Here is a 57,671-nt window from a genome sequence, read left to right on the forward strand (position 1 = left end):
TGTCGCGTGATCTTTTCCATCGCGTCTTGCAGCAGCTTCACCACAATCGTGCTGGGGACCAGATTCCCCGCTGTGATGATCTCTTCGATGGTCGCCGCATGCGGTCCATTGGCTTCGCGTTCAGCTCGCAACAAGTCGCCTGTCGACAGGTGAGTCCACCCCAGTTGCGACTCGGCCAATTCACACATCGTTCCCTTCCCGGCACCAGGGCCGCCGAGCACAAACACCACATTGGGTTTTGGGCAGGGTTGACGTGGATCGTGGTGATGGATCACAACCTTGGGTGCGGGTGCCACGCCTTTCTTGTAGACATGCCAAGGCCTGTCCGTCGGCGGCAACTCATCTTCGCAAGTGATGTCATAGGCAAGATGCCCATCCAGCCGACAAATCCTCCACGACCGATACGTGTTGGAATAAGACAACGCAGGGCTTCGGGCGGATTTTCCATCGGCACGATCCCACGCCAGCTTGCCGTTCCAATATCCCAAGCTGGAGACCGTGCCTGATTCCGACTCGGCTGGCGGCGCCGTGGAGGGCACAAAGAGCCCGTCCACTTCGGGAAGTCCCGCACCGGTCACCTCGATATAGAACGTATTGGGAGTCAACTCGTTTGATTCATTCATGAGGAGCAAAGCATCCCGTCTTTGGTGGCCGTGGCAGGAAATGAAAGGCAAGCAAGAGCGAGCTCTCAAGCAGGTAGGCAGGAATGATCGGGCAGAATCATGTGAGCCGTTTGGGCGTTGGCCCCGGTTGTACGTGGGAACCGTTGCGTTTGCCATGACAGCTCCAATGCCGAAAGAATCCTGCCGACCTGCTTAGCCCAGTTTCTCAGTCATCGTTTCGCGAGCTTGCTGAAGCGCTTCGGGCAACTTGCTGGCGTCTTTGCCACCGGCCTGGGCCATATCAGGCCGTCCACCGCCGCTGCCGCCAACCACCTTCGCCGCCGCACCAACCCAGTCCCCCGCTTTCAATCCGCGATCGACCAAATCTCGGCTCAACCCGCCAACCAACATGACTTTGTCGTTCATCGCCGAAGCCAACAGCACCGCAGTCGGCGTGTCGCTCTTCTTGCGAATTTGGTCGATCCAACCACGCATGATGTTTGGATTGGCACCGGGTGTTTCGGCAACGATCAACAACGTGTCGCCAACTTGGGTTCCATCCGCGATCAGGTCATCGGCCGAGATCTTCCCGCCGGCGGTGACTTGTTTGAGTTGTTCGACCAACTTCGATCGATCCGCCAACAACGACTCCAATCGACTGAGCACATCGGTGATCGCGACGTTCAAACGACGGGTCAAACCACGAACCGCCGCACGCACCGCGTTGTAGTCGCTGATGTCTGTCGTTTCCTCTTTGGCCGCTTTGCCGTCAAAGACAAACTCAGCGGGGTAGTCGGCCGCTTTGCCAGACGACAGTTCCTTCTTCAATCGACGAACCTCTTCGATCAAGGCCACCGTGGCCGCGGCAGCCACCGAGGCATCGCAATTCAATTGATCGGCCACCTCGTTCAGCAACGCTTGAGTTTGCTCGCGGTGTTCCTTGGCCCGATCACCTGTCAAAGCTTCGATGCGGCGTGTCCCCGTGGAAACGCTTTCCTCGACCACGACCTCAAACGAGCCCACTTGCTTGGTGTTGGTCAGGTGAGTCCCACCGCACAATTCACGGCTGAACGTTCCCATCGAAACCATGCGACATGGATCGGGATACTTTTCACCGAACAGCATCATCGCGCCAGCTTCACGAGCATCGGCGAGTGACACGGTGTCCCAGCGAATTTCGTCGCCTTCGCCAACCATGCTGAGCACATCCTGTTCGATTTTGACCAACGTCTCGTCGTCGATGGCCTTGGGGTTGGTGAAGTCAAATCGCAAGCGATCTGGTTCGACCTTGCTGCCCTGCTGCTCAGCGTGCCGGCCAACGTGTGTGTGCAATGCGTGGTGCAAAATGTGAGTCGCGCTGTGGGCTCGTGCGAGCGCCGTGCGATTCTCAACATCGACCTTCGCAGTGCACGTTTCTCCTTCGCAGATTTTGCCTCGCACCAATCGACCGTGATGAACGATCAACGATGCGTGTCGCTGAGTGTCAATGACTTCAAACTCGAAGTTGTCGTTGAAGATCACGCCGATGTCGCCGACTTGGCCACCGGATTCACCATAAAACGGCGAGTGATCGAGCACCAATCGCAGAACCGCGTCTTCAGGACGATCAAGATGACTGAGCAGTTGCCCGTCGTCTCCTTTGCCTTTGCCATCGCCAGTGATAATGCCTTTGACGATCGCCGTTGCTTCTGTCTGTTCGTAACCCACAAACGGGGTTTCCCGCAGAGCCTCTTTCAGAGTTTCCAGGGGGCCGGTTTGGAACAACACACGTTGTCCGCCGTCGCTCTCGTCGGCGTGTTTGTCCATCGCTTCGCGAAAGCCCGACCAATCGAACGTGAAATTCTGTTCGGCGGCCAGCGTTTGAACCAACTCCGGCGGCACGCCATAGGTGGTCAACAAATCCGCGGCATCGGCACCAGGCACCATCACGGATGCTTCGTCGTTCATCTCTTCGAACAAACGATGGATGCGTTTCATCCCGCCATCGATTGTCGAGAAAAACGCCTTTTCTTCCGACTCGATCGCTTCGCTGACACGCTGAGTCGTCTGCCCCAGTTCTGGATATGCGGCTTTGGACGCATCCGCAACGGCTTCGACCAACTTGTACAGGAATGGCTCGCGCAGATTCATCTGATAACCGTCCAGCACCGCACGGCGGATCAGACGGCGGATGACCGAGCGAGCGTCCTTGGGGCCGGGATACACGTTTTCGTGGACCGCGAACACACTGGCTCGTGCGTGGTCGGTGATCCGACGCAGTCGCCGCCCGTTGTCGCTCTCGTATTCGTACTTCACACCACAGACTTCCGATGCCGCTTCGACGATCGGGAACAGGCTGTCGATGTGGAAGTTGGTTGGCACGCCCTGCAGGACGCTGGCGGTTCGTTCCAGCCCCATGCCGGTGTCAATGTTCTTGCTGGGCAACGGGTGCAAGTTGTCTGGAGGCGTTCCCACGCGATTGAACTGGGTGAACACCAAGTTCCAGATTTCGACGTCGCTGCCGTCTTCCAACTGGTAATAGATTTCGCTGCAGGGACCACAAACTCCGTCCGGGCCTTCGCTGGGCGCCGACGCAGGCCAGAAGTTTTCATCCTCGTCCATGCGTGTGATGCGTTGGTTTGGCAACCCGATCTTATCGTGCCAAATGCCGAACGCTTCGTCGTCGTCTTTGTAAACGGTGACCGTCAGTCGCTCGCCGGGAATGCCGAGCCACTTTTTGTCTGTCAAAAATTCCCATGCCCAGTGGATGGCTTCTTCTTTGAAATAATCGCCAAACGAAAAGTTACCCAGCATTTCAAAGAACGTGTGGTGGAATGCGGTCCGGCCGACATTCTCGATGTCACCCGTCCGCAAGCACTTTTGACACGTGGTCGCGCGAGTGAAATCCAGTTTGACCTTGCCTAGAAAGTGGTCTTTGAACTGGTTCATCCCCGCGGGGGTGAACAAAACCGATGGATCCCAAGCCGGAACGAGCACGTCACTGGGTTGGCGGACGCAACCTTTGGTCTCAAAGAACGCCAGGTATTTTTCGCGGAGTTCGTCAGTTTTCATCGGGATGTGCGGGTGGCTTGAACAAGGGAAAGGATCGGGGAGGAAGCCATGGGGCTCGCGTTCCATCGCCGGCATGATATCAGTCGATCCCCAACGGGTGACAGGTGCCGATTCTCAGCCCACAATACCTGCCACCGAACGAGAGCGTTGCCTGCCGTTCGGCCGCGCGGAGAACGCCCCCACCGCTGACCGCCGTTTCAATCCTTTTGCCGCCTCGACCACACCCACGGATTTTGACTTCATGACTCAGCGTATTGAACGACTTGTGCAATCCCTCGCCAATTCGGACCAGCCGATGGACGCGATTTTGATCTGCAACGAAGTCAACGTGCGGTATCTCAGCGGTTTCACCGGCGACAGCACCTGGTTGCTGGTCCGTCCCGATGGCAAAGCCACGTTGCTGTCCGACCGTCGCTACGAAACGCAAATCGCCGACGAATGCCCGAATTTAGAAAACGCCATTCGACCGCCCAGCCAGACATTGGTGGCTTTGCTGGCGGAATATTTGGGCGATTTGTCGCTCCAAACGATCGGGTTCGAAGCCGATCACGTGCAAGTTTCCACGCTGCGTCAGTGGCAGGAACAGATCGAATCAGTCCAGTGGACCGAAACCAGCGGACTGGTCGAAACGCTGCGTTCGATCAAAGACGCCGACGAACTGGCCACGATCCGGCGAGCCATCGCGATCGCCGAGCGAAGTTTTCTCAGCGTCACGAACAAGCTGACCCCGCAGATGACCGAGCTGCAAATCGCTCACGAATTGGAAGCGACCATGCGAAGTCTGGGTGCCTCCGGCGTCAGCTTCGATGTGATCGCGGGCGCCGAACCCAACGGTGCCCTGCCCCATTATCACCCCCGCAACATTGCCTTGGCGGACTGCCGTACCCTGCTCATCGACTGGGGGGCAAGTGTCGATGGTTACTGCAGCGATCTCACGCGAACCCTGCACAAAGCCGAGGTTCGGTCCGCGACCGCCGCTCGATTTGAAGCCGCTTACCAGGCCGTTTTGGAATCGCAAGAAGCCGCCATTTCAGCGATTCGGGATGGGGTGGAAGCCATCGAAGTCGACCGAGCCGCTCGCCAGGTCCTGCAAAAAGCAGGTTTGGGCGACGCCTTCAAACACGGACTCGGACACGGTTTTGGCTTGGAAATTCACGAGGATCCACGCATGGGACCGATGTCCACCGAGGTGCTTCGCGAAGGGATGGTGATTACCGTGGAACCAGGCGTGTACTTCGAAGGCGAATTTGGAATTCGGATCGAGGACGACATCCTCGTCACCGCCGATGGGTTTGAACGTCTGAGTACCCTTCCGAAGGGTCTCGATGATTGTCGACTTGTTGTGTAAAACGTTGCGATCTTATTCTTCACTCTGAAAACGAGTGGATCGGATCCCTTCTGGATTCGAAAAACATTGGACTTTGCAGGTATCGGACTTCGTATGAAATCGGAAACACCCGACGGCGGGGATGTGTTTGACATCGATCGGATTCGCCAGATCGTCGAGTTGATGGAACAACACGAACTGAACGAAGTGGACCTGCAACAAGGCGATGATCGCATCAAACTGACGCGGGGTGGAACGGCTCCAGCCATGATTCCCGCCCCCGTTGCGGCAGCTCCCGTCGCAGCCGCTCCTGCGGCTGCAGCGGCGCCCGCTGCCTCCGGTGACGATGCCTCGGCTGACACGGCCGGCACCATCACGATCAATTCGCCGATGGTGGGCACCTTTTATTCCAAGGCCAACCCGGAATCCCCCGCGTTTGTCAAAGTGGGCGATGTCGTCAACGAAGACACCGTGATTTGCATCGTCGAAGCGATGAAGGTCTTCAACGAAATCCCCGCGGAGTGCCGCGGAAAAATCGTCGAAGTGCTCGTCAGCGACCAACAAGCCGTTGATTTCGGCAAACCTTTGTTCCGCGTCCAGGTGGACGGCTGATCCATGTTCGAACGAATTCTGATCGCCAATCGAGGCGAGATTGCGCTGCGTGTGATTCGCGCTTGTCGTGAAATGGGCATTGAGTCGGTCGCCGTCTACAGCGAAGCCGACAAAGATTCCATGCACGTCAAATTGGCGGACCATGCGTACTGTGTTGGCACCAACCGCAGCGCAGACAGCTACCTGAAAATCGATCGCATCATCGCCACGGCAGAAGTCGCCGGCGTCGATGCCATCCATCCCGGCTACGGCTTCTTGGCGGAAAACGCTCAATTCAATGAGCAATGCCGAAGCAGCGGGTTCGAATTCATTGGCCCCTCGCCAACGGCGATGGACAAACTGGGCGACAAAAACACCGCTCGCTCGATGGCCATTGCCCAGAACGTCCCGGTCGTCCCCGGCAGCGATGGATTGATCGCGGACTTTGACCGCGCCATCGACACCGCCAAAGAGATCGGCTTTCCCGTGCTGATCAAAGCCACCGCAGGTGGTGGCGGCAAAGGCATGCGGGTCGCAGAAACCGAAGATGTCCTCAAAAGCCAACTCGAAGCGGCTCGCAACGAAGCCATCGCGGCATTCGGCAATGGCGGTGTTTACCTGGAAAAATTCATCCAGCAACCACGTCACATCGAAGTCCAAGTGATCGCGGACACACACGGCAACGTGTGCCACCTGTTCGAACGTGACTGCAGCGTCCAACGACGACACCAAAAACTGGTCGAAGAAGCCCCCAGCCCGGACCTGCCCGCTGATCGCCGCGAAGCGATCTGCGATGCTGCCGTGCGAATGATCGCTGGCGCCGACTACGCCGGTGCGGGAACCGTCGAGTTCATCGTCGACAAGGAATACAACTTCTACTTCATCGAAGTCAACGCTCGGATCCAAGTCGAACACCCGGTCTCCGAAATGATCACCGGCGTGGACCTGATCCAAGAACAAATCCGAGTCGCTTCGGGACTGCCTCTGTCGTTCCGCCAAGAAGAACTGACGTGCACCGGTCACGCGATCGAATGCCGACTCAACGCGGAAGACCCAACCAAGAACTTCCAACCTTGCCCCGGCAAAATTGAATCGATGTTCGTGCCCGGCGGCATGGGAGTTCGATTCGATTCGCACGTGAAGTCGGGCTACGTGGTCCCGCCTTACTACGATTCGATGATCGGCAAACTGATCGTCCATCGCCCCACGCGAGAACAAGCGATCGCGACGATGCTGCGTGCGTTGCAGGAATTGCAAATCGAAGGCATCACGACAACGGCTGGATTCCACAACTGGATCCTACAAAACGAAGCCTTTGTGAATGGCACCGTGGACACCAAGTTCGTCGACCGGAACTACAAAGGCCAAACGTCTTAAGAATTTTAGCGGCAGGGCGCGAGCCCTCCGGTTCCACGGCACCGGACGGCTTGCGCCGTTCCGCTAAAACTCTGCCACGTTGTATTCCCTCGGTCCCTTGAGGAATCACCATGCGAGTCTTTGTGACTGGCGGCACTGGCTTGCTAGGCAACACGATCCTTCGCCAACTGTCGGGCGCCGGTCATGACTTGATCGCCTTGGTGCGAGGCGAACCTGACTCGCAAGTCTTCGATGGCATCCACACTCAATTCGCTCACGGCGATTTGCTCGATCAAACAGCGATCCAAGATGCCGTGTCCCAGTGTGACGCGGTCATCCATTCCGCTGGCCTGATTCACCTGGGCTGGCACCGCCTCGAGGACTCCCTGGCTGTCAATCGCGATGGCACCCAAACCATCGTCGACGCCTGCCTGCATCACGACTGCAAGCTCGTTCACGTCGGCACCGTCAACACGCTCGGTATCGCGGACCGTGATGGGGTGGCGAACGAAGACACCCCGCTGGATCACGCCGGCGGTCAAATCCCGTGCAGCTACGTCCTCAGCAAACGAGCTGGCAACGAAGTCATTTTGAAAGGTGTTCAAGATGGTCTGAAAGCGGTCTTGGTTCACCCCGGATTCATGCTCGGACCGTGGGATTGGAAACCGAGCAGCGGCCGAATGCTGCTGGAAGTCAGCAAAGCCTGGCGTCCGCTTTCGCCTTCAGGCGGCAACAGCACCTGCGATTCCCGAGACGTGGCTGCCGCCACCATCCGCGCCGCTGAAAAGTTGCTGGCCAATGAAATCCCCGCGGGCCGGCAATACATCCTCGCTGGCCACAACATGCGATACCTCGAGCTTTGGAAAGCCATGACCAAGGCGATGGACGCCCGCCAGCCCATCATGCGAGCCGGACCAGCCCAACGCTGGATCGCAGGAGTCGCCGGAGACATTGTCGGCAAACTGCTGCCCCACGAAGTCGACTTCAACAGTGCCGCCATGGGCATGTCGAGCCAATACCACTACTACGATAGTTCGCGAGCCCAAAGCGAACTCGACTACAAAATCCGCCCCTTCGAAGAAAGCCTCTCCGACGCCGCCGACTGGATCCGCCAGCACCACCGATGAGGCTCGGCACAGAATCTCTCTCAATCGCACTCACCAGGCTTTTTGCCTTTTTCAAAAGTTAGGCGCAATATTTGGCTCGGACATCCGTGAGACTCTTTGAACAGTCGGTCCACCTACCTGGAACTGCGTTTTGGATTTTGATTCCACCGCCGCCGAACCAACCACTCGCGAAAGCCTGCTTTTGCGACTGCATGATCCCAAGGATGAATTTGCCTGGGCCGAGTTCTCCGCAATCTACGAGCCAGTCATCTACCGCTTGGTCAAGCGGCGTGGCGTGCAGGACGCGGACGCTCGTGAGATTGTGCAAGAGATTCTGATGTCGGTCGCCGGTGCGATCGAGCGGTTTGACGTGACCGCCCAAGGCTCCTTTCGCGGTTGGCTCAGCCGGATCACGCGGAACGCCACCATCGACCGACTGAGATCCGTTCAATCTCGCCGCGAACTGACCGGAGGCAGCAGCATCGTTCGAATCATCGACGCCGTTGCCTCCAACGACCGAAGCATCGACGGCACTCAACAGGACGCGGAACTTTCCCACGAGTTCGATCGCGATCATCGACAACAACTGTTTCGCTGGGCCGCCAGCAAGGTGCGATCGCGAACGGGCGAAAAGAACTGGATCGCGTTCTGGCGAACCGCCGTGGAGGACCAATCCGTCGCGGCCGTCGCCTCCGACCTCGGCATCTCCGAAGGATCCGTCTACGTCGCCAGATGTCGAATCCTCAAACGGATTCGCGAACTTGTCCACCAACGTTTGAGTGATTGATCGCATCATGATTGCCAAGCAAGACCCACACTTTGAAATGGACAAGTTGCGTGAATTGCTCGATGAGCGATTACCGGCTCCCGAAGCGGATCGCATCGAGTATCACCTCAGCAATTGCGAACACTGCCGATCGCAACTGCGAGAAATTGCCGGCGAGCCCATGTGGTGGGACGAAACCGTCGAAGTCCTCAGCAAGAGCACATTCATCGACCAAAGCAGTTGGCCTGCACGCCCAACCCCAAGCGATCCAGCCGAACCCCAGCGATCCTTCGACGCGTCCTTGGACTGGATCCGTCCCCTGCTGCAACCACCGCAGGATCAACGCTCAGGCGCCGCCGATGACACGCCTGCAATTGGCACCTTGGATCAATACTCGATTCACAGCGTGATCGGACAAGGAGGCATGGGCGTCGTGCTACGAGGCATGGATCCGGAACTGAATCGACCGGTTGCAATCAAAGTCCTCTCGCCTCACCTCGCTGGCGTTGGTGCGGCGCGGACACGCTTCATGCGGGAGGCTCAAGCTGCCGCGGCGATCGTGCACCCTGCGATTGTGCCGATTTACAGCGTCGTCCCCAACGCTCGATTGCCTTACCTGGTGATGCCCTGCATCGACGGCGGAAACCTGCAACAGCATCTTGATCGCGAAGGCCCGCTGGAGCTGACCGAAGTCGTCAGGATCGGTTTGCAAATCGCCGAAGGATTGTCAGCCGCTCACAAGAACAGCGTGCTTCACCGAGACATCAAACCCGCAAATATTTTGATCGAAGAAGGCAACGGCCGCGTCCTGATCAGTGACTTCGGACTCGCCCGAGCACTCGATGACGCCACGCTGACCAACAGCGGCATGATCGCTGGCACACCCCAGTACATGAGCCCGGAGCAAGCTCGCGGCGAAACTTTGGACGCCCGCAGCGATCTGTTCAGCTTGGGAAGCCTGCTCTACGCGCTGGCAACGGGACGACCGCCCTTCCGCGCCGAGTCCCCTCTCGGAGTCCTGCGAAAGATCACCGAGACACGTGCCAAACCCATCCAAGAGATCAATGAACGAATGCCTGGTTGGTTCGACAACTTGGTCGCTCGCCTCATGGAACCTGATCTCACGCTTCGGATCGGATCCGCAGACGAGGCGGTCACGCTCCTGCGCGAGGTCAACGCCCATGTGCGAAACCCAACGGTCAATCGACTGCCTGACTCGCTCAATGAACGTCGTCCGCAACGTTCCCTTCGATGGACGCTTGCAACGGCAGGCCTGCTAGCAGTGGTGGTCGCCATCGCAACCTGGAATCATCGCCCACCAGAAAACACTCACACGGAACAATCGCCACCAACCGTCATCGAACCACCACGACAGATCGCCAAGATACCACCCAGTATTCCCGCGCCCCCCTCTCCGACCACCGACGACTGGGACGCAGTTCACTTCAACGCAGAACTGCGTTCGATTCAGTTCACGCTGGAGCGACTGGCAATCCAACTCGAAGGAACCAACTCAACAATCAATCGCGACCTCACTCTTGGAGATCAAAAATGAAGGATGAAGCTCAAATGAAATCGGTTCCGACTCCGGCATTGCGCAAGCGACGAAGCCGCGCTTGGAAGTCAGCATTCATCGCAACATTGACGGTCCCCACGGCTGCCATTTTGGTTTGGTCTTGGACTCCCCCGCCCTCAACCTGGGCACAGAACCGGGATTCACGACCGATTGACCAACAGCGTGACCGCCTCCCTTACTCCCAAACCACCAATCAACCGTACCAGGAGTCGCGTTCGCAAATGACAAGTGACCCCAACTCACGGAATGGCTTTTCACCTCCGCCATACCCCACCTACGTTCAGCAATCGCAAGCAAGATTCAATCGCCAAACCAATACGGCGTTGCCGGTCAACCAAGGGAATTCACTGGTCCAAAACGATGGATTTCAAGAAGCCGAGGCCCCCGTCACGGCTCATTCCACAGACCAACGCGGAAGAATCTCCATCGGAACCGACATGAGAACCACGAGAGTTCCTATTGGAACCACACACCTTTCGATGACCAACGGACCCCCTGATCATAACGAACGAATCAGACAACTGCTCACTCAACTGCGTCAAACACCAACCAACGACGCACATCACAAAGAGATGAACGCCATCCGCAACGAACTCGAATCGGAGTTCAAGCGGATGCACGAACAGCAAGGCTCGGAGATCGCTGCGATTGAAAAGCGCCTCCAATCGCTCAAGAATATCCATCAGCAACGCGCTGAAAACCAAGACAAAATCATTCAGCGACGAATCGATCAACTGCTCGGCCGCAGCGATCCACTGGATTGGAACTACACACCACCAACCACTCCATCCTATGCCCTCGTGTCTCCATCCTTTTCGAATCATTATGGCTACTATCCTGACGGCTCGTACTCACTTCCTGGTCGCAAACCAATCGCCGATTCCAGATTCCCGCCATCCGACAACCGTGACTCTATAAATGACGCGTGGCGTCGACGGAGAAACCAACCGACCACCCGCTCGCCGCAAGGACCAGCGACCGACACTACATCCAATTCCTATCCGCGCAAACTCATGGATGCATTCGCGGTCATTGGCAAAACGAGCGATGCGGCGATTGCCGAGCAGGCGACCAAAGTTCGGCTTAGGGAGATCACCGAACTGCATCAGAAAGGAGCAGTTCCTCAGACAGAGCTCAGCAAAGTGACACTTGAGCACGCTTCGGTCAAGAAGCAATTCGCCATCCTCAAACTGCAACTTCAATCAATCCAGCGTGACTTGACTCGCTATTTAAATGCAGCCGAACTGGAGCTAGCTGCCCTGAACGAGCAGCAGAAATCAAATCCTTCTGCCAACTCCAAGTCCAGCCAACTCGAGCGTCAAAAAGCCGAGTCTGCGATCACTGAAGCGAAGGACGCAATCGCACAATTCGAGGCTGCGATGAAACTGATTCCCGCCAGTGCGGACTCGGTGGATCCATCCGATGCCCCCCAGAACCCAAACGAACGTGCGGAACAGCCAACACCCGAACTGGATGCGCCAACTGACGAACCCCAAGCAAGCGAAGAACCAACTCTAAATCTCGAAACAGAGGACTCAGAAACGACACCCTAAACAGGTACGCAGGAGTCATCGGGTATGTGAGCCGTTGGCGTTAGCCACGGTTCCCGCACTTAACCGAGGCTAACGCTGGGCTGTCAAAAGGTTGGTATTGACACGGAAAATGCGGCGTTGATTTTTATTCTGTCCTACGCCCCAACGGGGCAGCTCTAAGATAGCCCCAGGCATCGCCTGGGGTTTCGTTACAGAGATTCCGACACCAGCCCCAACGGGGCGGCCCTAAGAAAGACTCCCCAAAACCCGCTAGGACCGCCCCCGTTGGGGCTTTGTAATCTTGGTCCCGCCACAACCCAGGGCGTTGCCCTGGGCTGGCATAGGGCTGCCCCTTTGGGGCGAAGTCGAGGAACAAAACCTGCGCAGTCCAAAGCGGTGTCAATACCAACCTTTTGACAGCCCAGGCTAACGCCCAAACGGCTCACACGGTTGTGCCCGATCATTCCTGCCGACCTGCTTAGCAGCCCATCTCGAGCTTCTGATTGTCGTTTGATTCAGCGTGAAAGGCTAACTACTCCAGGGTGATCACATCCCTGGTCACTTTCATGATCATCACTGCTCGCTTGCCATCATCCGCGTGAGTGGGCAATCCCGTTCGTGAGTCAGCAGCCCCGACCAGGAACCACTTTCCCACTGGGGCTCTGACGGTGGTCGCGATGGTCATTCCCGATTGTGGCTGCGTCCGGAACTCAACCTGAGCCTGAACTTCACCCGACTCCGTCGTGTTCAGAAACCGGACCTGGCACTGCAATTGACCGTAGCGCGAGCCACAGTCCACACGAGCGTCCAATCCAACCGTGACGGATGCCATCGCGCTGCCCGCAGGAACCAATCGGCCAAATCCAACCGTCGACAATGCCTCGCGCGCGGGCCCCGCATATTCAATCCGGTTCGCGTCGTCGGATTCGATCAACCACAACGCCTGAAAAGAAACATCCTTGATCGGCCCCGATGGACCAGCGGCAACCTGCTGCTGCGCAACCACTTCTTGGGCGTCCATCGCGGAAGACAGTGCCACCGAAACTGCGGCAAGAACAAGCGGAGCAAAACGCGAGCGAACGCAAGAAAGGAATCGGGCGAGCATTTGAGCGAACCTCAACAAGGGGGAGATGTTCCATGAACAAACTTTGGACGAACGCGATCCCCCAAAGTTCCACCCCAATTTAGCTCACTCGACGTTCCCGCTGACCTGACTCTTCTCGTCGGCTGGCTTTCGAAATGCAATCCAACACAGGATCACCAGCGAAATCGCCAGGCAGATCCCGTTGAGACTGGTGAAAATACGCACCGCAACTTCTGGCAACTCGAACCGCAGCAGAAACGTTCGTGTCGACAGATAATTCAGCGCCGGAAACGCCATCAAGCCACACAACGCCCAGCGCAGCTTGGGCGAAACACTTGCCCAGCCATTCAGCCTCGCCATCCAAGCCCCGGCAACGGGCGCGATCATCAGCAGCGAGTCGTACGATTGGTGATACAAGCTGACCAACAAAGCGGTCAGCAAAACGCCGCCGGTCACGCCAGCAATCCCATCGTCCTGGCCTCGCCTGGCACGCACAAACAACACCCACATCGGGACGATCAACAGTGCCGCCATCGCCAGAATGTGCGGCAGATCCCCCGGGTCTTCCCCTCGCCATTTCGCGATGATCGCAAACAGATCGAGCCGTGTCCAAGAATACACGGGCGACTCGTCGTCCATCGAACGGTGAACTTCCTGCGTGTCGACAATTTGCTGCTGCAGGATCGAAACTCCCGCCGCGATGTTACCGTCACCTTCGTGGTGTGCGATCCAAGCCAGCGGCAAAGCAGCACCAGCAATACTGAGCACGGCACCGCCAATCAATGCTCGCCAATTGCCGCGAGCCAGCATCAGGAATCCAAGCGGCAAGATATAAGTTGGTTTGGCCGAAACCACCAACAACGCAAACGCCGCCCGAACGGGCCGGCGGTCCGCCCAGACGACTGACAAAAACGTTGCCAACACCAACTGAAAGGTGAAGTAGCCGTTGAACAAGGTGATGTGACCACCGCGGCTGTAAACCATCGCCATGGCAATGCAGAGCACTGCGTCGTATCGCTTTGGGTACCCTGCTTCGCGAGCCACCAGAATCGCAATCGCCGCGAGCAAAAACAGCTGCAGAATCACATTCAACACTTCGCCAACATGCAGCGGCAGCACCGCCAGCGGCGCGTGCATCAACAGAATCACGGGCGAGAAGAATGGGATTTGCCTCGCGACCGGATACTTGGCGGCGTAGGCATTGCTATAAGGGCTTTCCCCCGCCAGCACCGCTCGCGTGGGGAAGTAGATCCCATTGTGAAAATCACAGAGACCTTGGCGTTCCGGATCAAAGGGCCCCGGGGTTTGATACTTGACGAGAATGCGAGAGAACGTCGCGACCAAACCCACCAACATCAACGCGGCAGCAATGATCGCAACGGTTCGATTCCCGATGGTCCAACCTTCCCGCGGGGCAGCCGACATCAGGCGGTCTGAGTTTCCATCAGAGGACGCCCGGTCATTTCAGGTGGCACTTCCAGCCCCATCAACGCCAACACGGTGGGAGCGATATCAGCCAAACGACCGCCCTCACGCAAAGGTTTGCCAACGAACTCTGGATCCACCAGAATCAACGGGACCTGGTAGGTCGTGTGTGCCGTGTGGGGGCCACCCGTTTCAGGATCAATCATTTGCTCGCAGTTGCCATGATCGGCAGTGACGACCAATGACCCGCCCGCCGCCAAGGTCGCATCGACCACTCGGCCGACACAGGCATCCACCTTCTCAACCGCCTCAATCGCAGCTTTCAAAACTCCTGTGTGGCCGACCATGTCGCCGTTGGCATAGTTGACGATGATCATGTCGCACTTGCCCGACTCAATTTGCTCCAGCACTTTTTCCGTGATGTCCTCCGCGGACATTTCCGGCTTTTGATCGTAGGTGGAAACATCGCGGGGCGAAGGAGCCATGCCCCACTCCTCTTCTTCAAAAGGATTGTCTCGATAATCATTGAAGAAGAACGTCACGTGCGGGTACTTCTCGGTTTCCGCACAGCGAAATTGGTGCAAACCTTTGGAAGCCACGTACTCACCAAGAATGTTTGGCATCTTGGCGGGTTTCTCGAAGATCACCTTGACCGGCAACCCGGTCTCATAGCCTGTCATCGTCGCGAAGTACAAATTGTCGATCTTCTCACCGCGATCGAATCCGCCGCCTGGAATCTCTTTCCAAGCCGCCTCATCAAAGGTGAACGCCTTGGTGATTTCTCGCGTTCGGTCGCCGCGGTAGTTCATGAACAACACCGCATCGCCAGGCTGGACCGTGATTGGCGAACCGCCTTCAGGAACAATCGAGGACGCTGTGATGAACTCGTCTCCACCTCGATTGCTATCGGTGGGATTGGCGTAATAACTTTCAATCGCGGCACTGGCAGTGGGGAACGTTTGCCCGACGCCTTCGGTCATCAACTTGTAGGCCGCTTCGACGCGTTCCCAACGCAGGTCACGATCCATCGCATAAAAACGCCCGATCACAGACGCCACCACCCCGACACCAGAGGCTTCACAGCGGTCCGTCAACTGCGACACGAACTTGATCCCGCCACGCGGCGAGGTATCGCGTCCATCGGTGATCGCATGAATCGCCAGCTGATCCCCCACCAAACCGTTCCGCTTGGCCAGGTCGATCACGGCCATGCCGTGCTGCAAATCACTGTGCACACGACCATCGGACATCAGCCCCAGCAGGTGCAATCGACCGCCGTTCTGTTTGACATGCTCGATCGCGCCCACCACCACCGGGTTGCTGAAGAACGACTCGTCGCGAATCGCTCGCGTGATTCGCATCACTTCCTGATCGACAATCCGTCCCGCACCGATGTTCTGGTGCCCGACCTCACTGTTGCCCATCACGCCAGCAGGCAACCCAACGTCTTCTCCCGACGTGTGAATCAGCACACTGGGGTACTCTTGAGTCAGCTTTTCATCGACCGGTGTGTTGGCCAAATGAACCGCATTGCATTCATTCCATTTGGGATCAGGGTTCTGGCCCCAACCATCACGGACGATCAAAACGACGGGACGACGACGAGTGGCAGTCATAGAAGTAAAAACCAAAGGATGTGCGAAACTGGAACGTTCCCAACCGGGAGTTCACGCTAAGAATCAGCTCCAACTGTCAGCGAAGCCAACAAGGTCCGGTAGCCTGGATCCGGTAGCCCAAATCCGGTCGACCGGGACAGCCAAAAGCGACCTGGCGATCGCCGTCGGCTGCGAGGCAGTCAAAACATGCGACGAGCGTCTTGTCGCTTAGAAAAACAGAACGAAATCAACCAATCGTTGACACGTCCTGCCTCCCAAAAGACAAGGCGAACGTCCAATTTGGCGGCGTTGCATCAACCGTCGACGTTGCTCGAACCGGTGACTTTATCGCTGTACATCGCCAATTTACCGAGCACCTGATGAATGGCATGCGAGGGGACATTCTTCGCTTCCAATGCATCCGTCAAGTGACCACAAAACGTTGAGAAATGGGCCCGGGTGATTCCACGACCGGCGTGAACCCTGGTGAGGTCCGCGCCCGTGTACTCAATCTCGCCCGAAGTGATCGAAGCGATGAACTCAGCCTGCATCCGCGCCAATTTCTCGATGGGAACTCCCTCAAAGAAATGAGTCAACTCTGGGTCCGCTAGCACGCGGACATACATCTCGTCGACGACGCGACGGATCCCGTCGGTGCCGCCGAGCTGGTCTAATAGGTCGAGTTCAGATTGACTCATAATGGAAGTTCTCCCGCTGGATCACATGGGGGTCGGTTCGTAAGGAATGTCTTCGATCAAATCCATGGGCAATGGAGCCACGGTCATGCCGGCCTCTTTGCAGATCCCATCGATCGCTTCTTGGGATTTCTGAACCAAGAATTCGCGGGTTTGACCTTTGTACTGCGACGTCGATGCCGTGGGGCTCATTGGGCCGCTGAAGTTGGTTTCGTTCAGGTGACTGACGACCTTCACGTGATCCAATGTCATGCCGTTCAATTCGGGAAGCAGACGGTCGGTCGACTTCACGGTCGCCATGTCAGCTTCTGCGGGGACCGACCCGAGACGCAAAGCAACAATCTTTTCACCCGAGATTTCGCTGAGCTGGTCCATGGCACCGTCGCCAACAACCCAGTCCCAGGTATCGATCACGTAGCCAACATTTTCGTTCGGCACCGCGTCGACCAACGCACGGAAGGTCTCCACGTTGTTGACGAAGGTGAACTCTTTGCCTTCCAGCAATTCCGTTCCGGCTCGGAACCCAACGCCCAATTTGATCTCGCGTTGGCCCAAGACATCTGCGATTTGCCCCAAGCGGTTGCGCTGGACATCGAAGAACTCGTTGAACGGCAACCGATTGGTCGCCGCTGGGACGCGAATCAAAGCGCGTTCCGCACCGAGTTGCTGAGCGATTTCGCCAAGCGGGTGCAACTGAGCCACTGCGGCTGTGAACGTGTCGTCGTCGGAATCCAAATCGATCGCCAATTGGAACGAGCCGATTTTGATATCCGAAGCCTTGAGGTACTTCGAAGCGTCTTCGAACGTGGTTCGCTGCGAACGACGAAGCATGTCGTGCATGTCGACGTCCATGCCGCGAAATGCGTAAGTCAGGGCCAATTCGATCAACTCGCTTTGACGACCGTTGATGCCAAGCGCGGAAGGACAGAAGTTTTTAAACATGGAGATTCCTTGATTGATTTTGGATGGATTGTTTGGGATGGCTAGACGATTGGGACGGCAAAGCGGTGACAAACACCGCCATCACCATCAGCGACGACGACCTCGAGAGCTGCCGCCGCCAGATTGACCGCGGCCTCCACGTGGAGGCTGGGTTTTCCGGCCCTTCAAATTGCTATCAACAATCTGATTGACGATTTCGTCCCAAGTCGGAATGTCCGGATCCTTCTTGCGAGAATCCTTGCGTTCCCCACGACGTCCACGAGACGAAGATCGCTCGCCATCACGGCCAGATCCGCTGGAACGCTCTGAACCGCCTTCGCGGTCAGAATTGCCATCACGATCGGAACGCTCCGAACTTGTTGAGCGATCGGAACCGCCCGAACGTTCACGGTCGCCGTCCCGGTCTCGTTTACGCCCCCCGCGAGATCGCGAACGACCTCGTGATCGAGTTTCTTTGTCGCTGTTCTCTTTGTCGCCGTCAGATTCTTCTAGCTCCGAATCAACGGAATCGTCATCGTCGGCGAATGCGAATCGCGGCAACTCGTCCTCCAACGAATCGTTTTCTTTGTCGGATTCGGAATCGCGACCACCGCGTGCCTTCACTTCGGAAGACTCGCGTTCTTCGCGCCCGCGTCCGCCACGTCGACGGCCACCACGACGCGAACGCCGACGGCCCGCGCGGGGTTCGTCATCCTCGGAATCTTCTTTTGAACGCTTCGAATCACGGTCGGCGGACGGCTCATCAACCGAACCATCATCGACGAACAGATCCGCTGCGAAGGAATCGTCATCGGACTCCAGATCCGAATCATCCCAGGCTTTTGTGCGTCCCTCGTCACGTCCACCGGGACGGCTTCGTTCGCCACGTTCTGCGGTCGGCTGCTCCGCCTTGGGTCGTTCTTCGGATCCACGATCGGAATCCGATCGCTCACCGCGACGCCCACCCCGGCGTCGACGACGCCCGCGAGTTTCAGATGCTTCCGAATCCGATTCTTCGCGGTCACCTCGAGCGGGCTCCGAACGAGCCTCCACGACCACGTCCGATCCGGACATTTTCTGTCGCTGACCACGACGGCCACCGCGACCACCACTGGGCTTTGATTCCGACGGTTTGGACTCCGAAGCCTTGGATTCAGTGGACTCGTCCTGCGAGTCTTCTGAATCGCGACCCCGGCGACTGCGTCCTCCGCGACCACGACCGCGGCCATTTCGCTCGCGTTCAGGCTTGGCTGCGGAAGGCGATTCGTCTTCATCAACCGAATCCGCGTCCCAACTTTCAATTTCGACGGTGCCTGCAACGACGAGATCAGACTCGTCATCCAAGAGCTCCAGATCGGAGTCGTCCACGACATCCGAATCATCGTCCCCGAGAATCCCGCTTGCGAATCCGCTGCCGCCATCGCGTTTGCGAGGCGGTTCGCCCAAATCTGGGGTGCCGCGATGCTTTCGATCACGCTTGGCAGCGGGCGATTTCTCGCCGCCTGATTTCAGCTGCGTTTCTCGCTTCGAGATTTTTCCTTCTGCGTCTCCGAATCCCGAGGGGGAATCCTGATCGGATTCATCCTCAGCGGATTCATCCTCAGCGGAAATGCCAAAACCTGGCAATTTCGGCGGTGGTTTGACAGCGGCCAAAGCCTGCAACACGTCGTCAGCCCCCTCTTCCACATCCGAGAAGGCAGACGCCTTCTTCGGTGCAGAATCAGCAGGCTGCTCTTGCTTCGAAGCGGCTTCCTTTTCCTTTGGCTCGCGAGATTCCGCGGCGGCCTCAGGTTCTGCAACAGGTTTTTCGGGTTCGACTTTGGCTGCAGGGCGATCCGGCGGCTTGGGTGTCCCCAACAAACTCGCGAGGATATTCCAATTGTCTGGCATGTGGTTTCCAATGCGACGCCAACCAGCGATCCGAACAAGCCCATCTAGAAAGGCCCGGAATGCGTTAGCTGTGCGTCGACAAAAAGTGTGCAATGATCTGAACTGGCTTCAATCGCGGCTTGGACTCTGCCTGCGTGCAGGAAACCGGTTCGTGGGCCGACCGACATCGATTGATCGGGCCTCGCTCCCCGCCGCTGACACCCTCTTCTCTACAAGAGTGTCCCTCTGGTACCCGATTTTTCTCGGGCAATTTTGTGATGGGGCGGCGAGGCATCGCGACGAGCGCGGCATCAATGGACGATCCGTCGGATTGTCAAGCCGCTAGGTATACCCTTCGGAGGATTTTCGCCCAAGGGCGAATCAACGTCCCCAGCTCGATTTCGAGGGTTTCGGACCGAAATCCGAGCCCCAGCGAATCAAAACAGACCTCCGAGCGTGCCCCAAACCGCCGAAAAAGCCATCACCAACACTTCAAACCGGAAATTCAGCCGGCTCGTGGCAACTGGCACAATGAAGCGCCCCTAGCCCCCAAGCAATGTCAAAGCAGTCCACCCCGACCACCTCAACGCCGGGGCACCAGGCACGGAGCAAGGCCAACGCCCGCTCATCGCTCTCCGCGGACCGAAAGGTCGGCACCAACATTCGCTTTTCCCCCAACCGCAGGAAATTGCAGTAACTCTGCGGCACAGCGGCACCATCGATTTCACGAGGTGCCGGGGTCGGCAAACGATGAACGGTCACACCGGGCTCCGTTTGCCGCGACCACAATCTCAACTTGCGGAAATTCGCCTCCAAACCCGCAAAACTGGCGTCCTCCTCGGAATCCGCCACGGCACAGACAACGTTCTCCGGATCCAAGAACCGCGCGATCTGGTCGATGTGCCCATCGGTGTCATCCCCCGCCGGAGCGCCACCATCGACCCACACAATTTCATGAACGCCAAGGCATTGATTCAAACGTTGCGAGATCTCCTCTTTTGACACCCCGGGATTGCGAGCCGGGTCAATCAAACACCCTGGATTGACCAACAAACGCCCTGCCCCGTCCGTCTCCAGAGCCCCGCCTTCCATCGTCAAACCGCCGTCGATTCGCCGCAGACCAGCCCATTTGGCGATTTCCGCTCCCGCGGCAGCGTCGGCATCAAAAGGCTCGTATTTCCCGCCCCAAGCGTTGAATCGCCAGTTGACGGCAACCTTTCCTTGCTGCGAGTCGAAGACAAAGGTCGGACCGTAGTCCCGAACCCAACAATCGTTGGTGGGAACGTCGACGATCCGCAACGAATCACCTTCAGAAAGCCCAATCTCGCACAGGCGGGCGCGACAATCCTCGGCAACCGAACCCGCTGCCAGAATTCGCACCGGGGTCGACTGATGGATCGCGAGAACAAATCGAGCAAAAGCAGCTGGCACAGGCCCGAAATGGCCTGGCCAAGTGTCGCGATTGTGAGGCCAAGCCAACCAAACGGCCTTGCAAGGCTCCCATTCGGCGGGAAAGCGATAACTGGCCGATGATGGCAAACCGGCTGCAGACTGGGAAACCGGCACGTTCACTCGCGACTGCCTATTCGACTCGGATCTCTTCCTTGACCTTCTGAACGAAGTGAGGCGCCTTGCCCCCCTTGCTCAGTTCTTCAGATCGCTTGAGCGCCTCGTCTTTTTGGTCGAACTCAAACACGGCAACGCGTTTCAAGTTCTGACTAAAGACGCCCCAATAAAGGCGCAAGCGAACATCGGCGGCTGCCTTTTTGGTTTTCCGGCTGGACGCTTTCTTCCGCTTGGCCTCAGCGGCCAACTTTTCAGCGGCTTCTGCTTCGGCAGCTTTTTCCTGACGGCTGATGACCTTTCGAGCCATAAATCAAAGCTGTGGGGGTTGGAGGGTGGACAATCAAAAACCAGTGGACGAACCGCGAAGCGTATCCATTCGCAGGCGTTTTGTCACGGGGCTAGGCTGTAAAGCTGCGAGCAATGTTCAAAATTGCCAAAAAGGATCGCTGTTCCCCTGCGACAAAGTCGGCTACGCTTGGCTTTGTGGACGACAGACCCGACACGGCTATCATTAGCTTTCTAGGTTTGGTCGCGGTTCGGTCGCACGAATCTCAAATAATAAAACAGCAAGAGGTTGAGCATGCAGGTGAACGTTTCCGCCCGGCACGGGGCATTGCAACCCGGCGACCAAGCTTTGGTCGAAGAAAAGGCCCTCAAACTGCGACGTCTTTACGATCGAGTGAATGCGATCGACGTCACCATCGACCTTGAAAACCTCGACAAACCTCATGTCGAATTTCGGATTTCCGTCGAGCATTCGGATGATTTGATCGCGCACGCGGAGGCGACCACCGTCATCGCTGCCTTGGACGCAGCCATCCCGAAAGCTGAACAGCAATTGCGGAAGTTGAAAGAGAAGAAGACCGAACATCGCGCCACCGCCCACAAACACATCGAAAGCGTCGACACCAACGAGGAATGAGCCCTCGGCCCGTCCTCGTTGCGAATCCGTGCCGGCATTTCACCTAAACGCTTCCATTCATTCGCATTTCAGACAATTTGTTCCATGAAGTTCTCCGACTTTGTAAAAACTGGCGCCATCCGCGCCGAATTGACCGCCACAACCAAAGAAGCGGTGATCGACGAACTGGTCCAATCGCTTCTCGATGCTGGCGAAATCTCCGCTGACCAGCGCGACGATATCGTCGCTGCCATCATGAAGCGGGAAGAACTCGGCAGCACCGGCATCGGCCGCGGCGTCGCCGTCCCTCACACCAAACACCCCAGCGTTCAACAACTCGTTGGCACCGTGGGTGTCAGTGAGCAAGGCGTTGACTTCGACTCGCTCGATGGCGAACGCGTTCAACTGTTCTTCCTCTTGATCAGCCCGCCGGAACGCCCCGGCGATCACCTGCGAGCTCTCGAGAACATTTCGCGTCAATTGCGAGATGAATCGTTCTGCCGCTTTCTCAAACAGAGCAAGACCCCAGACGACATCCAACAATTGCTGCAAGAAGCCGACGACAACCAGTTTGCCGCCGGTTGAACGTTTTCCTGCTGAACCAATCCTTCATCATGAACGAACACCGAGGCAGCAACTCACGGCCAGTTCCACTTTTGGGTGGCCCTGTGCTTGATGCCCCTGTTCGCACTGTTGATTCCACTGTCACCCGCCCCGCGGTGATCGCATGAGTGCCCCCCTACACGAGCGTTCTGTTCGTGTCCTCAATCGCCAAGGTTTGCATGCCCGTCCAGCGGATTTGCTGGTTCGCTGCGCATCGGAATTCCAATCTCAGATCTTCCTTCAAAAGGGATCTGAAAAGGTGGACTGCCGAAGCATCCTGTCTCTGTTGACACTCGGAGCCACCGAGGGGACCGACCTCACGGTCTCCGCCCAAGGACAAGACGCCGAACAAGCCCTCGAAGCCGTCGCTCGATTGTTCGACCTCGGCTTCCATGAACTCGATGAGACCACTGGTTCCCCTGCCTGCTCGGCCGGCGGCACCAGCGATTCTCCTGACCAATCACCCTCGTAGAGAGATCCAAATGTCGTTTTTCCCGATCCTTTTTTCCCATTGCCCGGTGGTGCCGGTTCGCGTTTAAGCAGTTTTTCACCCAACCATCGAAGAAACATCCGGCACGAAGCGTCCCGCCGAAACCGCTCATCACCCGCCCCTCAATGGCGCTCCTGATGTTCCGTTTCGACACAGCCCCCTCCCGCCCCGCGAACCCAACTCAGGAACCGCGGGGACCGTCGCGACCGGTGTGATTCACACGCCCCCGCGAACCTCCTGGGTGGGCAAAATCCCACCGCCGGGGAATTCATGACAATCATTGGTTGGCAACCTTGGCTTGTGTCCCACACAAACCGACTGCTGAACGCACAAGAAGAAATCAATCGGATCGAGTTTTTCGGCATCGAAGCATGATGCTTGAATTGCAAGGCATTCCCGTTTCACCGGGTGTCGCCATCGGTCCAGCCCTGGTGCTGGACGCCGATGGATACCGCATCCCGCGTTGCATCGTCCCGGCGTCTGACGTCGAGGATGAGTTCGCGCGTCTGCACACAGCAGTCGACTTGGTCAGCGCCCACTTGGAACACAGCCGGCTTGAAACCACCGCCACCGCCGGACGCTCCACCGGCGATATTTTCGCGGCTCAACTGCAGATGCTGCACGACCCGCGACTGCACTCCGAACTGCAACGTCGAATCGGTGCCGACCGGCAATCCGCGGCCTTTGCCGTCAGTGGTGTGCTGCACAACTACGCCTCTGCTCTTCGCCGACTCGACAACCCGCTTCTGGCCGATCGTGCCCAAGACGTGCTGGACATCGAGCGTCAACTGCTGATGCAACTCGGCGCTGTCACTCGCCAACCGCTGTCGGATCTCAGCGAACCAGTCATCGTGCTTTCGCACATGCTGACGCCCAGCGAAACAGCCAACCTGGATCGCCGATACGTCAAAGGTTTCTGCACCGAAATCGGCGGCCCCGGTGGGCACACCGCAATCGTCGCCAAAGGACTGGAGATCCCGGCCGTGGTTGGCATCGGGGATTTCTTGCACCAAATCGCCGGATCCAACTGCGTGATCGTCGATGGGGACCGCGGCAAACTGATTGTCGATCCCGACGACGACGTTCTGGAAAACTATCTTCAACGAGCGGAGTACCGTCGCTCTCTCGCGGTGCGATTGGCAGAACTCAGCCAACTGCCCGCCGAAACCACCGATGGCGTCCGCATCCAGCTCAATGCGAACATCGAGTTCCCTCACGAAACAGCCGCTTGCATCGAACGTGGGGCCGATGGAATCGGACTGTATCGCACGGAATTCCTGTACCTGTCCTCCGACGACGAACCGTCGGAAGAAGATCACTACCAGGCCTATTCCGAAGTCGTCCAGAAGATGGACGGCCGCCCCGTGGTCATCCGAACGCTCGATCTGGGCGCCGACAAAATGGGCCGCGGCAACATGGCCCATCGCGAAAACAATCCCTTCTTAGGGCTCCGCAGCATCCGGCTGTCGCTCCGCAACCTGGATGTGTTCCGGCCCCAACTCCGGGCCGTCCTGCGAGCCGCCGTGCATGGCGATGTTCGTGTGATGTTCCCCTTGATCACCACGATCAACGAACTTCGCCAGGCCCGCATGCTGCTGAACGTCGTCGCGGAAGACTTGCACGAATCCGGCCTCCCATACCGCAGTGATTTGCCGGTTGGAATGATGGTCGAGGTTCCCGCCGCCGTGATGATGCTGGAACACTTCGCCAAAGAAGTGGACTTCTTCAGCATCGGCACCAACGACTTGGCTCAGTACACCTTGGCGGTCGACCGCAGCAACGAATACGTCGCCGACCTTTATCAATCGAGCGACCCAGCGGTGCTGCGATTGATCCAGCGCAGCATTGATGTGGCTGCCCAAAGCCAAACGCCAGTCAGCGTTTGCGGCGAAATGAGCAGCAATCCCGGCCGCGCGCTGCTGCTGCTGGGCATGGGCGTTCGCAACCTCAGCGTTCCGCCCTCGGCATTGCCTCGGGTGAAAAAGGTCATTCGAAACGTTTCGATCGAACAATGCCAAGCGATCGCCGAACGTGTGATGAAGCTAGAAGCAGCTCGCGACGTCGACCTGTATCTGCTGGATCGACTGGCCGACCTGGCTCCCGAACTGGTGATGCAATGAGAACACGGCCTTCTCGGCAATCGCCCAACCTGCATCCGCTGGATCAATTGCGGATTCGCTATCGCGTCCGCTTTGCAAAAACAGGCCTGTTGCGATGGATCAGCCACCGCGACTTGGCATTGCTGTTCGAGCGTGTCGCACGACGAGTGGCCCTGCCCCTGTCGATGACAGAAGGTTTTCACCCCACGCCTCGAATCGCGTTCCCCTCGGCCCTGCCGCTGGGAATCGAGAGCCTCGACGAAGTGGCCGAAATCGATCTTTGCGAAGACCTCGAAGCGGACGATTTGCTGCAACGTTTGCGGGGCGATGAGCAACCCGGCCTCACAATCCATTCCGTCGAGAAGATTCCCGATGGAGTAAAAAAGGCTCAGATCGCCGCGACCCTGTACACGGTTTCCTTGCCAGACGACTGGGACGAATCCAATCGCGACCAAGTCAATCAAAACATCGAAGCACTGCAACTCCAAGAATCGGTCTCCGTCGAACGGAAAGGCAAGACGGTCACTGCGATCGTGAAGGAACACTTGCCCACGATCGAACTGCAGGACAACCAACTGTTTGCTCGCATGGTCCTGGCCGACGGAGCGTCCCTGAAAATGCAGGACTTGCTCGACCTGCTGGACCTGAGCGACTGGCCCGAACGCGGCGCGACCATCGTTCGCACCGGCGTTGAACTCCAAGGGCCGAACCCGAATTAAACGCTCCTGACCCAGGAGCACCCACATACTTTCGTAACGTCGGCGTCCATGTGACCGTCCTTGTTGGCAATCACATCAAGCCGGCTTAACACAGAAGAAGAGGTGACTTAGATGAAACGTGAAATGCTGATCAACGTGCTTCAGCCCGAAGAAAGCCGTATCGCCGTGGTCGAGAACAATCGACTGGAAGAGCTTTACGTCGAACGGAAGAGCGTTGAGAACTACTCCGGCAACATTTACCGCGGCAAGATCGTCAATCTCGAACCCAGCATCCAAGCGGCGTTTGTCGACTTTGGCGTGGGCCGAAATGGCTTCTTGCACATCAGCGACATCGAGCCGCAATACTTCCGCCAAGGCGGATACGATCCCGAAGAAATCATGCGGGAATCGGACGAAATGGCCGAAGCGGCCGCCCAACGCAATCGCGAATCAGGACGAGGCAGCACGCGAGTCTTCAAAGGGGGACGCCCCCGTAACAAACCTCCCATTCAAGAGGTTTTCAAACGCGGCGATGAAGTCTTGGTGCAAGTCATCAAGGAAGGCATTGGCAACAAAGGCCCCACGCTCAGCACTTACATCTCCATCCCAGGTCGTTACCTCGTGCTCATGCCCGCGCTCTCACGCGTTGGTGTCAGCCGAAAGATCGAAGATGAAGATGATCGCAAACGTTTGAAAAAATGCCTGCTGTCGCTCAGCCCACCCAAGGGCCTCGGCTTCATCGTCCGCACCGCCGGCGCCGGACGCAGCGAAGACGAACTGCAACGCGACATGGATTACCTGTTGCGACTCTGGAAAGCGATCGTCCGCCGAGTCGAAAACACCACCGAACCCGGTGAGATCTACGAAGAAAGCGATCTGATCATTCGCACCATTCGCGACATCTACAGCGACGACATCGATCACATCCTGATCGATCAAAAGGAGTCCTACGAAAAGGCTCGTGACTTCCTAAAAATGGTCATGCCTCGCGTCGTCGATCGCTTGAAATACTACGACGGCCCCGGCCCCCTGTTCCACAAATACAACCTGGAAGAGGAGATCGTGAAGATCAACCAACGCCAAGTTGCGTTGCCCGACGGGGGTTCGATCGTGATCGACCCGACGGAAGCCTTGGTGGCCATCGACGTCAACAGCGGCAACTTCCGCGGCAACGCCTCGGCGGAAGAAAACGCATTCCGACTGAACATCGCCGCGGCCAAAGAAATCGCACGCCAACTTCGCCTGCGTGACTTGGGGGGCGTGATCGTGAACGACTTCATCGACATGCGAAAGGAAAGCTATCGTCGCAAAGTCGAACGCGTTCTTCGCGATGCGATGGCCAACGACCGCGCTCGCACGAAAATTCTTCGAACCAGCCCGTTTGGCTTGATCGAAATGACTCGCCAACGGATTCGCCCCAGCCTGAAACGCAGCATCTACAAAGACTGTCCTTGCTGCGAAGGCCGTGGATTGGTCAAGACTCCCGAGAGCATGTCCATCGAAGTCGTCCGCATGCTGGCACTGGCGGTCAAGAACAAACACATCGTTCGCGTCACCGTTCGGGTCAATGACGAAGTCTCCGCGTTCTTGAACAACAAGAAACGCCGCACCGTCAGCGAGATGGAAGAATCCGGTAACATGACCGTTCAAATCCTCGGAAGCGAAGGACTGTTCCCGGAACACCTGGAAGTGGATTGCCGTGACGAGCACGGCGAACGCGTCGAAATCGACTCCTGATCCCAATGCAAGTTGATGCCTCCACAACCCAATCACAAACTCGTGTTGTGATTGGGTTTTTGTCGCTGCTGCTGGCCGTGTGCCTCGGCACGCCCCTGACGGCGACCGCTGAATCCCAGCCCAATATCTTGTTCATCCTCTGCGATGATCATCGCTTTGATTGCTTGGGCGCCGCGGGGCATCCGTTCTTGGAAACACCCCATCTCGATGCCATGGCTCACGATGGAGCGATGCTCCGACGTGCCTACGTGACCACCTCGCTATGCTCTCCCAGTCGGGCCTCGATCCTGACGGGCCAGTACGCTCACAATCACCGCGTCGTCGACAACTACCACGCGGTCGACCCGAACCTGGTTTTCTTCCCACAGTCCTTGCAAGAAGCCGGTTATCAAACCGCGTTCATCGGCAAGTGGCACATGGGTGGCGACATTGATGACCCGCAACGCGGCTTTGATCACTGGGTCTCTTTCCGAGGCCAAGGCACTTACTGGCCCGACGGTCACGGGACCACGCGTGAAGTCCCCCAAACCACTTACGACGGCTTCAACGTCAATGGCAAACGGGTTCCTCAACGCGGTTACATCACCGATGAGTTGACGGACTACTCGCTGGATTGGCTGAACAAACGCGATCCGGACAAGCCGTTCTTTTTGTACGTCAGCCACAAAGCCGTGCATGCCGATTTCGTTCCTGCCGACCGGCACCGCGGTCGCTACGACAACGAGACGTTGCCGATTGAGATCCCGACCACCGAAGCGATGGAAGCCGGCAACAAACCCATGTGGGTTCGCAACCAACGCAACAGTCGCCACGGCGTCGACTTCGGGTACAACCTGCCGGGATTCAGCCCCGAGGTTTACTACCGTCGCTATTGCGAATCCCTGTTGGCGGTGGATGAATCGGTTGGCCGCCTGCGTGAATTCCTGAAGCAACAAAACCTCGATCAGAACACCATCGTCGTCTACATGGGCGACAATGGGTTCCAATTTGGCGATCACGGGCTGATCGACAAACGCACCGCGTATGAAGCCAGTGCCAAAGTGCCCCTGCTGGTCGTCGCCCCTGGCAAAGTTCCCGCGGGCGTTCCGTTTGATGGTTTGGTCGGCAACATCGACATTGCCCCCACACTCTTGGAAGCTGCCCAAGCCCCCAAGCTGAACAACATCAACGGGCAAAGCGTTTGGCAAGCCCTCTGTTCCGGCGACGCGTCGTCCCTGAAGGATCGCACGTTGCTTTACGAGTACTACTGGGAACGAAACTACCCGCACACGCCCACGCTGCATGCCGTCATCGGCGGCCGTTTCAAGTACATCCGTTGCCACGGATTGTGGGACCGAGACGAGCTCTATGACCTCGAGTCTGACCCAGCAGAAATGCAAAACTTGATCCATGATTCCAGGTATGCTGAACACGTCGAATCGCTGAATCAGCAACTTTGGAAACTGTTGAAAAACAGCACTGGCATGGAGATGCCTCTGCTGGAAGATCACGGCCCTCGGTTCCCGCTTCGCGATCCGAACCAATCTCCCCAAGCCACTTTTCCGAAGGAATACTTTTCGGACCAGTGACTCCCACCCCCCATCAAACCCCACCCAACATGAACGCTCCCCACCGTTTGCTGCTGGCGTTGCCAGCCATTTGCTTCGCTCTTCTGTTCCAGGATCCCACCTCCGCTGAAGACGACCAACTGAACGTCGTTGTCATTCTCAGTGACGACCAGGCTTGGACCGACTACTCGTTCATGGGACACCCCCAGATCGAGACACCCAACCTGGACCGTCTGGCGAAGGAAAGCCTCACGTTCACCCGCGGCTATTCGCCGGTCAGCCTGTGCCGTCCGTCGCTCGCCACCATCATCAGTGGCCTCTATCCCCACCAACATGGAATTGTTGGAAACGATCCGCCATGGGCTGGCATGGAAGACGGCAAGCGTCGACCAGCGCACAACGAACCGGCTTACGTCAAAGCCCGGATGGATTACCTGCAGCACGTGGACCAATTGGATTGTCAACCCGAACTACTCGCTCCCCACGGCTATCGCAGCCTGCAAACGGGCAAGTGGTGGGAGGGCAAACCAGCTCGTGCGGGCTTCACCGACGCGATGACCCACGGTGACTTCACCCGCAACGGTCGCCACGGTGACGAGGGCCTGAAGGTTGGCCGAGAAGGAATGCAAGTCATCGATGACTTCCTGGCTGACACGCAAGACAAAAAACAACCGTTCTATCTCTGGTACGCACCGTTCTTGCCACACACGCCGCACAATCCACCCGAGCGTTTGCTGGCCAAATACCGCGACAAAACTGACTCGCTGCCAATGGCCAAGTACTGGGCCATGTGCGAGTGGTTCGACGAAACCTGCGGCGAACTGCTCGGTCTGCTCGACAAACATTCGCTCGCCGAAAACACGCTGGTCGTCTATGTCACCGACAACGGCTGGATCAACGAAACCGCCGCCAGCCGATACGCCCCTCGCAGCAAACGCAGCCCCAACGAAGGCGGAACCCGCACCCCGATCATGTACCGTTTGCCCGGCGTGATCGAACCCCGTATGGACACCACTCATCTGGCATCCACCATCGACGTGGTCCCAACGGTTCAGCACCTGCTTGGATTCGAGGTCCCCGAAGGCCTGCCCGGGATCGATGTCCTTGACGCCGACGAACTGGAATTGCGAGACGCTGTCTATGGAGAGATTTTCGAACACGACATCCAATCCATGGACGATCCCTCCCCAAGTTTGCGATATCGCTGGGTCATCCAAGGCGACTACAAGTTGATCGATCCATCCAGTCGCATGACGGGCCAATCGCCTGAGCTCTACAATGTTGTGAAGGACCCGCACGAGAACCAAAACTTGGCGGACCAAAAGCCCGAGATGGTCGAAGCACTGCAGTCCTTGCTGGACGAATGGTATTCACCCGACTCGGCATGATCTTCGACTCGCCATCGCGGGAACGACGAGTGAAGTAGCGAAAGTCGTCAAGACTTTCGGGGCATCGTGGAGAAAAGCCTTTCGGGGCATGACTGTGAAGGCCGTCATTCTCGACGAATTCACTCCTCCCTCAATCTTGAAAGACGAATTCGATGAAAGTTGGCAGCGGTGGTGGCTTCCGAGCCATTTGGTACACGTTCAAAAAAGGGCGTGAGACCGGAAGTGTTTGGAAGCTCTACCAAGCCATGCGGACTCGCAACTCTTGCAAGACCTGTGCGGTCGGCATGGGAGGCCAAAAAGGCGGCATGGTCAACGAAACGGGCTCGTTCCCCGAGGTCTGCAAAAAGAGCTTGCAGGCCATGGTCGCGGACATGCAGCCCGGGATTGAACCGCCATTCTGGAAGAAAACCTCAGTCGAACAGCTCGCGGCCATGACACCCCGCGAGCTCGAACATCTCGGCCGCTTGATCCATCCGGTTCGCTACCGCCAAGGTGACTCGCACTACGAAACAATCACCTGGGAAGAAGCCTTCGACACCATCGCGGGCAAGCTCGCGTCGCTCTCACCCGAAGAAACGTTCTGGTACTTCAGCGGACGCAGCAGCAACGAAGCCGGTTTCCTGTTGCAGTTGCTCGCTCGTGTCTATGGCACCAACAACGTCAACAACTGCAGCTTCTACTGCCACCAAGCCAGCGGTGTCGGGCTGCAATCCAGCATCGGCAGCGGGACGGCAACGATCCAGCTCGAGGACCTGGAGAAATCCGACTGCGTCTTCTTGATCGGCGGCAACCCGGCCAGCAACCACCCTCGGCTGATGACCAGCCTGATGCACGTCCGCCGTCGCGGTGGCAAGGTCATCGTCATCAACCCGGTCGAAGAAACGGGGCTGGTCAAATTCCGAATCCCCAGCGATCCGATCTCGTTGCTCAAAGGCACCAAGGTGGCGACGCACTACGTCAAGCCACACATCGGTGGTGACTTGGCGTTGCTCTGGGGCATCGCGAAATCCCTGCAAGAAACCAACCAAATCAATCTGCCATTCCTGCAGAAACACTGCCGCGGTCACGAGGAATACCTCGCCGCGCTGCAGGCCTTTGAGTGGGAAGAACTCGAACACAAATCTGGCATCAATCGATCCGAAATGGAGTCGATCGCAGCGGTGTACGCCAAGAGCGAGCGGGCTGTGTTCTCGTGGACAATGGGAATCACCCACCACGCTCACGGCGTTGAGAATGTCCAGGCGATTGCCAACCTCGCCATGTGTCGCGGCATGCTTGGCCGCCCAGGCAGTGGCTTGATGCCGATTCGCGGGCACAGCAATGTGCAGGGCATCGGCAGCGTCGGCGTCACGCCCAAACTCAAGCAACAAATCTTCGATGCGTTGCAAGCACACTTCGGCGTCGAACTTCCAACCACCGAAGGTCTCGACACACTCGCCTGCATGGAAGACGCCGCATCGGGAAAAATCAAAGCCGGGTTCTGCCTGGGCGGCAACCTGTATGGCTCCAACCCGGATGCAACCTTCGCCGGCGAAGCCCTGTCGAATCTCGATCTCAACGTGATGATGAACACCACGATGAACACGGGACACGCTCACGGACTGGCCAAAGAAACGATTATCTTGCCCGTCCTCGCTCGGGACGAAGAACCCGAACCGACCACGCAAGAATCGATGTTCAACTTCGTCCGACTGAGTGACGGCGGGCCTCGCCGATTGCCAGGACCGCGGAGCGAAGTCGAGGTCATCGCGACGCTAGGCGAGCGATTGCTTCCCGATGCGAAAGGCATCGACTGGAAACAAATGCATCACACTTCGACGATCCGAGACTGGATCGGCCGGGTCGTGCCGGGTTACGGAAAGATCAGCTCGATCGATCAAACCAAAGAAGAATTCCAGATCGACGGACGCACGTTCTACGATCCCGAATTTGGAACCGAGGACGGACGAGCGGTGCTGCACTGCCACACGATCCCCCATCTCAAAGGAACCGCCGAAAATGAACTGCGGTTGATGACCGTCCGCAGTGAAGGCCAGTTCAACACCGTCGTCTATGAAGAAGAGGACCTGTATCGCAACCAAGATCGCCGGGACATCATCTTGATGCACCCCGATGACCTGCAGCGACTCGGGCTGACCCACGACCAACGTGTGACAGTCATGAACGAAATTGGATCGATGCCCGGCATTCTGGCTCGTGGCTACGAGAAAATCCGTGCCGGGAACGCACTGATGTATTACCCCGAGTCGAACGTCCTGGTCGCTCGCTACGCCGACCCGCAAAGCAAAACGCCAGCCTTCAAAGGCGTGGTCGTCCGCGTTGTACCAGAGTGATCGCGATTCCGCATACCAGCCCCGTTTCCGCACACCAGCCCCCTGAGCGACGACAGCCGCAAAAGCCACGAAGTGGCGGCAGGTTCTAGCCATTGGCGTCAGCCAATGGACAACGCAGCAAACGATTTCCCCAAGTCCCGAAATGGACGACAGGTCGCACACCCCAATCCGCTCCTGTCACCCCTTCGGGGTTTCCCGGCTGCCCGTGATTTCGTGTCCACAGGCTGACGCCTGGGGCGACAACCTGTCACCGCTCCGCGGCTGCACCTCCGCACACCAGCCCCCTGAGCGACGACAGCCGCAAAAGCCACGAAGTGGCGGCAGGTTCTAGCCATTGGCGTCAGCCAATGGATAACGCAGCAAACGATTTCCCCAAGTCCCGAAAGGGACGACAGGTCGCACACCCCAATCCGCCCCTGTCACCCCGTCGGGGTTTACCAGTTGCCCGCGATTTCGTTCCCACAGGCTGACGCCTGTGGCGACAACCTGTCACCGCTTCGCGGTTGCACCTCCGCACACCAGTCCCAGAGCGCAACAACAGCCGAAACAGCCACGAAGTGGCGGCAGGTTCTAGCCATTGGCGTCAGCCAATGGACAACGCAGCAAACGATTTCCCCAAGTCCCGAAAGGGACGACAGGTCGCACAACCCAATCCGCTCCTGTCACCCCTTCGGGGTTTCCCGGCTGCCCGTGATTTCGTGTCCACAGGCTGACGTCTGGGGCGACAACCTGTCACCGCTCCGCGGTTACACCTCCGCACACCAGCCCCAGAGCGCAACGGCAGCCGGAACAGCCACGAAGTGCCGGCAGGTTCTAGCCATTGGCGTCAGCCAATGGACAACGCAGCAAACCATTTCCCCAAGTCCCGAAAGGGACGACAGGTCGAACACCCCAATCCGCTCCTGCCACCCCTTCGGGGTTTCCCGGCTGCCCGTGATTTCGTGTCCACAGGCTGACGCCTGGGGCGACAACCTGTCACCGCTCCGCGGCTGCACCTCCGCACACCAGCCCCCTGAGCGACGACAGCCGCAAAAGCCACGAAGTGGCGGCAGGTTCTAGCCATTGGCGTCAGCCAATGGATAACGCGAAAAACAATCTGATGGAGTCCTGAAGGGACGGCAGGTCGCTCATCCGTCCCACTCTCCTGCGGCCGAATTCGCCGGAATTCCGACTTCCCTCCCGAAACCGTGGCAGCCCCCGAGCCCGCGACGCTTTGCCACCCCCTCCACCGAAAACACCCCGCTCACGCAATCCATTGACTTCGTGATGAGAACAAATCGGACTGCGGTCGCGTTTCAATAGTCATAGCAGCTAATCTGAGCTTGGATTCGCGTGAAAATCAGTCACCATGATGGATGGCGGTTTTCAGACAACGTTTCTGGTGAAATTGCCAGTTTTGAGCGATTCCAATGCGATTTGCCGCTGCTCCCCGCCTCCCCACACTCTTCGTCGTCCCACCTATGTCGTCCCCCATTCGTCGCATGCCTGATTTCCGCCGGACGTCATGCGTCCCGATCCTTGCCAGCATCCTGTGCCTTGGCTGGTTGAGTGTGCTGGCTGGATGCTCGCAAGAAGCACCGATCATCACTTACCAGGTGCCGACCAAAATGCCCGCGGTCTTGGCCGCCGAAGACACTCGCATGATCGCTGCGATTTTGCCGCAAAAGGACCAAGCTTGGTTCTTCAAAATCATGGGCCGCCAATCGGCGGTCGACTCGATCGAGGACACCTTCCGGGAGTTCGTCGAGAACATCGAGTTCGAAGACGGCAAACCCAACTTGGACTCGGCACCAGCCGACTGGCGAAAAGGCGCGGACAAAGCGATGCGTTTCGCTTCGTTCGACATCAACACCCCCGCTCAACAACTCGACCTCAGCGTCTCCCAACTTTCTCGCATGGATGACTGGTCCGCACTAGTCGTCATGAATGTCAATCGCTGGCGAAAACAGGTCGGGCTGTCGGACAGCAAAGAAGAATGGGCCTCCGCCGAGACCATGACTTGGTCGGACTCAGACTCGGAAGAGTTGGCCGACGCTCCCGCGATTTGGGTCGATGTCACCGGGCGTCCTGCCGATTCCGGGCCGCCGATGATGGCTGGCGGAGCACCGTTTGCCTCGATGGCGGGTGGCCCCATGACAGGTGGCCCTTCCAGTGCAGCTCCCGCATCCGACCCGCACGCTGGTTTGCCACGCGATGCACAGGAAGCGATTGAACAAGCCAAAGCCAGTGGCGAAGCGATGCCGGCAGAAAAGGAAAAAGCGTTCCCGAAAGAGTCCGCCAGCGATGACGCCCCCAAATCCGACCCGGCTCTCGACTTTGACCGTCCCGAAGGATGGCGGGACGGACGGATGAGCATGATGCGAATGGCTGCCTTCAACGCCGGTCCCGAAGAAGCTTCCGCAGAGATCACCGTGATTTCCGCCGGTGGCGACCTGCGTGGCAACGTGGCACGTTGGATGGGCCAGGTCGAGGGCGGCCAACCCGAGGACACCGATGTTGACGAAGCCCTCGAATCCGCCGAGAAACTGACCGTTGCCGGACGCGACGCCCAACGGTTTATCCTGCATCCCAAAGACAAGAGCGACGACAACCAAGCATCCTCGATTGATGCGACGATCGTGCCGCTTGAAAATGACTTCAGTCTGTTCATTAAGATGGTCGGCCCCGCTGATGTGATCGCGGACCAAGACGAAGCGATGCGAAGTTTTTTGAAGTCCCTGAAGTACTGAGCTTCAAAACAACCGCCCTGCCCTCCCCACCGCTTCCGCGGCGAACCCACCTTTCAAGAGTCTTCCGATGGCATCCGTCACCAACGACACTCACGTCACTGACGATCGCACCTCATCCTTGATGAGTTGGCTGACACCAACGCGATTGCTCGCCTTGGCAGGATCGCTCAAATTCACCGTCGCTCTGTTCGCGATGTCGATTGTGCTGGTGTTGGTCGGCACGTTGGCGCAAGACGAAATGAACATGCAGGAAGTCAAACAACGGTACTTCCTCTCGTGGGTCGCTCCGTTGCACTTGGACGACTTTTTCCCGCAAGCCTTCTACCGTCACGCGCAGCCGATCCCGGGCATCCTGCCATTTCCCGGCGGAGCGATGATCGGAATGCTGCTGATGGTCAACCTGATTGCAGCCAAGATCACCCGGTTTCGCTTGCAAGCCAGCGGCGGACGCCTGGCGGCAGGGCTCGCACTCTTGGTTGCCGGCATCCTCGTCGCCGGGGTCATCGTCTTCACCGGACACAATGACGACGGTCTGCAAGGCACGCCGCCGAGTTGGTTGTCTTACGATCGGCTGTGGGCGGTGGTCCTGGCAATCCTATCCATCAGTGCGGTCGCGACGGGCGTGATGGCTTCCTCGGTCAAACTCCCCAGCCTGCGTTGGCTGACGTACTTCGTCACCGGAGCCTTGGCGTTGACGGTGTTGTATTGCTTGTTCACCGGAACCCGGATCGATGATCCCGGACTGCGAATCGTCTGGCAACTCGCCAAGGGCGTCGGAGCTGGCTTGATCATGTTGGTCGGATGCCAATTGGCATTTGGCAAACAAGGCGGCAACGTGCTGCTGCACCTCGGCGTTGGGTTGCTGATGTTCGGGCAGTTCGCGTTTGGTGACCGCCAAATGGAGCAACGCCTCAGCCTGGTCGAAGGGCAATCAACGAACACGTTTGTGAACTTGGACGAAGTCGAACTGCAGTTCATCCAAACGGAAGAGGAATTCCAAAACGTCGTCGCTGTTCCGGCTCAAAGATTGGCCGACGCCGCGTCGGCCAAGTCGACGATCGAGAACGATTCGCTGCCGGTCAAAATCAAGGTGCTCGACTACTTCGACAACGCTGGCATCCAAGACCGTCAGGACGACGATCCCGCTACCAAGGGAATCGGGCTGGAAGTTTCCGCTGTGGAACGTCCGAAATCGGGCGGCGCCGACATGGCAATGAACTTGCCCGCCGCTTATGTCGAACTGCTCGACCCCAAATCCGACGAATCGCTGGGGGTCTTCCTGGTCAGTCAATCCATCAACGACCGCGAAATGTTGGTCCCCGATGGAACGTCCAAAGACATGTTCGATTCCATCACCGTCGGTGAGAAAGAATACGAAATCGGATTGCGTTTGCACCGCGAAGTCAAACCGTACTGGGTTCAGCTCGAAGACGTTCGTCGGGTCAACTACAGCAACACCGACACACCGCGTGATTACTCTTCCTTCATCCGCATCGTCGACAGCGAAACCGGTGAAGATCGCAAGGAACGCGTTTGGATGAACAACCCGCTTCGCTATCGCGGCGAAACGTTCTATCAATCCAACTACACGCCACTTCCCGGTGGCAAGGAGCTGACCGGCATTCAAGTCGTCCGCAACTCCGGATGGCTGATCCCGTATGTCGCCTGCAGCATCACCGGGCTGGGAATGCTGGTCCACTTCTGGGGAACACTCACGCGATTCATCTCGCGTCGCCGACGTGAAAACGAACGAGCCTTGGCCGAATTCGGCAGCGAAGAATCGGATGGCGATTCCAAATTTGCAGAAGGCATGGAGGGCTCCGCCACCCCCGCGTCTCGGAAGAACCTGCCCGTCATCATTTATCTCGCGGCAATCGCGGCATTGGTCACCGTGATCCTCGCCCCCAGTGTCTCACTGAAGAACAAACTGAAGCCCGTTGACCGAGCCAGCGAATTCGATTTGGCGGCACTCGGACGAATCCCCGTTCAATACGGGGGTCGCGTGATGCCGCTGGACGCCTATGCCCGGCAGACAATGAAAGCGATGACCAACAAGGATTCATTGCCACTGGATGCCGCCCCAAGTGAAATCAAAGATCGAGTCGAAACCAAAAAGCTGTCCGCGGTGCAGTGGCTGATGGAAGTCGCCATCGACGAACCAGCACTGCGTTACCTTCCAATGTTCCGCATCGATGCCGAAGAGATTCGTGCGGAACTGGACCTGGATCGCCGCGAGAGCAAACTCTATTCGTTGGACGAAATCGGCGAAAACCTGGAGCGATTCACCAAGATGGTGAAGGACGCTCGCGAAAAAGAATCGCTGGACCAAGATTTCAAAGACAAGAAGGCGATTGAACTCGACATGCGAACCCGGCAGTACACCGTTGCCGCCGCCGCGATGCGGTTGCCCGTTCCCGAAGACATTCCTGCGGAGTTCTTCCCTGAGGGCACCAATGAACAAACTCGCCAATTGTTCGCGCTCCGTCAGCTGGAACGGCAAATGAACAGCCTGGCACAAATGCCGGCTCCGGCCATCATTCCGCCTTCCATGGAGCAAGCCACCGACAGCGAACAACAAGCCGACTGGACCGCGTTCGCACCCGCCTTTTTCAACATGGCCAAGAATGGCATCGCTCCCAAAGACAGCCAACCTGGCATTCGCACCTTTGGCGAATTGATTCGCGACTACGGTGACGGTGACCCCGCTGCGTTCAACGAAACCGTCGACGCGCACCTGGCCGCGGTGCAAGCTTACAAGGTGCCCGGCTACGATCACTTTGCCGTGTCGCTGGAACAATGGCTGGGTGCCGCCAACCCAACCGCCATTGCCACGGGGCTCTATATCCTGGCGATCATCTTGGGGCTGATCTACTTCGCAGTGGATTCGCCTCGACTTGGCAATGCGGTTTGGGGCACCATCGCGATCGCGTTTGTCATTCACACGATCGTGATTCTGTCTCGGGTGTACATCACCGGTCGTGCCCCCGTCATCAACCTTTACTCTTCGGCCATCTTCATCGGCTGGGCAGCGGTGTTGTTCGGCTTGGTCGTGGAACGGATCTTCCGCTACGGCACTGGCAACATGCTCGCCGCCGTCGCTGGCATGATGACTTTGCGAGTCGCTTACAACCTCACGCTGAACGTCGGCCAAGCCGAAACGATGGGCGTGCTGCAAGCGGTGCTCGACACCCAGTTCTGGCTCAGCACGCACGTGATCAGCGTTTCGCTCGGATACGTCGCGACGCTGGTCGCTGGCTTGCTCGGCATCGGGTACTTGATCTCCGGTTGGATCAACGCCAGCGATCGAGCCCGCCGCGATTTGTATCGCTGTGTTTACGGGGCCTCCTGCTTTGGCATCCTGTTCAGTTTCATCGGCACCGTGCTCGGTGGGCTTTGGGCCGATGACTCGTGGGGCCGATTCTGGGGCTGGGACCCGAAAGAAAACGGAGCGCTGTTGATCGTGATCTGGAACGCATTGATGCTCCACGCTCGCTGGGACGGCATGGTCAAAGCACGCGGGTTCGCCATCTTGGCCATCGGCGGCAACATCATCACCGCCTGGAGCTGGTTCGGCACCAACGAACTGGGCATTGGTCTGCACAGCTATGGTTTCACCGAAGGCATGCTTCGCAACCTCGCGATCTTCTTCGTCACCCAATTCGCGTTCATCGCCGCGGGTCTGCTCATTCCTCCACGAAACCCGCTCTCCGACGAGTCGTAAATCGGTAGGCCAGGTTTTACCTGGCAACCACGCCGATGCTTTGGAACAAAGCGAGGCGTGTTCCCGGTCGGGCATGTCATTGACGTGGTAAATCGTCCAGCCAGTAACCATCGCCAGGTGGAACCTGGCCTACGGCGATGATTCCATCGCCTCATTCGCAACGAGAAAACACGTACTCGTTGCATCCCCAGCCCGATCCAACCGTCGTCAGGTTGTCGAGCACAAACCCTTTTTCACGCAGTGGCAGAACGATGGCTTCTGGTTTGGCAACCTCAAACGGGAGGCCACCAATCCAATCGACCCAGTCATGCCAGGCGTTCATGCCGCGGTCAGACTTCTTCGCTCGCCAATCCGCGAACGGCAGCGGGTTGCGGCCTCGAGCCAGCCTCGCCAGTGCGAACTTCAGTTCGTAGCAACCTGCGACCAGAACGACATACGCCGGACGTAAAAAGGCAGGCAGGCGATGATAACCTTGCTTGATCCGCAACCATCGTCGGCTCCCGCCACCTTGATCGTTGTAGATCGCAATCGCGTACTGACCACCAGGTGCGACCACCGATGAGGTTGCCTCGATCGCCGCGTTCATTTGGCCGGTGTGATGGAGCACTCCCCAACAGTAGACAACATCAAACGTCCCAAGCGAAGTCAACCACTCCGCATCGAGCGCCGAGCCTTGCTGGACCTGCCATTGCTCAGCCACAGCCGAGTCCTCCGTGACCGCTCGATCGCGAAGCTCTCGAGTGCAAGCCACGCTGTCATCGTCCAAATCCACGCTGACGACTTCGGCACCCATCGAAACAGCCGCCAAAGAAAACAGACCGCTGCCGGATCCAATGTCGAGGAACCGTTTGCCTGCCAGCGATTCCACTTGCAAGAGCGCCTTCAAAGAAGACGTTGCGTGCTGCAGCCGTTCGGTGTCAAACCGATCCAGAAACGACGCCCAGTTCTTGCCAAACGCGAACCGAGTTTCCGACTCTTCGACGAGCGTCACAGGCTCACTCAAGCAAACCACTCCACCGCGTTTCGGAACATCTGCAATCCTTCGCCGTGCTCAGGCTGCTCTTTGCGACGAGTCCAAAACGGATGCTGAGTCGCGTCAATGTGACGCTCGGGGTGCGGCATCAAACCGAACACGCGGCCACTGGCATCACACACTCCGGCCACGTTGGCATCACCACCGTTGGGGTTGATCGGGAACGGCAACGTTTCGGATTGGATCTCGCCCGATGGTTCGCAGTATCGCAGAGCCAGTCGTCCAGCCGATCGCAACTCTTCCAACACCTCCGCGTCGCGAGCGATGAACTTGCCTTCGGCGTGCGCCATTGGCAGGTACATCTGTTCGATGTCTCGCAGGAACACGCAAGGCGTTTTGTCGACGGCCAAATTCACCCAGCGGTCTTCGAATCGACCGTGATTGTTCCAAGTCAATGTGGCGGGTGGAATCGAGTCGTCCGCCGATTCGGCGGGTCCGCCTGCGGTTTGCAATTGCCCGACGCCACTGGTCAAAACGCCCAACCGCATCAGAACCTGCATCCCGTTGCAAATCCCCAGCACAAGATTGTCGCCGCTGTCGACGAAGTGATGCATCAAGTCACCCAGGTGCCGCCGCATCCGAGTCGCCAGAATTCGGCCGGCCGCGATGTCGTCGCCGTAGCTGAATCCACCGGGCAGACAGAGGATTTGGTAGCGGCTCGCCAAAGCCGCGTTTTCCATCAATCGCCCGACGTGGACGCGTTCAGCGACCGCGCCGGCCAACTCAAAAGCGTGAGCGGTTTCGACGTCGCAGTTGGTACCGGGAGCACGCAGGACAAGAACGCGAGGCTGAGGCATGGAAAAGCAGCTTTTCAGGCAGGTAGGTGAACAAAATCCAATCCGCAAAGCTTAGTTTTTCGGGTCAACGGTCGGAAGTGTGTGACCAACCACAGAACGGTTTTTTCAAGGGATGTCACTCCGAAGGGTCAAAAGTAGCAGCAATCCGACAGCGAGGCTAAACTATTCAGGTTCGACCGCCGCTGCAGCCCTGATCACCGGAACCTTCGATGGACCCCCTCGAGGAACTGATTCAACCGATCCGTCATTCACCGCAACTGCCGTTGTTGGTCGATCGTTTGACGCAGCAACTTCAAGCAGAACGCGACGCCGAGAGCGTTTCTATGACGAGATGACGCCCGAACAAAAGATCGAGTTCATCGATGGAGAGGTCGTTTTGCATTCCCCCGCTCGCAATCGTCACCTGGACGCCACGCTCAATGCCGCAAAGCTGATCCACACCTTCGTGTCGCGTCATCGTTTAGGGACGGTCAAAACAGAAAAGTGCCTCTGCGTTTTTCCTCGAAACGATTACGAACCAGAGATCGTCTTTTTCGGCCCTGAAAAAACCTCCCAGTTCCAACCCGAGACGATGAAATTCCCGGTACCGGATTTAGCCGTGGAGGTTTTGTCATCCTCCACCGAATCACGTGATCGCGGGGTCAAATTCGAAGACTACGCAGCCAACGGGGTCGGCGAATACTGGATCATCAACACCGAAGAAGCGACCATCGAACAATTTGTTCTCGAAAAGGAGACCTACCATTTGCGAATGAAATCCTCCTCAGGACGCCTGGTCAGCAATGTCATCACCGGCCTGGAGATGGATGTCGAAGCCATCTTCGACGACGAGAAAAACCTCGTGCACTCGCTCATATACTCACCGAAGGAACTACGAAACAATGATAGTCGCCTCATGGCCTGGACCGACGGCACCAGAGTAGAACAGTTGTCCCCAACTGTTCCGTCGAGCGTTTCTCCAACGCCAAGCCTTGTTGCCCCCCATCCCACTGCCAACCGCTCGCGTCACGCTGCTTCGACGGCACTCACCCGTCACGCAAACATTTGGGGACAAATGTCCTACTCTGGTGTCGTTTTCAGGCCACAAAGGACGCGAAAAGCACGAAGTGGCAGTGATGGTCCGAATTCTTGGCGAATCCGGCTACACGGTGCCCCCGTGATTGCCAAGAACCGAACCGGGAACCAAGATGCGTGCTCTCTGTTGTAGCTCGGGGGCCCCCCTCGTTTGATACCGTTTTCGCCAATCGCTTTTGAACATGCTTCACGCCGAATCACTTCGTCAGGACCCCCGGATCGCACAAGCCAAGCAATTGATTGCCGAGGCGATGCGTGATCATTCCGCTTCCATGACGGATGTTTCGCCCAGCGATCCCGACCAATCGGCGAGCTACCAATCCCTGATCGACGGGTTCACCTCGGTCCGAGGCGGCCCACCCATCTGGCCCTACTTCGCGTCCGGACTCGGAAACGGTCCCTACGTCGAACTTGCCGACGGCAGCGTCAAACTGGATTTCATCGGCGGAATCGGCGTGCACGGCGGTGGTCACTCCAACCCCGACCTGGTTTCGGCCAGCATCGATGCGGCGATCGAAGACACGGTCATGCAGGGAAATCTGCAGCAGAACCCGGCCAGCGTCGAAATGATGCAGCGACTCGTCTCGCTCGCCTCCGAATCGGGAGCACCACTCGAACACGTGTTGCTTTCCACCAGCGGCGCGATGGCCAACGAAAACGCATTGAAACTCGCGTTCCACCACCGACAGCCCGCCGACCGAATCATCGCCTTCGACAATGCCTTCGCCGGGCGATCGATTGCGTTAGCAGCCTTGACCGACCGACCCGCCTACCGAAACGGTTTGCCCGAAGCGATCCAAGTCGACTACTTGCCCTTCCTGCATCCAGACCATCCCGAGAAATCTCAGCGATGGGCCGTCGATGAATTGAAACGATTGCTCCAACGTTACCCAGGCAAGCACGCTGCTTTCTGGGCCGAACCGATCGCAGGCGAAGGCGGCTACTACCCCGGCAGCCACGATTTCTTCACGGCATTGTGCGAGCCACTGCGAGAAGCCGGTGTGCCGGTCATCTTCGACGAGGTGCAAACGTTCTCGCGAACCAGCCGACCATTTGCGTTTCAACATTACGGCCTGGACCAGTTCGCGGACATCGTCACCGTTGGCAAAATCACTCAGGTCTGCGCGACGCTGTACCGAAACGACTTCCACCCCAAGGCACCGATCCTCAGCCAAACGTTCACCGGATCGACGTCCGCGATTTCGACCGGACTGGCGACGTTGGATGCATTGCAATCCACCCATTGCTTCGGTGCGGACGGCGGAAACATGAAACGCCACGCCTACTTTGCCGAGCAACTTCAAAAGCTGGCCGAGAAATACCCCGGTTCGATTTCAGGTCCGTTCGGCGAAGGCATGATGATCGTGTTCACACCCGGCAAAGGCACACTCGATCACGCCAAGTTGCTGATGAACTTGATGTTCGAAGAAGGCTTGCTCGGATTCCTCTGCGGAGCCGAACCGGCGCGTTTGCGTTTCTTGCCGCCACCGATGATCACCACCACCGAACACATCGACGCTGCGATCAAGTTGCTCGACCGATCCCTCGAGAAGTTCGTTTCGCAAAAGTAAGAATCGAACCGTAGTGGACGAAGCAATGAGTGGATCACAAAGCTTCATGACCAGCAGATTCGATCGCCTGAACGCGCACACCGTCCGGATGTCATTGGCCCTCTTCACTCCCCCGTGACAACCGCTGCTCAGCCTTGGCAAGTTCGTCGGTGAGCACAGCGACTATCTCTGGATAAGAGAGATTCTTTCCTTCGTGGTACATTGAGACCGCCGCCAGAGCGTCTTCGTAGACATCACTGATCCGGAGGATGCTTTCGTCTTCCAATTCTTCTGGAAGGTTTTCTGTCGGCAGATACACGTGGGCTCGTAGCTCAGGATCAAGCAGCAAAGTCAACGCGAAATACCGGTGAGCAAAGGAAGCCCTATCCAGTCTGAATATCTCGTTCTGCCTGCTGAGGAAGTCAATTTCTTTTTTTGCGTCGCGGACTTTTAACCACAGGAAAGCCGAAGTGCAACCAAAGCATACAACCAAAATTGCAAGCACTCCGGCCATGAACTTCTGTATTTTCATCGAGCGGCCTATCAATCTGGAGTCGAGAAAAGAGTCAGGTGCGCAACGAACCAAAGACAGCAAGCTCGTCGTCAGTGATCACAAGGTGATTGTGTTGCGTTCGGTTTGTTAGTGATGGTCTTGGTTGTGGTTCAGCAAAAATCAGAGATGACGCGGGTCGACGATAAAACCAGTTCGAATGTGCTGCCTTACAAACTACTGTTTCAGGTACTTCGCAGCAAAGTCTTCCGCGAATCCTCGGTAGTGCGGGGAGACTCGTAAGGATCGCTCATAATGGAGGTGGGTGGGAGGAGCCTGATTCAAGGATCCGAATTCTTGGCGAATCCGGCTACGGAGATTGCGTTCCGGATCACGAACTTGGGCAGCGCAGGGTGATCAGCGACAACTCAGGCCGACAACGAATTCGCAACAGGTGAACTCCGCTGAGTCCTCGCGAAACATGCATTGTTGTTGGCGATCGATAAAAATCGCCCGATGCCCAACGACTGCCGTGCCAACTGGGACTCAAGATCGGACCGGCTAACGGCAATCGACCTTGGCCGCCATGCGTGTGACCGGCCAACATCAGATCCACTCCGTTCCGACGACACCAATCGAATTGATCGGGGCTGTGAGACAGGCACAATCGAAAGCCAATGCTTTCATCAGAGATCAACGGGTCGTTCGGCCGAGTGAACCAGGGCCACTCATTCCCCAGCAACTGACAATCGAGCGAACGCAGCGACACCGTTTCGATTTTCCCACCAACGTCGATCCAGCCGGCTTCCGTCATTCGGTCCCGCACCACGCTCGGATCGGAAATGCGAGTGTCGTGGTTCCCGAGCACAAAGTAGCAACCGTCCTTCGCTCGCGCGGGCGAAAACAAATCATGCAACCAAGCCACACAAGGTTGCTTGTCGACAATGTCGCCGGTCAGTGCCATCAAGTCCGGCGACCACTGCGTGGCGATCGAAACCGCGTGAGCCGTGAAGTCAGGTGCGACTTGCCCAGTCAAATGAATGTCGGACAGATGAGCGATCTTGTAACCGTCCAGTTGCTCCGGCAAACCAACCACGGGCAACTCGATCTGCTCCACCGCCATTTCAAAGATCTGGTTCACCGGAACCTTCGCCGCCCATCGGCACTTGCGCGTCCGGGCCAACGTCAGTCCAGTTTGTATTGAAACGTCATGCACCTCGACATCGCGTTTCGTAGGCACATGCTGGAATCTCCAAATCGGTCGCCACAACAACCACAGAAATCCAAACATAGCGCCCATCACCAAACAGAAGGCCGCATAGGCCAGCAAAACAATCGGCAAGACTTCCGAGTCCGACTGACCGAGCACCCACTTGGAAATGGGCTGCCAAAAGATTGCACCCAGGATCAACGGCGTGACCCACGTTTCTGCAAACGCAATCTTTTCGGTTCGCTTGATCGTCGCTCTCTTCCACCCCAGAGAATTCAGCCGGTTGTAAAACGTCAGCCGCAGCCCCAAGTGACAGAACAAGACAACGGCCAGCAGCACGATGCGTGAAAACGGGTCCGAGAAAAAACTGTCCAAGCGATTGGCCGATGATTGAACTCGAGAAACGAACCCGTGAAACACGGTTGCCATCTGTGGCACAAAATCAAATGTCTTCGTCCAAGGAAAAGAATTGTGACCACCGGGAGACATCGTCAACCCGATGGGGCACCCAAACGATCCTGACAAACGATCACGGAAGTTGTTTCGGCCGGATCTCTTTCCACACTTGGCAGTTCTTCGGACTCAGTGCCTCTGCCCACGAAGAAATCTGGCAATCAAACACGGCCAATCCTGCCGTGGGAAATCCGCAAGCGTGGTCCAACAATTCGCTCGCCGCAGAACTGATCCCTGGATTGTGTCCCAACACAAGCAAGGTTTCTGGTGCGTTTCCAGGTTCGCGATTGGTTTCCGGCAACCACTCTTCCGTCGATCGAATCATCTGGAAAATCATGGACGCCGTCGCCAGATAAAGATCCGATGAAAAAAAGCTTGGAACGGGCGTCCCCCAGCGAGAATTCAAAAACGCGGCCGTCTCGCGAGTCCGCTTGGAATCAGAGGACAGCAAAAAATCGGGCTGGCAGCCCTGCTCCTCCATCCATCCGGCGATTCTCGGCGCATCGCGTCGTCCCCGAGCATTCAAGGGCCGTTCGTGATCCGACAAACTGGCGTCGGCCCAGTCACTTTTCGCGTGACGCATCAAAATCAATCGCATTCGGTTTCGATCAGTCGGAGGGAAGACAAAGCGGTTTGAACCCGCAAAAGAACATATAGTACGCACAGGTTCCCATCCCAATTTTCGGACTTCAAAACATGCGTGCAGCTTCTCTTTCCCAGTTCTTGCCCTTGGATTTTGATTCCTTCGCTCGATCCAAGTTGCTCACACTCGGGTTGATTTTCACCACCTCGTCGCTGGCATCCGCCGACGACTGGTCCGGCTGGATGGGTGATCAACGCGATGGGGTCTATCGCGAATCCGGCATTGTGGACTCCATTCCGGAATCAGGGCTGAAACTCAAATGGCGAGCCAAAATTGCCGGTGGATACGCAGGCCCCTCGGTTGCGGATGGGCGTGTGTTCGTTTTCGATTACGCACGCCGTCAAGGCGAAGCTTTCAACGACCCTGGCAAGCGAGCGGACCTGTCCGGTGACGAACGACTGATCGTCTTGGACGCTGAATCCGGCAAAGAATTGTGGCGGCATGAATACGAACGTCCCTACAGCATTTCCTATCCCGCGGGACCTCGCTGCACCCCCACCGTGGATGGCGACCGAGTCTACATCCTCGGAAGCGAAGGCGATCTACGATGCTTGTCGGTCACCGATGGCGAATTGATCTGGAGCCGAAATTTTGCCAGCGACTTCGGTGCGGAAGTGCCCATTTGGGGATTCTCTTCGCATCCATTGATCGAAGGGGACCTGCTCTACACGATGGTCGGCGGTGACGGACAAGGCGTGGTCGCGTTCGATAAAATGACCGGCGAAGTTCGCTGGAAACAACTCGACTGCAACGCGGGCTACGCCGCACCCTCGATTTTGAATCAGGGCGGTCAGAAAAAACTGCTGGTGTTCTCCCCCACCGGTGTGCACGGCTTGGACCTGATCAGCGGCGACCCCATCTGGAATGTTGAACTCAGCCCGATGTTCGATATGTCGATTGCGGTCCCTGCGGTTGAGGGCAATCGGATCTACGCCAGCGGGATCCGTACCGAATCGGTGATGTTCGAACTGAACGAAAACGCGACTGCCGCCACGGAACTTTGGCGTGGCGAACGAGATCACTCGGTCTTTTCCAGCAACAGCCCCGCCGTGTTCATGGACGGGGTGGTCTACGGGACTGATTGCAATGTCGGCGAACTGATTGCGTTTGATGCGGACAACGGCGACCGATTGTGGTCAACCTTCCAAGCCACCAAACCAGACGAAAAACGATTCATCAAACACGGCACTGCATTTTTGACTCGCTTGGGTGACTCCAACCGTTTCCTCATCTTCTCCGAAAATGGCGACTTGATGGTCGCGACTCTGTCCAAAGATGGTTTCGAAGAACATGGGCGTTTCCATGCGATCGAACCCACCGGCGAAGCCTTTGGCCGCTCAGTGGCGTGGACTCACCCTGCCTACGCGAACCAAACCGTTTTCATTCGGAACGACCAGGAAATCGTCGCCTACAACTTGGCAAAACCGGAGTGAGTTTCTGCCACCTGAATTCCAAAGTCCCGAAAAGCCTCGGTGTTCATCCACCGAGGCTTTTTCAATGGCTATCGACGATGATCTGGCCGACAAAAAGCCAAACGGCGGTGAATGCGATGCCCAAGGCGGTGTGAATTGCGTCAACGTTCATATTTGTCTCAAGCCGATGGCGTGATCTCGCGTGAAACACGAGACCGCGCATGGAAAACGGATACAAGGCCGTTTCCATGGCCTGAATTAAGCTGCCGCGATCATGCGGAAGCAGACGAATTCGTTTCATCGACACACAATGGAAGTGTGTCTTCTTGAGTTATCGGCATGGCTCCGAAACAATTCGATGAAAAATCGCCGCGCCCGCACAAATTGACTCAACCGAACACCCGCCCCCAAACAACACACTGAGCAAACCGATGAAGTACTGGTTGATGAAGACGGAACCGAACACGTTCAACATCGATGATTTGGCTGAGCAACCCGACCAAATCACTTGCTGGGAAGGCGTCCGCAACTACCAAGCTCGCAATTTGCTCCGGGACGAGATCGAAGAAGGCGATCGAGTCCTGTTCTATCACTCCGCTTGCAAAACGCCTGCGGTCGTTGGACTGGCGACCGTTTCTCGCGGCGGCTATCCCGACCACCATGCCTGGGACAAAAAGAGCCATTACTTCGACCCCAAAAGCACCCCCGACTCACCGACCTGGTTCATGGTCGACATTCAACTTGAAAAGAAACTGGACCGCCCGGTCACCCTGGCTGAACTCCGAGAAGAAGCCACTCAGGCGGGCAGCCCCCTGGTGGACATGATGTTGTTGCGAAAAGGCAGCCGACTTTCTGTCCAACCGGTGACCAAGAAGCAGTTTGACCGCGTCATCAAATTGTCAAAGAAATGAACCGCTAAGGCGGAGACCATCGAATTCCCAGCAATCCAGTTCGACTGCGATCAATCCGTGAAGTCGATTCGCTCCCCCGATCCATCCCACTTGGGCGTGGGGTGTTCGATCTCGCCCTGCCGAACACGTTGTTTTTCCGACAGCAACCGCAGGTGCTCCCTCAGAAACAATTTCGGCAAACTCTGGTCCGCCCGTCTCAATCGGTAAGCGATTCGCCCTTTGCGGCGAACGAAGTACATGCCGATCACTTCTCCCACAAACAGATCCCGCTCCATTCCGAGCCCGATCGTTTCGACTTCATCCCCCAAATCCAAGTCCTCTGCCTTGATTTGCAACCACAGGGCCGGCCGCAACCGAAACGCCCATTTCCCATAGCAACAGTGGTAGTAGGTGCCATCGAAAGAATCGCGTCGGATGACGCGTTCGCTAGGCAAAAGCTTCGAAACGACGGGGAGATCGTCCGGATGAATCCACCCCTGACCGTCTTCCGGCCAACGCGGATAAATCCCGTACTGTGGAAATTCAATCAAGGCATCGCTCTTGGGATCCAATGAAATCGACCGTGCCCTCGCGATTCACGTGAGAACTGGAACACGACCACCGATTTTAACAAACCAGACCGAGCTTTCGTGCGTCTGACTCATGAACCACTCGCGCTCAGAGCGATGCCTGCCCCGATCAAGAGAAATTCTCGAGACGCTCTTCGATCGTTGTCCTCCAACTTCGATGCACCGAAGACTGCATTGTGGGGTTGGAGACTGTCCGGCGGATTTGGTTCAATATGAGCAAAGTCAGCTGCCCCTCCGCGAGCGGCTCCCTCCATTCTCCCTTTAAAAGTGTGCCATGACTGTTCGTGCTTTCGTTTTGTCGCTGGTTGGAATTTCAACCTTCGGTTTGACTGCAGGCCCCGCCTCCCCATCCTTTGCGGCGGATCCCGCCCAAGGAGAGGTCACTCACAAAGTGTATTTCGATGTCTCGATTGGCAATGAACCAGCGGGAAGGATCGTGATCGGGTTGTTCGGGAAAGATGTCCCCAAGACAGCCGAAAACTTCCGTGCGTTGTCGACAGGCGAAAAAGGCGAAGGGAAAGCGGGCATCCCCTTGGATTTCGAAGGCAGCGCGTTTCACCGTGTCATTCCCGGGTTCATGCTGCAAGGCGGTGACTTCACCGCAGGCAACGGAACCGGTGGCGAGAGCATTTACGGAGAAAAGTTTGCGGATGAGAACTTCAAATTCCAACACACCACCCCGGGTCTGCTGAGCATGGCAAACGCCGGTCGAAACACCAACGGCTCCCAATTCTTCATCACCGTTGCCGCCACCCCCTGGCTCGATGGCAAACACGTTGTCTTCGGTCGCGTGGTGGAAGGCATGGACGTCGTCAAGAAAGTCGAAGCCCAAGGCAGCCAATCCGGTCGCACTCGCCAATTGATCAAGATCACCGAAGCCGGCGAAGTGAAATAACAGCAAACCTCCGTTTGGAACGGCATCCAACGCCTCTCCACACAAACGCACGCGTCGTCGACTTGGAATCTTGCTCCAAGTCGACAACGCGTTTTTTTATGCTCACGCAACATCGCTCGCCTGAGGAACAGCTGACTCAATCGACAACCACGATCCAGCCACCTCCGTGATAGACTGGTGGCTACCGTGAAACACGCCTCTGTTTTCTCCAACCCGACCGAGTCTCCATGGGTTTCGGAAACCGTTTTCAAGCTCTCTTCCAAATCGCGAGCCAATGGCCGTGGCTCTTGCTGGTTTTGGTGAGTTTGCCATTGGTGGTCGCGGCATTTTGGTTGCGGATCTACCCCACCCGTCGCTGGGTGGCTCTGCTGGGTACGAGTGTTGTCCTCAGTGTCGCGGTGGTCTTCTTTCCTAGCCTCTTGGTCGTCCTTGGATTGTTCGACGGATTGGTCGTCACAGTCACCGCAATTGACGGCCTTCTCCATCTCTTTGCCACCAAAAAGATGCTCGGAAACGGCTTGACCGTGGAACGAAGCGTCTCTCGGACCGGTTCGCTCGGGGTCCCGCTGGACAGCTCCCTCTCGCTGCAAAACCACACTCAGATGCGAATGAAAGGCGTCCTTCGTGACGACGTTCCAAACTCCTTCGTATCAGATCCCGAAGAACACCAGTTGGATTTGCCCCCCGGATTGCAATTGCAACTTCGTCGAAAACTCACGCCTCACCGACGAGGTGCCTTCCAGATGGATCGCGTCGATCTCAAACTCATCAGCCCTCTGGGACTGTGGCAGCGACATATTTCTCGCACCCTCGAAAGCCCGCTGAATGTCTTTCCCGACATGAAACAACTGTCGGACTACGCCTTGTTGGCTCGAACCGATCGCTTGAGCCTGATCGGAGTTCGGAGAACTCGTCGAATCGGGCAAGACAGCGATTTCGAACGACTTCGCGACTACACACGCGATGACAGCTATCGCCACATCGATTGGCGCAGCACCGCTCGCCGAAACAAACTCACCGTCCGACAATTTCAAAGCGATCAAAGCCAACGCCTCATCTTTCTGCTCGATTGCGGCCGAATGATGACCAACCAAAGAAACGGCTACTCCCTTCTCGATCACGCACTCAATTCCATCTTGATGATGTCATACGTGGCACTCCATCAAGGCGATTCTGTCGGGATGATCTGTTTCAGTGACACGATCCACGCCTATCTCCCACCCAAGGGCGGGGCCAGCCAGATGAATCGCTTGCTTCAAGCCGGTTTTGACCAATTCCCGCGAATGGTTGAATCCCGCTACGACCAAGCCTTTCTGTACCTCAATTCCCACTGCAAACGACGCTCTCTCGTCACCCTGACCACCAACATCGTCGACGAAGTCAACGCAGAAGTGGTCGCCGACCATCTCACCAACCTGACCGGCACCCACTTGCCCCTCGCAGTTGTGCTCCGCGACCGAGAAATGTTCGATGCGGCAGACTACCCCGCGGAAATGCTGCAGACCGCTGGAAACGTCCAGCACTCCAACATGCTCGACGAAACTCGGACCTACCGTGCCGCCGCCGCGGCCGAAATGCTCGTTTGGCGGGAAGAAGTCCTCTCAGGGCTCCGGCACAAAGGAGTTCTAGTCGTCGACGCCTTCCCAGACGAACTCAGCGCCCCCATGGTCAACCAATACTTGCAGGTCAAAGCCAAACACCTGCTCTAACGATTGCAACAAACGCAACAGAAACGGCGGTCGAGGCGACGAAATCTCTCTCCCTCATCCGCACCCACTCCCAAAGCCGATTCCTTTGGATGTCTACCAAACCAAAAGACAAGTCAAACGGAGCGTGATCGGATGTGGAGAAGTCTCTTTTTAGCCGTCGGAATCATGATGGTGATCCTGGGCGTTGAAACCATGCTCATCGACTCCGCCACCGTCTACGCAGCTGCCGAATCCAGTGCTGCTGAGTTCATGGATCCGGGAGTGACTCCCGCCCAAACCACCAAGGTCTGGACCCCAACCGAGCGATTTCCTTGGGTGATGCTCGCAGTCGGTGCCGTGGTCATCCTCTACGCCATCACCCTTCCCAAACGCTGGGGACGAAGCGGAGACTGAAACCGGTCTTTCGACTGACTGAAAACCGAAAACGCCACGCATCAACCCGATGATCGTGGCGTTTTTGCTGCGCAATCAGAATCAGAATACTGACGCAGGCATCAATCCAAGCAAAACGCCGCAACGAACCAGACAATCAAACGCGGCCAGGCTATCCGAGCAATCGAAAGACAAGAACCACACTGGCGTGCTCCGCCCGATTCAACGCCCCAAAGGGGAAAACAGGTCGCCGCAACGTGCATCCAGGGTCCAAGCGATCCCGAAACCGCCGAACTCAAATCAAGCCACCTCAGCGAAGCGTGCCCGATCAGTCGTAGTGGACGAGGCCACGAGTCCTTGGATTTGACGCCAGTTCAGGACTCCTGGCCTCGTCCACTACCCAAAAACAAGTCGTGACAGACCACTAGCCACTAGCCACTAGCCACTAGCCACTAGCCACTAGCCACTAGCCACTAGCCACTGACAACTGACAACTGACAACTGACAACTGACAACTGACAACTGACAACTGACAACGGGCAACGGGCAACTGGCAACTGGCAACTGACAACTGACAACTGGACACGGAACTCGCGCATTCGGTGCGCGCATAAAAAAACCCTCCTGAGAAAACTCAGAAGGGTTTTTAAAAATCCGGCAAGACCTACTTTCACGCTGGTGGGCACTATCATCGGCTCTGAAAGCTTGACTACTGTGTTCGGAATGGGAACAGGTATAACCTTTCAGATATGATCGCCGGAAAGACCTCACGACGAATGTTTCGCCGCCGTAAGGCCAGTTGTTTGGTAGTTGAACAAGTTAACTTCTTGAAGCCGATCCGATTGGACCGCATGAGTGCGGGATATCGGTGGCCAAACTTTCGCCCGTTAGTATTGGTTTGCTTAATGCATTACTGCACTTACACGTCCAACCTATCAACCTGGTAGTCTTCCAGGGGGCTTTCGACTAATGTCTACGAATCCTTATCTCTGGGCGGGCTTCACGCTTAGATGCTTTCAGCGTTTATCCTTTCCGAAGTTAGCTATCCAGCCATGCCGCTAGCGCGACAACTGGTACACCAGAGCTTCGTCCAACTAAATCCTCTCGTACTAAAGTTGAATCCCATCAAGATTCGAACGCCCACGGCAGATAGGGACCGACCTGTCTCACGACGGTCTGAACCCAGCTCACGTACCACTTTCATTGGCGAACAGCCAAACCCTTGGGAGCTTCTACACCCCCAGGATGTGATGAGCCGACATCGAGGTGCCAAACCGCATCGCCGCTGTGGACGCTCGGATGCGATAAGCCTGTTATCCCCGGAGTACCTTTTATCTGATGAGCGATAACCCTTCCATTCGGGATTACCGGATCACTAAGGCCAACTTTCGTTCCTGCTCGACTTATGAGTCTCGCAGTCAAGCACACTTATACCTTTACGCTCTACGCCTGATTGCCGACCAGGCTGAGTGTACCTTTGCACTCCTCCGTTACTCTTTGGGAGGAGACCGCCCCAGTCAAACTGCCCGACTGACACTGTCCTTTGCCCCGTTTCAGGGGATCAAAGTTAGAATTAAAATATGACCAGGCTGGTATTTCAACAACGACTCCCTCTACACTAGCGTGCAAAGTTCAAAGTCTCCCAGCTATCCTACACAAGACATATCTCAACCCAATAGCAGCCTACAGTAAAGGTTCACGGGGTCTTTCCGTCTAACCGCGGGTATGTGGCATCTTCACCACAACTACAATTTCACCGGGTCGGTGGTTGAGACAGTGCTCCAATCGTTACGCCTTTCATGCAGGTCGGAACTTACCCGACAAGGAACTTCGCTACCTTAGGACCCTCATAGTTAGGGCCGCCGTTTATTGGGGCTTCGGTCGCCAGCTTCGTCCCGAAGGACTAACCGTCTTCCTTAACCTACCAACACCGGGCAGGCGTCAGTCTCTATACATCCACTTGCGTGTTAGCAGAGACCTGTGTTTTTGATAAACAGTCGTTAGAGCCGATTTTCTGTGGCCTCCAACAGCGTGAACCGTCGGAGGCGCCCCTTATCGCGAACTTACGGGGCCATTTTGCAGAGTTCCTTAACCACCGTTCTCCCGAGCGCCTTAGAATTCTCATCTCGCCTACCTGTGTCAGTTTTAGTACGGTCACAGGGCACATAACTTAGCGGCTTTTCTTGGACGTCCTTCCAATGACTTCGAGAACTTGGATGCTCTCGAGCTCAACCTTGGCTTATGTCAGGTCATTTATCCCCCAACACCTCAGTTTTCGCTACGGACATTTCTATTCGTACCGCTCACTTTCTGGACGCCGTCCCCGCATCGAAGTACCCTTGTGGCGAAGGAATATTGACCTTCTATCCATCGTCTACGCCTTTCGGCCTCGACTAAGGTACCGGCTAACCCTGGGCGGATTTACCTTCCCCAGGAAACCTTAGGCTTTCGGCGAACAGGATTCTCACCTGTTTTATCGTTACTCATTCCGGCATAATCACCCGATGACCCCGACACCGCTCGTTACCGTACGGCTCGTATCTGGTCATCGGCGCTCTCCTACCACTCTAGATAAATCTAGAATCCGCTGCTTCGGTGTACTACTTACTCCCGTTCATTATCGGCGCAGAAATGCTCGACTGGTAAGCTGTTACGCACTTTTTAAATGGTGGCTGCTTCTAAGCCAACATCCCAGCTGTCACGGCACTTCAACTTCCTTAGTGACTAAGTAGTACTTCGGGACCTTAGCAGGCGATCTGGGTTGTTTCCCTCTCGACCCTGGAGCTTATCCCCCAGGGACTGACTGCCGAGATAATTTTACCGGTATTCGGAGTTTGGTTCGGTGGGGTACCCTTGGAAGGGCCCCCATCCGATTCAGTATCTCTACCCCCGGTAAATAGTGGCTCGACGCTATCCCTCAAGATATTTCGGAGAGAACGAGCTATCTCCTGGTTTGATTACACTTTCAGTCCTCCCCACAGGTCATCCCCTCAGTTTTCAACCTAAGTGGGTTCGGTCCTCCACGCAGTTTAACCCGCGCTTCAACCTGCCCATGGGTAGATCACACAGGTTTCGCGTCTGCAGCAACCGACCAACGCCCTATTCAGACTCGGTTTCCCTTGGGCTTCGTTCCGTCAGAACTTAACCAAGCCGGTTACCACAACTCGCCGGATCATTATGCAAAAGGCACGCCGTCACACATTAAAATAGTGCTCCGACCGCTTGTAGGCACATGGTTTCAGGTTCACATTCCTCCCCTAGCAGGGGTTCTTCTCACCATTCACTCACGCTACTGGTTCGCTATCGGTCGTTAGAGAGTATTTAGCCTTACGGGATGGTCCCCGCGGATTCAGTCCAGGTTTCACGTGACTGGACCTACTCAGGTGCTTCTAAGGTGAGACAATATTTTCGCGTACGGGGCTGTCACCCTCTGTGGCCGACCGTTCCAAGTCGTTTCACTAACACGTCTCAATCCCATATTGAAGTCCTACAACCCCGAGAAGGAAACCTTCTCGGTTTGGGCTATTCCGATTTCGCTCGCCGCTACTGACGGAATCGATTTTTCTTTCTATTCCTCTGGTTACTTAGATGTTTCAGTTCACCAGGTTGTTACATACACACCTATGTATTCAGTGTGCTGTTGTCGGGAACCCCGGGATCATCGCTTGTGTGTCAACTTCCCCAGGCTTTTCGCAGACTTCCACGCCCTTCTCCTTCTAACGCCAAGACATCCCCCATGTGCCCTTAATAGATTGGCCACCGAAATCCCGAACTCAAAACGCAGACCCGAACCACACCCTCTTGCGAGAGCATCGAACTGGCACAACATCTTGGTTTCAAGCTTCAGTGCTATCTAGTTAACGATATCACACAGTGGCTCAACACTTCTCATCGAGAAGCTGCTGAACCGCTCAAGAATCCAATCAGAATCAAATCACTGCCGTCAGTTTCTTTCGAAACTCTCTTGCAGCGACGCTTCCGAAGAACTTATTACCCTACTGACAAATGCTCCTGAACCCCGGAAAAAGGTTCACTCACATCCGTCGCATGGTGCTCTTTTCAGATGCCAACTACCAAACAACCAAATTTTCAAAAATCAATTTCCCGGATGCTCGCTAGGCGAGGACCCGAGAGACGCTGCTAAAAACAGCCGGTCAATCTCTTGCGTTGAGCGTTAGAGATCAGCCGGTCGCTTTTAAGCGAGCGAGGAAGTTAGCGACTTGCTAACTTCGAGTCAAGGGGAAGAAGCGATGAATTTTTAAAAAGTTTCAAAGCTGACTTCAACTTGTTTGCCGCGTTGCAGACCTTTGCTCAACCCTTTGAAAGAGTGTCGCAGAGACTTGCTCAGCGGCGGGACAGGAAAGATAGCGAGCCGGCGATTCTGGTCAACCCCGTCTTGTCTCATTTCTGAAGAAAACTTTGATTCTTCGTGAAGTGTTTCAGACGGAAGCGTCTCAGAAGCAAACCGGGACTTCTCATCCCTGCTTGTTTCCAGTCACCCGCAGTGAGCGGGTGTCTTTCAACTTTCGGCTTTCCTCACCCTCTGACTTGAGTCAGTTTGTGATTTCAACCAAGTGGAGGTAGACGGACTTGAACCGACGACATCCTGCTTGCAAAGCAGGCGCTCTCCCAACTGAGCTATACCCCCGTGGTGTTGAGCTCCGAGGAGGAAGGGTGACGTTCCGTTTCAGAACGGGAACCTCACCCTGCCACCTCGAACCTCGAGTGGGCGTGCCAGAACTCGAATCTGGGACCTCGTCGTTATCAGCGACGCGCTCTAACCAACTGAGCTACACGCCCGTCAGGCCCACAGGACCTGATGGTTTCCGCCTCGCTTTCGTGAGGCGGGTCGGAAGTTTAGGAAGTTTTGGTTTGTTGTCAAACGCACTTTGGCCATGTTTTTGACCAATTCCTTCATTTCCGCGAGTGTTTTTTTCGGCTTCATCCACAGGAAGTCTTGAATCAACGTTCCCCCAGACGGCCAAATTCAGCCAAAATGCTTGTCCGCGGTCCGTGTCGTTCGGATCCAACACTCCATTTCGATGTGCAAGTCAATCAGAAGGATTTGTTTAGCTGCCATGAGTAAACACAACCGTTTTCCCGCGCCCTGGTCGATTCGAGGCTTCGTCCTCGGGGGCGGTTCGCTCGTCCTTTCCAGCCTATTGGCGACAACAGCATCCGCAGCTCCTCCTTCCGCCGCCGCCGCATTGGGGCTGAAACCGGTTCAGGACGGTGTGGAATTCGA

At 56.7% G+C, this 57,671-nt stretch carries 44 protein-coding genes, 2 tRNA genes and 2 rRNA genes (2 of these 48 cut by a window edge); 27 read left to right on the forward strand and 21 right to left on the reverse strand.

Annotated features, from left to right (window positions below):
* Window positions 1–623, reverse strand: the 5' portion of a protein-coding gene (locus RISK_RS18595) for a nucleoside monophosphate kinase (RefSeq protein ID WP_047815945.1). The gene continues 415 nt to the left of window position 1, outside the view; 623 of the gene's 1,038 nt are visible here — the first part of the coding sequence; it begins with the start codon at window positions 621–623; its stop codon lies off the left edge, out of view.
* Window positions 624–815: 192 nt separating this feature from the next.
* Window positions 816–3,653 (reverse strand): alanine--tRNA ligase, encoded by a 2,838-nt coding sequence (gene alaS / locus RISK_RS18600; RefSeq protein ID WP_047815820.1) that lies wholly within the window; start codon window positions 3,651–3,653, stop codon window positions 816–818.
* 241 nt (window positions 3,654–3,894) lie between these two features.
* On the opposite strand from alaS, the gene RISK_RS18605 reads away from it, so the two are divergent.
* The 7 genes from RISK_RS18605 (at window position 3,895) to RISK_RS18635 (ending at window position 11,928) form a co-directional block, all read left to right on the forward strand.
* Window positions 3,895–5,001, forward strand: a complete 1,107-nt coding sequence (locus RISK_RS18605) for a M24 family metallopeptidase (protein WP_047815946.1) — start codon at window positions 3,895–3,897, stop codon at window positions 4,999–5,001.
* A 93-nt stretch (window positions 5,002–5,094) separates the two neighbouring features.
* Window positions 5,095–5,592 (forward strand): acetyl-CoA carboxylase biotin carboxyl carrier protein, encoded by a 498-nt coding sequence (accB, locus tag RISK_RS18610; protein ID WP_047815821.1) that lies wholly within the window; start codon window positions 5,095–5,097, stop codon window positions 5,590–5,592.
* A gap of 3 nt (window positions 5,593–5,595) precedes the next feature.
* On the forward strand, window positions 5,596–6,948 hold the full coding sequence (accC, locus tag RISK_RS18615) for an acetyl-CoA carboxylase biotin carboxylase subunit (RefSeq protein WP_047815822.1): 1,353 nt from the start codon (window positions 5,596–5,598) through the stop codon (window positions 6,946–6,948).
* Window positions 6,949–7,058: 110 nt separating this feature from the next.
* On the forward strand, window positions 7,059–8,054 hold the full coding sequence (locus RISK_RS18620; protein WP_047815823.1) for an NAD-dependent epimerase/dehydratase family protein: 996 nt from the start codon (window positions 7,059–7,061) through the stop codon (window positions 8,052–8,054).
* 130 nt (window positions 8,055–8,184) lie between these two features.
* Window positions 8,185–8,820: an RNA polymerase sigma factor gene (locus tag RISK_RS18625; RefSeq protein WP_047815824.1), complete on the forward strand. Its 636-nt coding sequence runs from the start codon at window positions 8,185–8,187 to the stop codon at window positions 8,818–8,820.
* 7 nt (window positions 8,821–8,827) lie between these two features.
* Entirely contained in the window at window positions 8,828–10,354 is a 1,527-nt protein-coding gene (locus RISK_RS18630; RefSeq protein WP_236696434.1) for a serine/threonine-protein kinase, read from the forward strand.
* A gap of 500 nt (window positions 10,355–10,854) precedes the next feature.
* Window positions 10,855–11,928 carry a hypothetical protein gene (locus tag RISK_RS18635; protein WP_236696435.1) on the forward strand — a complete coding sequence of 358 codons (1,074 nt, stop codon included), beginning with the start codon at window positions 10,855–10,857 and terminating at the stop codon, window positions 11,926–11,928.
* Between the two features lie 511 nt (window positions 11,929–12,439).
* Here RISK_RS18635 and RISK_RS18640 read toward each other — a convergent pair.
* From RISK_RS18640 to RISK_RS18675, 8 genes are all read right to left on the reverse strand, one after another.
* Window positions 12,440–12,946: a hypothetical protein gene (locus RISK_RS18640; RefSeq protein ID WP_236696436.1), complete on the reverse strand. Its 507-nt coding sequence runs from the start codon at window positions 12,944–12,946 to the stop codon at window positions 12,440–12,442.
* Between the two features lie 150 nt (window positions 12,947–13,096).
* Window positions 13,097–14,416, reverse strand: a complete 1,320-nt coding sequence (locus RISK_RS18645; RefSeq protein ID WP_047815828.1) for a glycosyltransferase family 87 protein — start codon at window positions 14,414–14,416, stop codon at window positions 13,097–13,099.
* The gene (gene gpmI / locus RISK_RS18650; protein WP_083435040.1) at window positions 14,416–16,047 is read right to left on the reverse strand and encodes a 2,3-bisphosphoglycerate-independent phosphoglycerate mutase; all 1,632 of its coding nucleotides are present in this window, start codon (window positions 16,045–16,047) and stop codon (window positions 14,416–14,418) included. The genes RISK_RS18645 and gpmI overlap by 1 nt, the downstream gene beginning before the upstream one ends.
* A gap of 278 nt (window positions 16,048–16,325) precedes the next feature.
* Entirely contained in the window at window positions 16,326–16,709 is a 384-nt protein-coding gene (locus RISK_RS18655) for a group I truncated hemoglobin (RefSeq protein WP_047815830.1), read from the reverse strand.
* Between the two features lie 21 nt (window positions 16,710–16,730).
* A complete protein-coding gene (locus RISK_RS18660) occupies window positions 16,731–17,648 on the reverse strand; it encodes a sugar phosphate isomerase/epimerase family protein (RefSeq protein WP_047815831.1) in 918 nt (305 codons plus the stop codon).
* A gap of 87 nt (window positions 17,649–17,735) precedes the next feature.
* A complete protein-coding gene (locus tag RISK_RS18665) occupies window positions 17,736–19,517 on the reverse strand; it encodes a hypothetical protein (protein WP_047815832.1) in 1,782 nt (593 codons plus the stop codon).
* A gap of 471 nt (window positions 19,518–19,988) precedes the next feature.
* The gene (locus RISK_RS18670; protein WP_083435042.1) at window positions 19,989–21,068 is read right to left on the reverse strand and encodes an agmatine deiminase family protein; all 1,080 of its coding nucleotides are present in this window, start codon (window positions 21,066–21,068) and stop codon (window positions 19,989–19,991) included.
* 10 nt (window positions 21,069–21,078) lie between these two features.
* Complete coding sequence (locus RISK_RS18675) at window positions 21,079–21,369, reverse strand: hypothetical protein (protein ID WP_047815833.1); 291 nt, start codon at window positions 21,367–21,369, stop codon at window positions 21,079–21,081.
* 273 nt (window positions 21,370–21,642) lie between these two features.
* On the opposite strand from RISK_RS18675, the gene hpf reads away from it, so the two are divergent.
* The 12 genes from hpf to RISK_RS33645 all read left to right on the forward strand — a co-directional run bounded on the left by hpf (window position 21,643) and on the right by RISK_RS33645 (window position 39,449).
* Window positions 21,643–21,984, forward strand: a complete 342-nt coding sequence (gene hpf / locus RISK_RS18680; RefSeq protein ID WP_047815834.1) for a ribosome hibernation-promoting factor, HPF/YfiA family — start codon at window positions 21,643–21,645, stop codon at window positions 21,982–21,984.
* Window positions 21,985–22,068: 84 nt separating this feature from the next.
* A complete protein-coding gene (locus RISK_RS18685) occupies window positions 22,069–22,548 on the forward strand; it encodes a PTS sugar transporter subunit IIA (RefSeq protein WP_047815835.1) in 480 nt (159 codons plus the stop codon).
* Window positions 22,549–22,690: 142 nt separating this feature from the next.
* Window positions 22,691–23,038, forward strand: coding sequence for an HPr family phosphocarrier protein (locus RISK_RS18690; RefSeq protein WP_047815836.1), 348 nt, complete (start codon window positions 22,691–22,693; stop codon window positions 23,036–23,038).
* Window positions 23,039–23,430: 392 nt separating this feature from the next.
* On the forward strand, window positions 23,431–25,176 hold the full coding sequence (gene ptsP / locus RISK_RS18695) for a phosphoenolpyruvate--protein phosphotransferase (RefSeq protein WP_236696466.1): 1,746 nt from the start codon (window positions 23,431–23,433) through the stop codon (window positions 25,174–25,176).
* Window positions 25,173–25,874 carry a TIGR03936 family radical SAM-associated protein gene (locus RISK_RS18700; protein ID WP_047815837.1) on the forward strand — a complete coding sequence of 234 codons (702 nt, stop codon included), beginning with the start codon at window positions 25,173–25,175 and terminating at the stop codon, window positions 25,872–25,874. The genes ptsP and RISK_RS18700 overlap by 4 nt, the downstream gene beginning before the upstream one ends.
* Before the next feature lie 111 nt (window positions 25,875–25,985).
* Window positions 25,986–27,590 carry an Rne/Rng family ribonuclease gene (locus RISK_RS18705; RefSeq protein WP_047815838.1) on the forward strand — a complete coding sequence of 535 codons (1,605 nt, stop codon included), beginning with the start codon at window positions 25,986–25,988 and terminating at the stop codon, window positions 27,588–27,590.
* 5 nt (window positions 27,591–27,595) lie between these two features.
* The gene (locus tag RISK_RS18710) at window positions 27,596–29,158 is read left to right on the forward strand and encodes a sulfatase family protein (protein WP_047815839.1); all 1,563 of its coding nucleotides are present in this window, start codon (window positions 27,596–27,598) and stop codon (window positions 29,156–29,158) included.
* A gap of 29 nt (window positions 29,159–29,187) precedes the next feature.
* Window positions 29,188–30,525, forward strand: a complete 1,338-nt coding sequence (locus RISK_RS18715; RefSeq protein ID WP_047815949.1) for a sulfatase family protein — start codon at window positions 29,188–29,190, stop codon at window positions 30,523–30,525.
* A gap of 152 nt (window positions 30,526–30,677) precedes the next feature.
* Window positions 30,678–32,858: an FdhF/YdeP family oxidoreductase gene (locus RISK_RS18720; RefSeq protein WP_047815840.1), complete on the forward strand. Its 2,181-nt coding sequence runs from the start codon at window positions 30,678–30,680 to the stop codon at window positions 32,856–32,858.
* A gap of 1,481 nt (window positions 32,859–34,339) precedes the next feature.
* Window positions 34,340–35,587, forward strand: a complete 1,248-nt coding sequence (locus tag RISK_RS18725) for a hypothetical protein (RefSeq protein ID WP_047815841.1) — start codon at window positions 34,340–34,342, stop codon at window positions 35,585–35,587.
* 67 nt (window positions 35,588–35,654) lie between these two features.
* Window positions 35,655–39,308, forward strand: coding sequence for a cytochrome c biogenesis protein (gene ccsA, locus RISK_RS18730; protein WP_047815842.1), 3,654 nt, complete (start codon window positions 35,655–35,657; stop codon window positions 39,306–39,308).
* Window positions 39,309–39,449, forward strand: coding sequence for a DUF1589 domain-containing protein (locus RISK_RS33645; RefSeq protein ID WP_150122631.1), 141 nt, complete (start codon window positions 39,309–39,311; stop codon window positions 39,447–39,449).
* A 10-nt stretch (window positions 39,450–39,459) separates the two neighbouring features.
* Here the strand turns inward: RISK_RS33645 and RISK_RS18735 are convergent, their stop codons facing one another.
* Together RISK_RS18735 and RISK_RS18740 are read right to left on the reverse strand one after the other, a co-directional pair.
* Window positions 39,460–40,320 (reverse strand): class I SAM-dependent methyltransferase, encoded by an 861-nt coding sequence (locus RISK_RS18735; protein WP_047815843.1) that lies wholly within the window; start codon window positions 40,318–40,320, stop codon window positions 39,460–39,462.
* Window positions 40,308–41,138, reverse strand: coding sequence for a phosphoribosylformylglycinamidine synthase subunit PurQ (locus tag RISK_RS18740; protein WP_047815844.1), 831 nt, complete (start codon window positions 41,136–41,138; stop codon window positions 40,308–40,310). Before RISK_RS18740 ends, RISK_RS18735 begins: the two co-directional genes overlap by 13 nt.
* A gap of 331 nt (window positions 41,139–41,469) precedes the next feature.
* Between RISK_RS18740 and RISK_RS33125 the strand changes: the two genes are divergently transcribed.
* Window positions 41,470–42,345, forward strand: a complete 876-nt coding sequence (locus RISK_RS33125; protein ID WP_236696437.1) for a Uma2 family endonuclease — start codon at window positions 41,470–41,472, stop codon at window positions 42,343–42,345.
* A gap of 49 nt (window positions 42,346–42,394) precedes the next feature.
* A complete protein-coding gene (locus RISK_RS18750) occupies window positions 42,395–43,783 on the forward strand; it encodes a class-III pyridoxal-phosphate-dependent aminotransferase (protein ID WP_047815845.1) in 1,389 nt (462 codons plus the stop codon).
* A gap of 91 nt (window positions 43,784–43,874) precedes the next feature.
* Here the strand turns inward: RISK_RS18750 and RISK_RS18755 are convergent, their stop codons facing one another.
* The 3 genes from RISK_RS18755 to RISK_RS18765 all read right to left on the reverse strand — a co-directional run bounded on the left by RISK_RS18755 (window position 43,875) and on the right by RISK_RS18765 (window position 46,513).
* Complete coding sequence (locus RISK_RS18755; RefSeq protein WP_047815846.1) at window positions 43,875–44,294, reverse strand: hypothetical protein; 420 nt, start codon at window positions 44,292–44,294, stop codon at window positions 43,875–43,877.
* 349 nt (window positions 44,295–44,643) lie between these two features.
* On the reverse strand, window positions 44,644–45,891 hold the full coding sequence (locus tag RISK_RS18760; RefSeq protein WP_047815951.1) for a metallophosphoesterase: 1,248 nt from the start codon (window positions 45,889–45,891) through the stop codon (window positions 44,644–44,646).
* Window positions 45,892–45,991: 100 nt separating this feature from the next.
* Entirely contained in the window at window positions 45,992–46,513 is a 522-nt protein-coding gene (locus RISK_RS18765) for a SixA phosphatase family protein (RefSeq protein WP_047815847.1), read from the reverse strand.
* A 98-nt stretch (window positions 46,514–46,611) separates the two neighbouring features.
* On the opposite strand from RISK_RS18765, the gene RISK_RS18770 reads away from it, so the two are divergent.
* Window positions 46,612–47,991 (forward strand): outer membrane protein assembly factor BamB family protein, encoded by a 1,380-nt coding sequence (locus tag RISK_RS18770; protein WP_047815848.1) that lies wholly within the window; start codon window positions 46,612–46,614, stop codon window positions 47,989–47,991.
* Between the two features lie 61 nt (window positions 47,992–48,052).
* On the opposite strand, the gene RISK_RS32270 is transcribed toward RISK_RS18770, so the two are convergent.
* Window positions 48,053–48,271: a hypothetical protein gene (locus tag RISK_RS32270; RefSeq protein WP_047815849.1), complete on the reverse strand. Its 219-nt coding sequence runs from the start codon at window positions 48,269–48,271 to the stop codon at window positions 48,053–48,055.
* Window positions 48,272–48,401: 130 nt separating this feature from the next.
* On the opposite strand from RISK_RS32270, the gene RISK_RS18780 reads away from it, so the two are divergent.
* Window positions 48,402–48,881, forward strand: a complete 480-nt coding sequence (locus RISK_RS18780) for an EVE domain-containing protein (protein ID WP_047815850.1) — start codon at window positions 48,402–48,404, stop codon at window positions 48,879–48,881.
* Window positions 48,882–48,931: 50 nt separating this feature from the next.
* Here the strand turns inward: RISK_RS18780 and RISK_RS18785 are convergent, their stop codons facing one another.
* Window positions 48,932–49,411: a hypothetical protein gene (locus RISK_RS18785; RefSeq protein ID WP_047815952.1), complete on the reverse strand. Its 480-nt coding sequence runs from the start codon at window positions 49,409–49,411 to the stop codon at window positions 48,932–48,934.
* 313 nt (window positions 49,412–49,724) lie between these two features.
* On the opposite strand from RISK_RS18785, the gene RISK_RS18790 reads away from it, so the two are divergent.
* From RISK_RS18790 to RISK_RS18800, 3 genes are all read left to right on the forward strand, one after another.
* Window positions 49,725–50,345 (forward strand): peptidylprolyl isomerase, encoded by a 621-nt coding sequence (locus RISK_RS18790; protein WP_047815851.1) that lies wholly within the window; start codon window positions 49,725–49,727, stop codon window positions 50,343–50,345.
* A gap of 227 nt (window positions 50,346–50,572) precedes the next feature.
* On the forward strand, window positions 50,573–52,054 hold the full coding sequence (locus RISK_RS18795; RefSeq protein WP_047815852.1) for a DUF58 domain-containing protein: 1,482 nt from the start codon (window positions 50,573–50,575) through the stop codon (window positions 52,052–52,054).
* Between the two features lie 132 nt (window positions 52,055–52,186).
* Window positions 52,187–52,447 carry a hypothetical protein gene (locus tag RISK_RS18800; RefSeq protein WP_047815853.1) on the forward strand — a complete coding sequence of 87 codons (261 nt, stop codon included), beginning with the start codon at window positions 52,187–52,189 and terminating at the stop codon, window positions 52,445–52,447.
* Window positions 52,448–53,078: 631 nt separating this feature from the next.
* On the opposite strand, the gene rrf is transcribed toward RISK_RS18800, so the two are convergent.
* The 4 genes from rrf to RISK_RS18825 all read right to left on the reverse strand — a co-directional run bounded on the left by rrf (window position 53,079) and on the right by RISK_RS18825 (window position 57,226).
* Window positions 53,079–53,187, reverse strand: a 5S ribosomal RNA gene (rrf, locus tag RISK_RS18810).
* A gap of 107 nt (window positions 53,188–53,294) precedes the next feature.
* Window positions 53,295–56,184, reverse strand: a 23S ribosomal RNA gene (locus RISK_RS18815).
* An 817-nt stretch (window positions 56,185–57,001) separates the two neighbouring features.
* A tRNA-Ala gene (locus RISK_RS18820) sits at window positions 57,002–57,074 on the reverse strand.
* 78 nt (window positions 57,075–57,152) lie between these two features.
* Window positions 57,153–57,226 (reverse strand) — tRNA-Ile (locus RISK_RS18825).
* Window positions 57,227–57,504: 278 nt separating this feature from the next.
* Between RISK_RS18825 and RISK_RS18835 the strand changes: the two genes are divergently transcribed.
* A protein-coding gene (locus tag RISK_RS18835) for a TlpA disulfide reductase family protein (protein WP_047815855.1) crosses the window boundary here: on the forward strand, window positions 57,505–57,671 show its start. The gene runs 1,774 nt beyond the window's last position; 167 of the gene's 1,941 nt are visible here — the first part of the coding sequence; its start codon is at window positions 57,505–57,507; its stop codon lies beyond the right edge, outside the window.

It is taken from the genome of Rhodopirellula islandica (assembly GCF_001027925.1).
Taxonomy (GTDB): Bacteria; Planctomycetota; Planctomycetia; order Pirellulales; family Pirellulaceae; genus Rhodopirellula; species Rhodopirellula islandica.

What these genes read in the sequence shown, in the direction of transcription:
- RISK_RS18635 (WP_236696435.1), top strand. Translation starts at nt 10,855, where the DNA reads ATGACCAACGGACCCCCTGATCATAACGAACGAATCAGACAACTGCTC.
- ptsP (WP_236696466.1), top strand. Translation starts at nt 23,431, where the DNA reads ATGCTTGAATTGCAAGGCATTCCCGTTTCACCGGGTGTCGCCATCGGT.
- RISK_RS18660 (WP_047815831.1), bottom strand. Translation starts at nt 17,648, where the DNA reads ATGTTTAAAAACTTCTGTCCTTCCGCGCTTGGCATCAACGGTCGTCAA.
- RISK_RS18765 (WP_047815847.1), bottom strand. Translation starts at nt 46,513, where the DNA reads ATGCGATTGATTTTGATGCGTCACGCGAAAAGTGACTGGGCCGACGCC.
- RISK_RS18630 (WP_236696434.1), top strand. Translation starts at nt 8,828, where the DNA reads ATGATTGCCAAGCAAGACCCACACTTTGAAATGGACAAGTTGCGTGAA.
- hpf (WP_047815834.1), top strand. Translation starts at nt 21,643, where the DNA reads ATGCAGGTGAACGTTTCCGCCCGGCACGGGGCATTGCAACCCGGCGAC.
- RISK_RS18655 (WP_047815830.1), bottom strand. Translation starts at nt 16,709, where the DNA reads ATGAGTCAATCTGAACTCGACCTATTAGACCAGCTCGGCGGCACCGAC.
- RISK_RS18790 (WP_047815851.1), top strand. Translation starts at nt 49,725, where the DNA reads ATGACTGTTCGTGCTTTCGTTTTGTCGCTGGTTGGAATTTCAACCTTC.
- RISK_RS18795 (WP_047815852.1), top strand. Translation starts at nt 50,573, where the DNA reads ATGGGTTTCGGAAACCGTTTTCAAGCTCTCTTCCAAATCGCGAGCCAA.
- accB (WP_047815821.1), top strand. Translation starts at nt 5,095, where the DNA reads ATGAAATCGGAAACACCCGACGGCGGGGATGTGTTTGACATCGATCGG.
- accC (WP_047815822.1), top strand. Translation starts at nt 5,596, where the DNA reads ATGTTCGAACGAATTCTGATCGCCAATCGAGGCGAGATTGCGCTGCGT.
- RISK_RS18760 (WP_047815951.1), bottom strand. Translation starts at nt 45,891, where the DNA reads ATGGCAACCGTGTTTCACGGGTTCGTTTCTCGAGTTCAATCATCGGCC.
- RISK_RS18685 (WP_047815835.1), top strand. Translation starts at nt 22,069, where the DNA reads ATGAAGTTCTCCGACTTTGTAAAAACTGGCGCCATCCGCGCCGAATTG.
- RISK_RS18740 (WP_047815844.1), bottom strand. Translation starts at nt 41,138, where the DNA reads ATGCCTCAGCCTCGCGTTCTTGTCCTGCGTGCTCCCGGTACCAACTGC.
- RISK_RS18665 (WP_047815832.1), bottom strand. Translation starts at nt 19,517, where the DNA reads ATGCCAGACAATTGGAATATCCTCGCGAGTTTGTTGGGGACACCCAAG.
- RISK_RS18690 (WP_047815836.1), top strand. Translation starts at nt 22,691, where the DNA reads ATGAGTGCCCCCCTACACGAGCGTTCTGTTCGTGTCCTCAATCGCCAA.
- RISK_RS18605 (WP_047815946.1), top strand. Translation starts at nt 3,895, where the DNA reads ATGACTCAGCGTATTGAACGACTTGTGCAATCCCTCGCCAATTCGGAC.
- RISK_RS18700 (WP_047815837.1), top strand. Translation starts at nt 25,173, where the DNA reads ATGAGAACACGGCCTTCTCGGCAATCGCCCAACCTGCATCCGCTGGAT.
- RISK_RS18705 (WP_047815838.1), top strand. Translation starts at nt 25,986, where the DNA reads ATGAAACGTGAAATGCTGATCAACGTGCTTCAGCCCGAAGAAAGCCGT.
- RISK_RS18720 (WP_047815840.1), top strand. Translation starts at nt 30,678, where the DNA reads ATGAAAGTTGGCAGCGGTGGTGGCTTCCGAGCCATTTGGTACACGTTC.
- RISK_RS18770 (WP_047815848.1), top strand. Translation starts at nt 46,612, where the DNA reads ATGCGTGCAGCTTCTCTTTCCCAGTTCTTGCCCTTGGATTTTGATTCC.
- RISK_RS18725 (WP_047815841.1), top strand. Translation starts at nt 34,340, where the DNA reads ATGCCTGATTTCCGCCGGACGTCATGCGTCCCGATCCTTGCCAGCATC.
- RISK_RS18800 (WP_047815853.1), top strand. Translation starts at nt 52,187, where the DNA reads ATGTGGAGAAGTCTCTTTTTAGCCGTCGGAATCATGATGGTGATCCTG.
- RISK_RS18620 (WP_047815823.1), top strand. Translation starts at nt 7,059, where the DNA reads ATGCGAGTCTTTGTGACTGGCGGCACTGGCTTGCTAGGCAACACGATC.
- RISK_RS18715 (WP_047815949.1), top strand. Translation starts at nt 29,188, where the DNA reads ATGAACGCTCCCCACCGTTTGCTGCTGGCGTTGCCAGCCATTTGCTTC.
- RISK_RS18645 (WP_047815828.1), bottom strand. Translation starts at nt 14,416, where the DNA reads ATGTCGGCTGCCCCGCGGGAAGGTTGGACCATCGGGAATCGAACCGTT.
- ccsA (WP_047815842.1), top strand. Translation starts at nt 35,655, where the DNA reads ATGGCATCCGTCACCAACGACACTCACGTCACTGACGATCGCACCTCA.
- alaS (WP_047815820.1), bottom strand. Translation starts at nt 3,653, where the DNA reads ATGAAAACTGACGAACTCCGCGAAAAATACCTGGCGTTCTTTGAGACC.
- RISK_RS18750 (WP_047815845.1), top strand. Translation starts at nt 42,395, where the DNA reads ATGCTTCACGCCGAATCACTTCGTCAGGACCCCCGGATCGCACAAGCC.
- RISK_RS32270 (WP_047815849.1), bottom strand. Translation starts at nt 48,271, where the DNA reads ATGAAACGAATTCGTCTGCTTCCGCATGATCGCGGCAGCTTAATTCAG.
- RISK_RS33125 (WP_236696437.1), top strand. Translation starts at nt 41,470, where the DNA reads ATGACGCCCGAACAAAAGATCGAGTTCATCGATGGAGAGGTCGTTTTG.
- RISK_RS18710 (WP_047815839.1), top strand. Translation starts at nt 27,596, where the DNA reads ATGCAAGTTGATGCCTCCACAACCCAATCACAAACTCGTGTTGTGATT.
- RISK_RS18780 (WP_047815850.1), top strand. Translation starts at nt 48,402, where the DNA reads ATGAAGTACTGGTTGATGAAGACGGAACCGAACACGTTCAACATCGAT.
- RISK_RS18675 (WP_047815833.1), bottom strand. Translation starts at nt 21,369, where the DNA reads ATGGCTCGAAAGGTCATCAGCCGTCAGGAAAAAGCTGCCGAAGCAGAA.
- RISK_RS18755 (WP_047815846.1), bottom strand. Translation starts at nt 44,294, where the DNA reads ATGAAAATACAGAAGTTCATGGCCGGAGTGCTTGCAATTTTGGTTGTA.